At 70.2% G+C, this 57051-nt stretch carries 48 protein-coding genes and 2 pseudogenes (2 of these 50 only partly in view); 21 read left to right on the forward strand and 29 right to left on the reverse strand.

What is annotated here, in order from left to right:
* The 5 genes from AB5J53_RS37080 to AB5J53_RS37100 form a co-directional block, all read left to right on the forward strand.
* On the forward strand, positions 1-189 hold the 3' portion of the coding sequence (locus AB5J53_RS37080) for a carbohydrate ABC transporter permease (RefSeq protein ID WP_369249970.1). Its footprint begins 693 nt before the window's first position; 189 of the gene's 882 nt are visible here — the last part of the coding sequence; the start codon falls outside the window, past its left edge; it ends in the stop codon at positions 187-189.
* Between the two features lie 40 nt (positions 190-229).
* Positions 230-1753 carry a glycosyl hydrolase family 28 protein gene (locus tag AB5J53_RS37085; RefSeq protein ID WP_369249971.1) on the forward strand — a complete coding sequence of 508 codons (1524 nt, stop codon included), beginning with the start codon at positions 230-232 and terminating at the stop codon, positions 1751-1753.
* Positions 1750-5097, forward strand: a complete 3348-nt coding sequence (locus tag AB5J53_RS37090; protein WP_369249972.1) for an alginate lyase family protein — start codon at positions 1750-1752, stop codon at positions 5095-5097. The genes AB5J53_RS37085 and AB5J53_RS37090 overlap by 4 nt, the downstream gene beginning before the upstream one ends.
* A 78-nt stretch (positions 5098-5175) precedes the next feature.
* Positions 5176-6426 carry an alginate lyase family protein gene (locus tag AB5J53_RS37095; RefSeq protein WP_369249973.1) on the forward strand — a complete coding sequence of 417 codons (1251 nt, stop codon included), beginning with the start codon at positions 5176-5178 and terminating at the stop codon, positions 6424-6426.
* A 116-nt stretch (positions 6427-6542) separates the two neighbouring features.
* Positions 6543-8171, forward strand: a complete 1629-nt coding sequence (locus AB5J53_RS37100) for a carboxylesterase/lipase family protein (RefSeq protein ID WP_369249974.1) — start codon at positions 6543-6545, stop codon at positions 8169-8171.
* 25 nt (positions 8172-8196) lie between these two features.
* Here AB5J53_RS37100 and AB5J53_RS37105 read toward each other — a convergent pair whose 3' ends face one another.
* Positions 8197-9270, reverse strand: a complete 1074-nt coding sequence (locus tag AB5J53_RS37105) for a LacI family DNA-binding transcriptional regulator (RefSeq protein WP_369249975.1) — start codon at positions 9268-9270, stop codon at positions 8197-8199.
* A 226-nt stretch (positions 9271-9496) separates the two neighbouring features.
* Positions 9497-10423 carry a homocysteine S-methyltransferase gene (mmuM, locus tag AB5J53_RS37110; RefSeq protein ID WP_369249976.1) on the reverse strand — a complete coding sequence of 309 codons (927 nt, stop codon included), beginning with the start codon at positions 10421-10423 and terminating at the stop codon, positions 9497-9499.
* 256 nt (positions 10424-10679) lie between these two features.
* On the opposite strand from mmuM, the gene AB5J53_RS37115 reads away from it, so the two are divergent.
* Positions 10680-11165, forward strand: coding sequence for a MarR family winged helix-turn-helix transcriptional regulator (locus tag AB5J53_RS37115; protein ID WP_369249977.1), 486 nt, complete (start codon positions 10680-10682; stop codon positions 11163-11165).
* A 124-nt stretch (positions 11166-11289) separates the two neighbouring features.
* Here the strand turns inward: AB5J53_RS37115 and AB5J53_RS37120 are convergent, their stop codons facing one another.
* On the reverse strand, positions 11290-11490 hold the full coding sequence (locus tag AB5J53_RS37120) for a hypothetical protein (RefSeq protein ID WP_369249978.1): 201 nt from the start codon (positions 11488-11490) through the stop codon (positions 11290-11292).
* A gap of 150 nt (positions 11491-11640) precedes the next feature.
* On the opposite strand from AB5J53_RS37120, the gene AB5J53_RS37125 reads away from it, so the two are divergent.
* Positions 11641-12309 carry a nitroreductase gene (locus AB5J53_RS37125; RefSeq protein ID WP_369249979.1) on the forward strand — a complete coding sequence of 223 codons (669 nt, stop codon included), beginning with the start codon at positions 11641-11643 and terminating at the stop codon, positions 12307-12309.
* Positions 12310-12345: 36 nt separating this feature from the next.
* Positions 12346-12665, forward strand: a pseudogene (locus AB5J53_RS37130) (LysR family transcriptional regulator); the annotation flags it as partial.
* A gap of 44 nt (positions 12666-12709) precedes the next feature.
* Here the strand turns inward: AB5J53_RS37130 and AB5J53_RS37135 are convergent.
* From AB5J53_RS37135 to AB5J53_RS37155, 5 genes are all read right to left on the reverse strand, one after another.
* The gene (locus tag AB5J53_RS37135; RefSeq protein ID WP_369249980.1) at positions 12710-14809 is read right to left on the reverse strand and encodes an autotransporter; all 2100 of its coding nucleotides are present in this window, start codon (positions 14807-14809) and stop codon (positions 12710-12712) included.
* A gap of 152 nt (positions 14810-14961) precedes the next feature.
* Positions 14962-15318: a nitrile hydratase accessory protein gene (locus tag AB5J53_RS37140; protein ID WP_369249981.1), complete on the reverse strand. Its 357-nt coding sequence runs from the start codon at positions 15316-15318 to the stop codon at positions 14962-14964.
* Positions 15315-15917, reverse strand: a complete 603-nt coding sequence (gene nthA / locus AB5J53_RS37145) for a nitrile hydratase subunit alpha (protein WP_369249982.1) — start codon at positions 15915-15917, stop codon at positions 15315-15317. Before nthA ends, AB5J53_RS37140 begins: the two co-directional genes overlap by 4 nt.
* Positions 15914-16585, reverse strand: a complete 672-nt coding sequence (gene nthB, locus AB5J53_RS37150) for a nitrile hydratase subunit beta (RefSeq protein ID WP_369249983.1) — start codon at positions 16583-16585, stop codon at positions 15914-15916. The genes nthA and nthB overlap by 4 nt, the downstream gene beginning before the upstream one ends.
* 153 nt (positions 16586-16738) lie before the next feature.
* Entirely contained in the window at positions 16739-17566 is an 828-nt protein-coding gene (locus AB5J53_RS37155; protein WP_369249984.1) for an oxidoreductase, read from the reverse strand.
* 128 nt (positions 17567-17694) lie between these two features.
* On the opposite strand from AB5J53_RS37155, the gene AB5J53_RS37160 reads away from it, so the two are divergent.
* Both AB5J53_RS37160 and AB5J53_RS37165 read left to right on the forward strand, forming a co-directional pair.
* Positions 17695-18603, forward strand: a complete 909-nt coding sequence (locus tag AB5J53_RS37160) for a LysR family transcriptional regulator (protein WP_369249985.1) — start codon at positions 17695-17697, stop codon at positions 18601-18603.
* 115 nt (positions 18604-18718) lie between these two features.
* Entirely contained in the window at positions 18719-20254 is a 1536-nt protein-coding gene (locus tag AB5J53_RS37165) for an RICIN domain-containing protein (RefSeq protein WP_369249986.1), read from the forward strand.
* 18 nt (positions 20255-20272) lie between these two features.
* Here the strand turns inward: AB5J53_RS37165 and AB5J53_RS37170 are convergent, their stop codons facing one another.
* Together AB5J53_RS37170 and AB5J53_RS37175 are read right to left on the reverse strand one after the other, a co-directional pair.
* Positions 20273-20908, reverse strand: a complete 636-nt coding sequence (locus AB5J53_RS37170; RefSeq protein WP_369249987.1) for an N-acetyltransferase family protein — start codon at positions 20906-20908, stop codon at positions 20273-20275.
* 50 nt (positions 20909-20958) lie between these two features.
* Positions 20959-22635 (reverse strand): rhamnogalacturonan lyase B N-terminal domain-containing protein, encoded by a 1677-nt coding sequence (locus AB5J53_RS37175; RefSeq protein WP_369249988.1) that lies wholly within the window; start codon positions 22633-22635, stop codon positions 20959-20961.
* 189 nt (positions 22636-22824) lie between these two features.
* Between AB5J53_RS37175 and AB5J53_RS37180 the strand changes: the two genes are divergently transcribed.
* A complete protein-coding gene (locus AB5J53_RS37180; RefSeq protein WP_369249989.1) occupies positions 22825-23874 on the forward strand; it encodes a rhamnogalacturonan acetylesterase in 1050 nt (349 codons plus the stop codon).
* 82 nt (positions 23875-23956) lie between these two features.
* Complete coding sequence (locus AB5J53_RS37185) at positions 23957-25693, forward strand: DUF2264 domain-containing protein (RefSeq protein ID WP_369249990.1); 1737 nt, start codon at positions 23957-23959, stop codon at positions 25691-25693.
* Here the strand turns inward: AB5J53_RS37185 and AB5J53_RS37190 are convergent.
* On the reverse strand, positions 25614-27176 hold the full coding sequence (locus AB5J53_RS37190; RefSeq protein WP_369249991.1) for a hypothetical protein: 1563 nt from the start codon (positions 27174-27176) through the stop codon (positions 25614-25616). The genes AB5J53_RS37185 and AB5J53_RS37190 overlap by 80 nt on opposite strands.
* 115 nt (positions 27177-27291) lie before the next feature.
* Here AB5J53_RS37190 and AB5J53_RS37195 point away from each other — a divergent pair, with 115 nt between their 5' ends.
* The 3 genes from AB5J53_RS37195 to AB5J53_RS37205 are packed head-to-tail and all read left to right on the forward strand — an operon-like array spanning position 27292 to position 28724.
* Complete coding sequence (locus tag AB5J53_RS37195) at positions 27292-27750, forward strand: hypothetical protein (protein ID WP_369249992.1); 459 nt, start codon at positions 27292-27294, stop codon at positions 27748-27750.
* Positions 27747-28514 (forward strand): isocitrate lyase/phosphoenolpyruvate mutase family protein, encoded by a 768-nt coding sequence (locus tag AB5J53_RS37200; protein ID WP_369249993.1) that lies wholly within the window; start codon positions 27747-27749, stop codon positions 28512-28514. The genes AB5J53_RS37195 and AB5J53_RS37200 overlap by 4 nt, the downstream gene beginning before the upstream one ends.
* A 33-nt stretch (positions 28515-28547) precedes the next feature.
* Entirely contained in the window at positions 28548-28724 is a 177-nt protein-coding gene (locus AB5J53_RS37205; protein WP_369249994.1) for a hypothetical protein, read from the forward strand.
* Between the two features lie 21 nt (positions 28725-28745).
* Here the strand turns inward: AB5J53_RS37205 and AB5J53_RS37210 are convergent, their stop codons facing one another.
* Both AB5J53_RS37210 and AB5J53_RS37215 read right to left on the reverse strand, forming a co-directional pair.
* A complete protein-coding gene (locus AB5J53_RS37210; protein WP_369249995.1) occupies positions 28746-29426 on the reverse strand; it encodes a response regulator in 681 nt (226 codons plus the stop codon).
* Entirely contained in the window at positions 29423-30706 is a 1284-nt protein-coding gene (locus AB5J53_RS37215; RefSeq protein ID WP_369249996.1) for a sensor histidine kinase, read from the reverse strand. The genes AB5J53_RS37210 and AB5J53_RS37215 overlap by 4 nt, the downstream gene beginning before the upstream one ends.
* A gap of 223 nt (positions 30707-30929) precedes the next feature.
* Between AB5J53_RS37215 and AB5J53_RS37220 the strand changes: the two genes are divergently transcribed.
* Both AB5J53_RS37220 and AB5J53_RS37225 read left to right on the forward strand, forming a co-directional pair.
* On the forward strand, positions 30930-31622 hold the full coding sequence (locus AB5J53_RS37220) for an ABC transporter ATP-binding protein (RefSeq protein WP_369249997.1): 693 nt from the start codon (positions 30930-30932) through the stop codon (positions 31620-31622).
* Positions 31619-34018 (forward strand): ABC transporter permease, encoded by a 2400-nt coding sequence (locus AB5J53_RS37225; RefSeq protein WP_369249998.1) that lies wholly within the window; start codon positions 31619-31621, stop codon positions 34016-34018. Before AB5J53_RS37220 ends, AB5J53_RS37225 begins: the two co-directional genes overlap by 4 nt.
* A 251-nt stretch (positions 34019-34269) precedes the next feature.
* Here the strand turns inward: AB5J53_RS37225 and AB5J53_RS37230 are convergent, their stop codons facing one another.
* The 4 genes and pseudogenes from AB5J53_RS37230 to AB5J53_RS37245 all read right to left on the reverse strand — a co-directional run bounded on the left by AB5J53_RS37230 (position 34270) and on the right by AB5J53_RS37245 (position 36554).
* On the reverse strand, positions 34270-34857 hold the full coding sequence (locus AB5J53_RS37230) for a TetR/AcrR family transcriptional regulator (protein WP_369249999.1): 588 nt from the start codon (positions 34855-34857) through the stop codon (positions 34270-34272).
* A 63-nt stretch (positions 34858-34920) separates the two neighbouring features.
* A pseudogene (locus AB5J53_RS37235) lies at positions 34921-35442 on the reverse strand (alpha/beta fold hydrolase); the annotation flags it as partial.
* Positions 35443-35469: 27 nt separating this feature from the next.
* Entirely contained in the window at positions 35470-35715 is a 246-nt protein-coding gene (locus AB5J53_RS37240) for a DUF397 domain-containing protein (RefSeq protein ID WP_369250000.1), read from the reverse strand.
* A complete protein-coding gene (locus AB5J53_RS37245; RefSeq protein ID WP_369250001.1) occupies positions 35712-36554 on the reverse strand; it encodes a Scr1 family TA system antitoxin-like transcriptional regulator in 843 nt (280 codons plus the stop codon). Before AB5J53_RS37245 ends, AB5J53_RS37240 begins: the two co-directional genes overlap by 4 nt.
* Positions 36555-36707: 153 nt before the next feature.
* On the opposite strand from AB5J53_RS37245, the gene AB5J53_RS37250 reads away from it, so the two are divergent.
* The 4 genes from AB5J53_RS37250 (at position 36708) to AB5J53_RS37265 (ending at position 41806) form a co-directional block, all read left to right on the forward strand.
* Complete coding sequence (locus AB5J53_RS37250) at positions 36708-37151, forward strand: ATP-binding protein (protein WP_369250002.1); 444 nt, start codon at positions 36708-36710, stop codon at positions 37149-37151.
* Positions 37152-37291: 140 nt separating this feature from the next.
* Positions 37292-39001, forward strand: coding sequence for a PHP domain-containing protein (locus tag AB5J53_RS37255; protein ID WP_369250003.1), 1710 nt, complete (start codon positions 37292-37294; stop codon positions 38999-39001).
* Positions 38998-39588, forward strand: a complete 591-nt coding sequence (locus tag AB5J53_RS37260; protein ID WP_369250004.1) for a hypothetical protein — start codon at positions 38998-39000, stop codon at positions 39586-39588. The genes AB5J53_RS37255 and AB5J53_RS37260 overlap by 4 nt, the downstream gene beginning before the upstream one ends.
* Before the next feature lie 187 nt (positions 39589-39775).
* Complete coding sequence (locus AB5J53_RS37265; protein ID WP_369250005.1) at positions 39776-41806, forward strand: calcium-binding protein; 2031 nt, start codon at positions 39776-39778, stop codon at positions 41804-41806.
* A 76-nt stretch (positions 41807-41882) separates the two neighbouring features.
* Here AB5J53_RS37265 and AB5J53_RS37270 read toward each other — a convergent pair whose 3' ends face one another.
* The 12 genes from AB5J53_RS37270 to AB5J53_RS37325 all read right to left on the reverse strand — a co-directional run.
* Positions 41883-42683 carry an ABC transporter permease gene (locus AB5J53_RS37270; RefSeq protein WP_369250006.1) on the reverse strand — a complete coding sequence of 267 codons (801 nt, stop codon included), beginning with the start codon at positions 42681-42683 and terminating at the stop codon, positions 41883-41885.
* A gap of 5 nt (positions 42684-42688) precedes the next feature.
* A complete protein-coding gene (locus tag AB5J53_RS37275) occupies positions 42689-43498 on the reverse strand; it encodes an ABC transporter permease (RefSeq protein WP_369250007.1) in 810 nt (269 codons plus the stop codon).
* On the reverse strand, positions 43495-44490 hold the full coding sequence (locus AB5J53_RS37280) for an ATP-binding cassette domain-containing protein (protein ID WP_369252681.1): 996 nt from the start codon (positions 44488-44490) through the stop codon (positions 43495-43497). Before AB5J53_RS37280 ends, AB5J53_RS37275 begins: the two co-directional genes overlap by 4 nt.
* Before the next feature lie 59 nt (positions 44491-44549).
* Complete coding sequence (locus tag AB5J53_RS37285; RefSeq protein WP_369250008.1) at positions 44550-45719, reverse strand: sugar MFS transporter; 1170 nt, start codon at positions 45717-45719, stop codon at positions 44550-44552.
* A complete protein-coding gene (locus AB5J53_RS37290; protein WP_369250009.1) occupies positions 45712-48579 on the reverse strand; it encodes a glycoside hydrolase family 2 TIM barrel-domain containing protein in 2868 nt (955 codons plus the stop codon). The genes AB5J53_RS37285 and AB5J53_RS37290 overlap by 8 nt, the downstream gene beginning before the upstream one ends.
* Before the next feature lie 12 nt (positions 48580-48591).
* The gene (locus AB5J53_RS37295; protein WP_369250010.1) at positions 48592-49467 is read right to left on the reverse strand and encodes a carbohydrate ABC transporter permease; all 876 of its coding nucleotides are present in this window, start codon (positions 49465-49467) and stop codon (positions 48592-48594) included.
* Positions 49464-50429: a carbohydrate ABC transporter permease gene (locus AB5J53_RS37300; protein WP_369250011.1), complete on the reverse strand. Its 966-nt coding sequence runs from the start codon at positions 50427-50429 to the stop codon at positions 49464-49466. Before AB5J53_RS37300 ends, AB5J53_RS37295 begins: the two co-directional genes overlap by 4 nt.
* Positions 50430-50449: 20 nt before the next feature.
* The gene (locus AB5J53_RS37305) at positions 50450-51712 is read right to left on the reverse strand and encodes an ABC transporter substrate-binding protein (RefSeq protein ID WP_369250012.1); all 1263 of its coding nucleotides are present in this window, start codon (positions 51710-51712) and stop codon (positions 50450-50452) included.
* 196 nt (positions 51713-51908) lie between these two features.
* Positions 51909-53777 (reverse strand): glycoside hydrolase, encoded by a 1869-nt coding sequence (locus AB5J53_RS37310; protein ID WP_369250013.1) that lies wholly within the window; start codon positions 53775-53777, stop codon positions 51909-51911.
* 18 nt (positions 53778-53795) lie between these two features.
* Positions 53796-55043: an ROK family transcriptional regulator gene (locus AB5J53_RS37315; protein ID WP_369250014.1), complete on the reverse strand. Its 1248-nt coding sequence runs from the start codon at positions 55041-55043 to the stop codon at positions 53796-53798.
* A 92-nt stretch (positions 55044-55135) separates the two neighbouring features.
* Positions 55136-56386, reverse strand: a complete 1251-nt coding sequence (locus AB5J53_RS37320; RefSeq protein ID WP_369250015.1) for an FAD-binding protein — start codon at positions 56384-56386, stop codon at positions 55136-55138.
* A 154-nt stretch (positions 56387-56540) separates the two neighbouring features.
* Positions 56541-57051 carry the 3' portion of an alpha/beta fold hydrolase gene (locus tag AB5J53_RS37325; RefSeq protein WP_369250016.1) on the reverse strand. Its footprint extends 410 nt past the window's final position, so only the last 511 of its 921 coding nucleotides appear in the window; its start codon lies beyond the right edge, outside the window; its stop codon occupies positions 56541-56543.

Below are 57051 nucleotides of genomic sequence, written 5' to 3' on the forward strand. Positions count from 1 at the left end.
TTGCTGCTGTCCAGCGACCGCTCCACGCTGGCCGTCGCCGTCATGTCCGCGTACGTCACCCCGGCCGGGCAGCCCGTCCCCGAACTGCAGGCCGCCGCCTCCGTGATGTACGTCGTCCCGATCCTGCTGATCTTCCTCGTCGCCCAGCGCGGCTTCGTCGCCGGGATGTCCACCACCGGCCTCAAGTGACCTTCTGGATCTCCCCTTTTCGCCTCGCAAGGAGTCACGCATGAACACGCCCCTGTCCCGCCGTACCGCCCTCCAAGCGGCGGGAGCCACCGTGCTTGCCGCCGGCCTGTCCGGCCTGACGGCCACGGCGGCCCGCGCGGACGACGACAACTCCGCACCGAAGCTGGTGACGTACCCCCGCCCGTCCACCATGGCGACCAACACCAGCTTCAAGGTGCGGGTCCGCACCGCCCCCGACGGCGAATGGCAGACCCTCGACCTCTACCGGCCCCAGCTGGAGGAGATCAACGCCACCACCGGGTCGGGCAAGGTCTACAACACGTCGATGGCGTACTTCGACTTCCAGGGCTCCGTCGAGATCGAGGTCACCTACCTCAAGGGCGGCACCACCAAGGCTCGGGTGAGACCGGACGCGCTGGGCATCAAGCCCGAACTGCTCGGCGACACCCTGCGCTTCACGCTCGACGAGCCGCGGGATGTCGTCGTCCAGATCAACGACGAGATATTCGACGCCCTCCACATCATCACCAACCACATCGACCCCAATCCGCCCGCCGCCGACGACCCGGACGTCATCTACTTCGGCCCCGGCGTGCACACCATCACGGGCAACGTGCTCACCGTCCCCAGCGGCAAGACCGTGTACCTGGCGGGGGGCGCCGTTCTGATGGCGCAGGTCTTCTTCAAGGACGTGGAGAAGGCCGCCCTCAGGGGCCACGGCATGCTCTACGCGGGCCCCGGCGGTGTCCTCTGCGAGGGCAGCAAGAACATCCGCGTCGAGGACGTCATCATCATGAACCCGAACGGCTACGCCGGCACCTTTGGCATGAGTGAGAACGTCCACGTCAAGAAGGCGCGCTCGTTCAGTTCGAAGGGCAACGGCGACGGCTTCGACGTCTTCTCCTCCACCGGCGTCGTCTTCGACGGCTGCTTCATGCGCAACTCCGACGACTGCTTCGCCATCTACGCCCACCGCTGGAACTACTACGGCGACACCCGCGACATCACCATCCAGAACTGCACCCTGTGGGCCGACGTCGCCCACCCGATCAACGTCGGCACGCACGGCAACACGGACGCCCCCGAGGTCATCGAGAACCTGGTCATCAAGAACCTCGACATCCTCGATCACCGCGAGCCCCAGATGGGCTACCAGGGCTGTATCGCCCTCAACCCCGGCGACGACAACCTCATCAAGAACGTGCACATCGAGGACGTCCGCATCGAGGACTTCCGCTGGGGCCAGGTGATCCACATGCGGATCATGTACAACACGAAGTACAACACCTCGGTCGGCCGGGGCATCGAGGACGTCTACGTCAAGAACCTCAGCTACACGGGCACCCACGCCAACCCGTCGCTGTTCCTCGGCTACGACGCCGATCACGCCATCAAGAACGTCACCTTCGAGAACCTGGTGATCAACGGCACCGTCGTCGCCGACTCGATGAAGAAGCCCAAGTGGTACATGACCACCGACAGTGTGCAGTGGTTCGCCAACGAGCACGTCCTGAACCTGACGTTCCTCACCACCGCCGAGGCCGAGGCGGCCGCCGCGTCATGACGATCCCCGCGACGAGCCGCCGGGGCTTCCTCGGCAACGCCGCGGCCCTGCTGCTGGTGTCGGGCGCGAGCGGACTGCTCGTGCCCGGCACGGCACGGGCCGCCCAGGACGAGAACGAGGACGAGACCGGCCGCGGAGCCTTCACCCACCCCGGACTGCTGCACACCGCCGACGACCTCGCCCGTATGAAGGCAGCGGTCGCCGCGAAGGAATCACCCGTCTACGACGGCTACTTGGCGCTCGCGGCCCATGCCCGATCCTCGTCGTCGTACACCGTGCAGAACACCGGTCAGATCACCTCGTGGGGCCGCGGACCCAGCAACTTCCAGAACCAGGCCGTGGCCGACTCGGCCGCCGCCTACCAGAACGCCCTCATCTGGTCCGTCACCGGCGATCGCGCGCACGCCGACAAGGCCCGCGACATCCTCAACGCCTGGTCGGCGTCACTGACCGCGATCACGGGCGCCGACGGCCCACTCGGCGCCGGGCTCCAGGCCTTCAAGTTCGTCAACGCGGCGGAGCTGCTGCGCCACGGCGACTACGACGGCTGGACGAACGCGGACATCGCGCGCTGCGAGGAGTCCTTCCTGCGCGTCTGGTATCCGGCCGTGTCCTCTTACATGCTCTACGCCAACGGCAACTGGGATCTGACGTCTCTTCAGTCCCTGCTGGCCATCGGCGTGTTCTGCGAGGAGCCCACGCTCTTCGACGACGCGCTGCGCTTCGCCGCCGCGGGCGCGGGCAACGGCAGCGTGCCGCACCGCGTCGTCACCGACGCGGGCCAGGGCCAGGAGAGCGGCCGCGACCAGGGCCACGAACAGCTCGCGGTCGGCCTGCTCGCGGACGCCGCCCAGGTCGCCTGGAACCAGGGCGTCGACCTGTGGGGCTTCGACGACCACCGCATCCTCGCCAACGTCGAGTACGCCGCCCGCTACAACCTGGGCAACGACGTTCCCTTCACTCCCGACCTCGACCGCACCGGCAAGTACATCAAGAAGACCGTCTCGGCCACCGGGCGCGGCACCATGCCGCCGATCTACGAGATGGCATACGCGCACTACGCGGGCGTACGCGGCCTTGATGCCCCGTACACGAAGAACGCCGTCTTCCGGGGCACCGGCGGCGCCCGTGTCGTCGAGGGCAGCAACGACGACCTGCCCAGCTGGGGCACCTTCGCCTACGCCGGTGCGACAGCCTCCTCGCCGAGCGTGCCCACGGCTCCGGCGGGTGTCACGGCGGTGGGCGACGACAGGGCCGTCACCGTGAGCTGGCTGCCGTCCGTGTGGGCGAGCGGGTACACCGTCCGGCGGGCCAACCGCCCCGAGGGCCCGTACGAGGAGATCGCCTCCGGGGTCGACCATCCGTCGTACACCGACAGCGACGTGCGCCCGGGCCGGACGTACCACTACACGGTCATCGCCTCCAACCCCCAAGGAAACAGCGGTAATTCAGGCCCTGTCTCGGCTGTCGCCGGTCTCCCCGAGCTCTGGTCCACCCAGGACATCGGGGACGTGAAAATCGCCGGTTCGGCCGCCTTCGACGGCGAGCGGTTCGTGCTGGAGGCGAGCGGCACCGCCGACAGCTACCGCCTGGCGTACCTCCCGCTGCCCGGCGACGGCACGGTCGGCGCGCGGATCGTATGGCCGCTCAGCTCGCAGTACTCCAAGATCGGCGTCACCCTTCGGGACTCCCTCGACGCGGATGCGGCGCATGCCTCCATGCTGATCCAGGGGCTGCCGCTGCACACCTGGAGCGGCGTGTGGACCGTACGGCCCTCGGCCGGCTCCGATATCTCCGCCACCGGCAGCACCCCCGTGCCGCCCTCCCAGCAGCAGGCCATCACCACCTCCGCGGCCTTCCCGATCTCCAGCCTCGGCACCCTGCCGGAGTCGGCGACCCCGCTGGAGGCCCCGTACGTCGAGGGCGCGGGCGACGGCTACCGGCTGCGGACGCCGTACTGGGTGCGCGTGACCCGCAGGGGCCGCCGCTGCACCGGCGCGATCTCCCCGGACGGCATCCGCTGGACCGAAGTCGGCTCCACCGAGGTCGAGCTGGGGCACACCGCGTACGCGGGCCTTGTCCTCACCTCCTGCCTGGGCGTCGACGAGGACTACGCCGAGACCGGCGCCGGTGCTTTCGACAACGTCAGCGTGACCTCCTCCTCGTCCGGTGAGGTCTGGTCCGTGCCGCGCCCCGCCCGCACCGCCACCGGCCTGCGGGCGACCAGCGGTGCCGACGCCGTCGAACTCGCCTGGACCGATCCCGACCCCTCCGCCCGGTACAAGGTGCTGCGCGCCAACGACGCCGACGGCCCGTATCAGACGATCGCGACCGGCGTCGGCCCGGTCGGGTTCGGCACCCGTGTCCGGTTCGCGGACGCGACGGGCACGCCCGGTGCGACATACCACTACGTCGTCGCGAAGATGAACTGCGGCGGGCGCGGTCCGCTGTCGGAGTCTGCCGCCGCGCCGATGCCGTCACCCTCCGTGCCCCAACTCACGTCTGCGGACACCGCGTTCGCGAACCAGGGCGTCGCGTTCCGGCATGTGCTGCGGGCCTCGCACGAGCCCGTACGGTTCACCGCCGACGGGCTGCCCGACGGCCTCCGGGTCGACAAGCGCACCGGCCTGATCTCCGGAAGCCCCACCCGGACGGGCGAGTTCACGGTCACGACCACCGCGGGCAACGCGGCCGGCGACGGGACCGGCACCCTCACCGTCACGGTCGGCACACCCCCGCCCGCTCCCTGGACGTACGGCGACGTCGGTGACGTGGTTCTCGACGACCGCGACTTCGGGACGCTGGGCGTGGTGGCGATCCGTACGCCCGGCAGCACGTCGTACGACGGCGGGACCTTCACCGTTCGGGGCGCCGGAACCGATCTCACCGTCAACAACCAGGGAATGACCGGCCAGTTCGTACGACAGCCCGTCACCGGCGACTGCGAGGTCACCGCCCGGCTGGTCTCCCGTACCGGCGCCACCGCCGACCGGGTGGGCCTGCTGATGGCCAAGTCGCTGTCGCCGTTCGACCAGGCCGCCGGGGCGATCGTCACCGGCGGGACCGCCGCGCAGCTGATGCTGCGCAAGACCGTGGCGGGCGCCTCCACCTTCACCGGCACCGTGACCGTCCAACTGCCTCTGTTGCTGCGGATGAAGCGCACCGGGACCGCCTTCGCCGCGGCCGTCTCCACCGATGACGGCGCCACCTGGACCCCCCTCGCCGACGGAGAGATTCCCGGCTTCGGTGACGCCCCCTACTACGTGGGCCTCGTGGTCTGCTCCCGCAGCCCCCTGGTCCGCAGCACCACCGAGTTCGAAGAGGTGAGCATCACCCCCACCTAGCGGCCTCGGGGAAGCTCGGGCACGCACCCGCCCTTCCCCGAGGCCGCTAATCCTCCACGGGATTGGAGATGCACCAGAATGAGCCGCACCAAGAACCCCCACACGCAAGGGAAGCCGGCACAGGTGAGCCGCCGCGGTCTGCTCAGGACCGCGGGCGGGCTTACCGCCGCCCTCGCCGTCGGCGCGTCCACGGCGGCCGCCACCGGCGGCACCGCGGACGCCGCACCCGCGACCTTCACCCATCCCGGAATGCTGCACGCCTACGGAGAGCTCAACCGCGCCAAGGTGCGGGTCGCCGCGGGCGACGACCCGTGGCTCTCCGGCTGGAAGCGCCTCACCGCCAACAGCCACTCGGCCGGCACCTGGACCCCCAACCCGCAGGCCACGATCATCCGCGGCGGCACCGGCGAGAACTACGGCATCCTCTACAACGACATCCACGCGGCCTACCAGAACGCCCTGCGCTGGAAGATCGCGGGGACGACCGCGAACGGCGACACGGCCGTCAAGATCCTCAACGCCTGGTCCGCCAAGCTCACCACGGTCATCGGCAACGCCGACCGCTTCCTGGCCGCCGGGATCTACGGCTACCAGTTCGCGAACGCAGCCGAACTCATGCGTGGCTACAGCGGGTTCGACCTCGCGCGGTTCAAGACGATGATGCTCGACGTCTTCTACCCGCTCAACAACCAGTTCCTGACCGGACACAACGACGCCTGCATCACCAACTACTGGGCCAACTGGGACCTGTGCAACATGAACTCGATCCTGGCCATCGGCATCCTCTGCGACGACGCGGCCAAGTACGACCAGGCGGTGAACTACTTCAAGAACGGCGCGGGCAACGGCTCCATCAAGCACGCCATCCCGTTCGTGTACGACAGCGAGGGGCTCGCCCAGTACCAGGAGAGCGGCCGCGACCAGGGCCACACCGTGATGGGCATGGGCCAGCTCGGTGCCTTCTGCGAGATGGCCTGGTCCCAGGGCGACGACCTCTACGGCTACGACAGCAACCGGTTCATGAAGGCCGCCCAGTATGTCGCCAAGTACAACCTCGGCCAGGACGTGCCCTTCACGACGTACACCTGGGGCACGGGCCAGAGCTGCGCCCAGCAGTCGCAGACCGTGATCTCGTCCGCGAGCCGCGGTCAGGTCCGGCCGGTGTGGGACATCCTGTACTACCACTACGCCCGCCGGCGCGGGCTCTCCGTCCCGTACATCCAGGCCATGGCCGAGAGCGTCCGCCCCGAGGGCGGAGGCGGTGACTACGGCTCTACCAGCGGAGGCTTCGACCAGCTCGGCTTCGGCACATTGATGTACGCCAAATAGGGCCGTTCACGGTCACAGAAACGACGTCCACAGGAATGACGTCCGAAGGAATACCCGGAAGTGATGTGATGCTCTGATGTGAACGGTTCGCGAGTCGGCGAGGAGCTGGTGGTCGGATGGCGGTGCACGCGGCGGACTCGGTTTCGCAGACGAAGGACCCGGTGGTCAGCACCCCCTACGGAGCGGTGCGCGGCCGGTACGAGAACGGGATCGCCGTCTTCCGCGGCATCCCCTACGCGGCACCGCCGTTCGGCCCCCGCCGCTTCCGTCCCCCGGCGCCGCCCGAGCCCTGGGACGGGGTGCGCGACGCCGGCGCCTTCGGACCGACGCCGCCCAAACCGCCGTACTCCGAGGCGTTCGCGCGGCTCCTCGCCGACCCCGTCGTACCCGGCGACGACTGCCTCAACCTCAATGTGTGGACTCCGGAGCCGGGACCGGGCGCCCGGCTCCCCGTCATGGTGTGGATCCACGGCGGGGCCCTGACCCGCGGTTCCTCGGCCGTGCCCGTCTACAACGGGCGCTCCTTCGCCCGCGACGGCGTCGTGCTCGTCTCCCTCAACTACCGCCTCGGCGTGGAGGGTTACGGCCTCTTCCCCGACGCTCCCGCCAATCCCGGGCTGCGCGACCAGCTCGCCGCGCTGGAGTGGGTGCGTGAGTCGATCACGCAGTTCGGCGGCGACCCCGACCGGGTCACCGTCTTCGGCGAGTCGGCCGGAGCCATCAGCATCGGCGCCCTGCTGGCCAGCCCGCGCACCGCGGGCCTCTTCCGTCGCGCCGTCCTGCAGAGCGGACCGCCTGAGGTGAGCGACCGCGACAAGGTGCGCCGGATGGTGCGCAGGATGGCCACCCGGCTGAAGATCCCGGCGACGGCCGAGGCGTTCGCCGCCGTGGACCGCGATCTGCTCCTGCGCACCCAGGCCGACGTGGGGAAACTCAGCAGCCCTGTGGTCGGCGGACCCGCCTTCGGCATCGTCGTCGACGGCGACCTCGTCCCGCGCGACCCACTGGAGGCCCTCGTCGAGGGCGCCGCGCCGGACGTCGATCTCCTCCTGGGCTGGACCAGCGAGGAGTACCGGCTGTGGCTGGTGCCCGGCGGCCTCCTGGAGCGCGTCGACCGCCTCGGCCCCGTCGCCCTGGCCGGCGCGATGGCCCGCTGCCGCTGTGGCCACGAAGTGCCCCGCGGCTACCGCGCCATCCACCCGGACGCGGGCACCGCCGACCTCGTCGGCCAGATGGTCACCGACCACCTCCTCCGAGTGCCCCTGCATCGCCTCGCGGACGCCCCGGCCCGCCCATCGCCCTCGTACGTCTACGAGTTCGCCTGGCCCTCGAACGTGCCCGACCTCGGCTCCTGCCACGCCCTGGAGCTGGGCTTCGTCTTCGACACCGCCGGCGTACCGGAGTCGGCGAAGCTCGCGGGCGCGGGTGCCCCGCAGGAGCTCGCCGACGCGATGCACACGGCGTGGGTACGGTTCGCGGTCGAGGGCGATCCCGGGTGGCAGGCCTGGGACGCCTCGCACCCGGTCCGCGTCTTCGGCGTCGGCGCACCGCACACCGTCCACGGGCCGCGGGATCGCGAACTCGACCTGTGGGAAGCGGAGTTGGGCAAAGCGGCGGGCGAGACCGTCGGCCTTCCGCAAACCACCACCGCGGCGCACGGGCCCGCCGGTTCGTCCCCACGCGCGGCGGCGCCGCTGTCAGCCGTACGCCGCTTCCGTCGCTCCGGCGGCGACCGGCGGTCGTGACGACGGGACACCGCCGAGCTCGCCGTCACGCACCGTCCCCACGCTTCACCCCGCCCACCGAATCGCGGATCACGACGTGCGTCCCCAGGAGAAGGTGTTCGTTCGGGGCGTCCGGGGTTCGGCCCAGGGCGGTGCGGACGGCCAGGCGGCCGAGTTCCTCGTAGGGGACGTGGACGGTGGTGAGCGGGGGGAACAGGTCACGGGCGAAGGGGATGTCGTCGTAGCCGGCGAGGGAGACGTCGGCCGGGACGCGCAGGCCCGCTTCGTGCAGGGCGGTCAGCGCGCCGGCGGCGACCATGTCGGTGGAGGCGATCACGGCCGTGAACTCCAGCCCCTGTGCGAGGGCTTGGCGCATCAGACGGTGTCCGGAGTCGCGGGTGAAGTCGCCGTACAGCCGCAGTGTCGGGTCCGGGTCGAGGCCGCGTGCCCGATGGGCGGCGAGATAGCCGCGTTCGCGGCCCTGTGCCGTGGTGTTGTCCGCCTTGCCGCCGAGGAACAGGACGCGCCGGTGGCCCTGGGCGAGGACATGCGCGGACAGGGCGTAGGCGCCGCCCTCGTTGTCGTACTCGATGACCGTGACCGGCGTTCCGGGCGCGAGCGGCGGGCGTCCGCACAGGACGAGTCGCGATCCCGCCGACGCCAGCGAGTCGGCGATGCGGGCCATCCGCTCGCGGTACTCGGCGGTGTCGGTGGCGCCGCCGACCAGGATCACCGCGGCGGCGCGCTGGGCACGCATCATCTCGATGAACTCCAGCTGGTGTTCGGCGTCGCCGTCGGTGCTGCACACCAGGCACAGGTGCCCCAGCCGGGTCGCCTCGCGCTCCACGCCGTGCGCCATGTGCGCGAACGACGGACCGGTGATGTCGTCGAGGACGAACGCGAGCGTCGGCGTGCCGGCCCCCGCGATCGCCTTGGCGCGGGCGTCGGCCACATAGTCCAGCTCACGGACCGCCCGCATCACCCGCGTACGCGTCGTCGTGCTCACCGGGTACTCGCCGCCGAGCACCCGCGACACCGTCGACGCCGACACTCCCGCGCGCGCCGCCACGTCCCGGATCGTGTGCCGGCTCCCGGTGTCCGTGGTGCTCTTCCTCGTCATCCCCTGGCCCCTTTCCTCCGCCCCGGGCGACGGCGTATTCCGGCGCCGGGGCCCCTCGGGAAGTGCGGCAACACGTACGGCAACCGGTTCCCGAGCCGGAGGCTAGCAGCGTGAGCGGCGCGGGACGAGGGACGTGAGGGGCGCGGGGAACTGCGCGATCTTTTGGGGGTCTGGGGGCGGAGCCCCCAGGTACGGGACGGGTGGGGGCGGAGGGGGCGAAAAACCCTTACGCCGACCCCAGCGTCCCCCTGATCCCCGCGATCGCCCCCGGCCCCACCCGACAGCACCCCCCGATCAACCGAGCGCCACCCCGCCGCCACCCGGCAACCTGCTCCGCGGTGAACGTGGACCGCCCGGCCCACGCACGAGCCTCCGCGTCCCACACCTCACCACTGTTCGGGTACACCACGACCGGCTTGCCGGTGACGCGCGCCGCGGTGGCGACAGCGGCGTCCACATCCTCCGGGGCGCAGCAGTTCACCCCCACGGCGATCACCTCGTCCGCGTCGGCGGCCAGGGCGAACGCCTCCTCCAGGGGCTGTCCGGCCCGCGTACGGTCGCCGGCGACGCTGTACGACAGCCAAGCCGGGACGCCCAGCCCGCGCACAACCCGCAACAGCGCCTGCGCCTCGTCGGAGTCCGGCACGGTCTCCAGGGCGAGCACGTCGGGCGCGGCGGCGGCCAGGACTTCGAGGCGGGGGCGGTGGAACCGCTCCAGGTCGTCGACGCTCAGCCCGTACCGGCCCCGGTACTCCGAGCCGTCCGCGAGCATCGCTCCGTAGGGTCCGACCGACGCGGCGACCCACAGCGGCCGCGTGACGCCCTTGGCGGCGGCCCGTCGAGCGGCCTCACGGGCCAACTCCACACTCAGTCCGAGCAGTTCGGTCGCCCGCTGGTGGCCGATGCCGCGCTTGGCGAAGCCCTCGAACGTCGCCTGGTAGCTGGACGTGATCGCGACGTCCGCGCCCGCCTCGAAATAGGCGAGATGCGCCTCGACGATCGCCTCGGGCCGCTCCGCGAGCAGCCGCGCCGACCACAGCTCGTCGCTCAGGTCGTGCCCGGCCGATTCGAGCTGGTTGGACATGCCGCCGTCGAGGACGACGGGCCCGGCGGAGAGGGCGTCGGTGAGGGTGCGGGAGGTGTCGCTGGTCATGACATGACGCTAGACGATGCGGGCAGCGGCGCCCGATTGCGTCCACGAGATGAACATTTCGCCCACGATGTGGGACCCGGCTCACCCGCGACCTGATCGTCGCCGCCCTCTCCTTCGCGTTCTCGTTCTGGCTGATCGCGGGGGCGGACTACCTGGCCGTATACCGGCGTGCAGCGGCAGGGCCGTGGCGGACGCAGCCGCGTTTAGTTTCAAACGATACCGTATCGAATGAACGGATGGCTGATAATGTGGGTCTATGACCGCCGATGTTCCTCACCAAAACACCGCCCCGCGTGCGACCGACCGCCCCGGGGACGCCTCGCCTTTCGCCCTCGGCTTGCTGCTGCGCCGGGCGCACTGGCGCGCGGCCGCGGTGATGACGGAGGCGCTACGGCCGCTCGGCATCGAGTTGCGGCATTTTGCCGTGCTGATCGTGCTGGTCGACCGCGGGCCCACGGTGCAGCGGGACCTGGCGGCGGCGACGGGGTCGGACAAGGCGGGAATCATGCGGGTCGTGGACGACCTGGAGCGTAGGGGGCTGGCCGTCCGCAGGACCGTTCCGGGGGACCGGCGGGTGCGGGCGGTGGAGATCACGCCTCAGGGACTCGAGCTGTTCGATGCAGCCCATGTGGCGGCGGAGCCGCTGGCTGAGCGTCTCGTTGCCGAACTCGGGCCCGGTGAGTCCGAGCGCCTGACGGATCTGCTGACCCGGTTTGCCCATCCCGCAGACGGTGAGGCGTAAGCGCGCCCGCGCACCGGTTGCCTGCCGCGTGGGCACGCTGCGTCTCATGCGGTTTTCGCGGCGAACCCGGCCTTGAGAGCTACGGCCGTCGCGGCTACGCGCCGGCCCTGGCTACGGGCGGCGCTCAGGAAGTCGTCGCCGACGGGGATCGAGCTGTCCGCACGGCCACCGCGCCGCATACCTGGCCGACGATGTGCTCTTCACCCTCGCACGCATCGCCGTCGTCTCGATCCTCCCCTGCCTTGTGGAAGGCGGCCACGACCGAACGGGACGAGGACGCCTCGCCGGGGAACGCGGGCCAGTCGATGTGCAGCAGCGTGGCCATGAAATTTCTCCAAAGAGCAGTGTCCGGGGCGGGTAACCAGGGGCGGGGGCTTCGTACTCCGCGATCGTTAAACACGAGATAGTATTGAGTGATACAATCGCGAATGCAACGGAGATGCGCACGTTGAGCGGACGAGGGAGGTAGGCGATCTTGGACGTCTACGAGGCGGTCACGAGCCGACGGGCGGTGCGCGGATTCACCGACCGGCATGTCCCGAGGGAGGTGCTGGAGCGCGTGCTGTCCGCCGCGGCCTGGTCGCCGTCCGGATCGAACCTCCAGCCGTGGCACGCCTACGTGCTGACCGGCCAGCCGCTCGCCGAACTCAAGAAGCGCGCCGGCGAGCGCCTGGCCGTGGGCGACCCCTGGGACGAGCCGGAGTATGAGCAGTACCCGCCCGCACTGAAGTCCCCGTACCGCGAACGCCGGTCCGCCTTCGGTGAGCAGCGCTACGGCGCACTCGGTATTCCGCGCGAGGACATAGAGGCGCGCCAGAGGGCCGCTTCCGCGAACTGGGACTGCTTCGGCGCGCCCGCCGCCCTGTTCTGCTACATCGACCGCGATCTGGGCCCGGCCCAATGGTCCGACGTCGGCATGTATCTGCAGACCGTCATGCTGCTGCTCCGCGCCGAAGGGCTGCACAGTTGCACACAGATGGCATGGGCGAAGTATCACAGGACCGTCGCGGAGGTCCTGTCACCCCCGGACGAGCTCATCCTCTTCTGCGGCATGTCGATCGGGTTCGAAGACGTCACGGTGGGTTACACCCGTACGGGCCGGGCGCCGCTCGACGAGACGGTCATGTTTGTCGATGGTTACTGACACCGCCCGCGCTCAGCCGGTTGAGGCGCCGTCTCGATGGACGCCGTCCTGTCCTGGACCGCCGACGGCACACCGTCCGGTTGCCCGCCACGCCGATCCAGCCGATCGCCGCCAAGGACGTGGCCGACGCGGTGGCGAAGGTCGCCGCGAGCGCCCCGCTGAACGGCATGCGCAACATCGGCGGCCCCGAGATCTTCCCCCTGGACGAGCTGGGCCGGATCGCCCTGTCCCGCAAGGGCGACATTCGCACTGTGGTCACCGACCCCACCGCCGGCATGTTCGCCGTCGTCAAGGGTGACGTCCTCATCGACAAGGACGCTCGCCTCGCCCCCACCCGCTACGCCGACTCGCCCGCGCCCGCGCCCTCTGCACGAGCTGAGCACGGCGCACGCCCTGACCGTCACCTGGAGGCGGCGTGCCGTCGTCCGTCGCGGCGACGCGCGCGTTTGCGCCGGGCCGACGGCGCGACCAGTGCGCCCAGCAGCATCGGCACGAGCAGGAGCGGCCACCACGCGCGCGTGCTCCGGCTCGCGCTCTCGACGAGGGCGGTGTGCCGCACGGAGGGAGCCGCGGTGGCGGACGGGCTCGCCGCGCGGTGCTTCGAAGTCGCCTTGAGGACCACGTCGTTGCCGTCGCCGCCGCGGTAGCTGATGCGGTACGTCGTGTCGGCGAGCTTGAGGGTGGCGCCCTCCGGGAGGTGGGTGAAGCTGCCCGTGGTCTTCTCGTGGCCCGTGTGGTTCAGGAGGGTGATCTCGCGGGCGGGCTCGGTCGCGGCGTCGGAGAGGTCGAGGTCGCCGGCGAGACGGACGGCTCCGGTCACCTTCAACGGCTTGTCGCGGAGGACCAGTTCGCCCTTGGCTCGTTGGGTGTAGTCGCCGGTCACCGTGAGGGCGCCGGCGACCACGCCCTCGTTCGTCACCGCGCCGCGCACCGTGCCCTTGCCGGTGAGTGACGTCGTCACGCGCAGGCCCGTCGCGCGTGCGTCCAGGCGTGCACCGGGCGAGGTGAGCCGGATCGCCTTGCTGTGCGCGAGCGAGGCGCCCCCGGCCAGGGCGAGCGTGCCCTTGGTGACCGTGGTCGCTCCGGTGTACGTCACCTCGTCACCTGTCAGCGTCGTCGTCGCGGCGCCCGACTGGGTGAACCCACCGGTTCCGTCAACACGGTTGATGGTCACGGGAGTTGAGGTGTTGCGAACGACGAACGTGCCGTCGTTCACCACGCGCCGCCGCGCCGTGCCCGTCATCAGCGAACCGTCGCCGCCCGGTGAGCCCGACCCCAACCGCAGCACCGCACCCTTCTCGATGGTGGTCGACCCGTCGTAGTACTGCTTCGCCGCGAAGGTCACGTCATTGCCGCGCGTTCCCTTGATCACGACGTCCCCCGCGCCGGGCGCGGCCAGGGTGTCGTGGTATTTGCCGCCGCCGATGGGGGCGCCCAGCGTGACCGGGCCGTTGTACGCGAACGTCAGCAGCGAGCGCCGTCCGCTCGCCTCGTGCAGGTTGATGTAGACGGTGTCCTTGGTGCCCGGCATGAAGATCTTGTGGGTCGTACCGTCGCCCCACTGGACGTTCGCTCCCTCGATATTGGTGCCCCGCTTGTTCAAGTCATGAGGAATCCTCTGCCAGTTGATGTCCGGGTCGCTCAGTGAGGGGTTGGTGTCGCCGCCCCGGTCGCTGTAGCTGTACTGGCCGGTGAGCACCACCTTGCTGCCGGGCCGTGTATGGACGTTGACGTCGCTGCCGTACTCGCGCTGGTAGAAGTTCTGGCGCAGGGTGATCGTCTGGTACAGCGGGGTGTCGATGATCCACGAGCCCTGGTTGAGGATGGCTCGGGCGTTCGGGAGGGCCACGGGATACTCGGGGCGGCCCACCGCCATGCCCGTGCCGTTGTCGATCACGCCTGAGAAGGGGTGGGTTCCGGCCAGATCGAGTGTGCCCCACATGTTGCGGGGCTGGGTGACCAGGCCCGATCCGCTGATCGTGCCGATGTTGAAGGTACGGGTGAGCGACAGGCGCAGGGTGCCGTCGACGCGGACGTTCAGCTGGTTCAGCCGGTAGCCCGGTGTGCTGTACGGGAAATGACCGATCAAGCCCGTCCCGCCGCCCGTCCCGTACTGCAGGGTCGCGCCGCGTTCCACCGTCACGGCAGGCGGATCGGGGTTGGCGACCGTCGTGTACGGGTGGTTGCCGCCCTGCGTCTGCACTGTCTGCCGCTGTCGCGCCTTGGGGAGCGTGAAGTCGCTGTCCCTGGTCAGGATCAGCGTCCCGCTGCCCCGCACGGTGAGCATGCCCTCGCCATGGAACACTCCGCCGTACGTCGTCGTCCCCGCCGGCACGGTCACCACCGCGTCGCCGGAGAGCGTCACGTCCCGGCCCGCGAGCACGTCGGCGGTGACGTCCTGGCTCCCGGCCGCCGTCGCGGTGGGAGCGCTGAACACGAGGGCGACCGCCGCGAGGACCCCGACGACGGCCGCTGACTTCTGACGCCTATGACTACGCACATCACCGGAGACGGCCCGGACGCTCCCCGATAACAAAAACTTGCCGACTACGAGTGGGAGTTCATCGAGCCGTATACCTCTGGGCTGTGCGGACAGGGGGCACCTGATGCCCGTACCGTCCTCACAGGCATGACGCCGGGGGCGCCCCGAGGTCAGTGCTCGTGGTCGTGGTCGTCCCGGTGGTCGTGGCCCGAGGGGCGTCGTGCGAGGGCATGAGTGCGTGCGTCGACCTCCTCCCTGGACACGGCGCGCAGGTCGACGAGCACGTCCTCCAGGGCCGCCAGCCAGAACTTGTAGTAGTCATAGGGCTCTTGCTGCGCCGGAGCGGGCTCCCAAGCCGCGATCCGGGCGATCAGTGAGGCCTGGAATTGCGGCCAGGTGAACGCGCCTGCCTCGTGCAGGCTGACGGCCATGCCGAAGGCGCGGCTCTCCCAGGGCTCGGCGAACACCAACTCGCCGTTGGAGCGCGGTGGTGCGGCCGGGCCCTCGATGTCCAGCGGCGCGGTCATGGTGTCGCGACCTTGGCCACGCCGACCATCGCGTCGCGGGTCACCAGCGGCACGAGCTGTTCCTCGGACAGGTGCTCGGTGCCGGCCGGACGCTCGGGCAGTACCAGCCAGCGCACCTCACTGGTGGAGTCGTGGACGGTGATCCGCACGTCGTCGTCGAGGTCGAGTCCCATCTCGGACAGCACCGTGCGGGGCTCCTTCACCACGCGTGCGCGGTAGGCGGGGTCCTTGTACCAGCTCGGCGGCAGACCGAGCACCGGCCACGGGTAGCACGAGCACAGCGTGCACACCACCACGTGGTGGGTGGTCGCGGTGTTCTCCACGACGACGATGTGCTCGCCCTGCGGGCCCGAGAAGCCGAGCTCCTTGATGGCCGCGGTGCCGTCGTCGAGCAGCCGCCGCCGGTACTCCGGGTCGGTCCATGCCTTGGCGACGACCTTGGCGCCGTTGAGCGGGCCCACGTTGGTCTCGTAGGTGGTGATGATCCCGTCCATCACCTTCGGGTCGATCAGGCCCCGCTCGGTGAGCAGTTGCTCGAGCGCCTCGGTGCGCAGGGCCACGGGAAGGGCCTCGTCCGGTCCGCCGGCGGTGGTGGTCATGAGGTGGTCTCCAGGTAGCTCTCGAACAGCTCAACGGTGAGCGCGAAGGGTGCGGCGTCGGCGCCCCACAGCTCGTGCGAGTCGAATCGCACCGAGTAGACGTGCTGCGGGTTCTCGCCCTGGAAGTGGGCGTTGGTGTCCGGCAGCACGGCGGCGGGCTGGATGACCTCGACAGTGCCTGTATGTCCGCGCACGTAGCCCGGCAGTCGGGTGTGCCCGGGCACCGACCTGTCCTTGGCCCGTACACGCTGGCCGACAGCGAAGGCCGGCGCGGTGTCCACGGAGCGCAGCGAGCCTTCGGCGGTCGGCGCGTAGTCGGGTCGGGCGGGCTCGGGGATCGGCGGCTCCTCCACGTGTTCGCCGCGCAGGTTGCGGGCGCGCGCGTCGATCGCGCCCGGCGCCAGGATGGCGCTTTCGGTGAGCATCAGCTCCGCGCCGTTGAGCCAGCGCCCGTAGTAGCCGTCGTCCAGGTAGGCGGCTCGGCCTAGGCGCTCGTGCGCGTGCCGGAAGGCGTCAGGGTTGACGCCGCCGCACGCAATGCGGCTGGAGAGAAGCGCCAGCGCGAATGCCCGGCGCTGCCAGGGCTCCTCGAAGACCGGTTCATCGCGCCTCGGCACTTGAACGGGACCCCATCCCGGGGTGCCGCCCATATCGGCAATGCCCTCCATGGCGCGACTCCTCGAATAACCGCATAACGGACTGGATGGCCGAATCGTATGCGGCGAATGTCATCCGTGCCGCGATGACGACGCCGCGCATACGCCGCGCCGGGCCCCCGAACTCACCGCGTTGCGGCCCGGCCCCCCGCGTCCCGAGGCTCGTCAGTGCTCGAACGCCGTATCCCGCGCCACCTTCTCCCACGCAGCGATCTCCGCCCGCTGAGCGTCGATGTGGCCGACCACGGCGTCCACCCCATCCCCGCCCAGCGGCAACCGCAGCGGCGTGTTCTCGGCGGCGAGGGCGCTCAGGACGGCCGCGACGCCGCGCGCCGGGTCGCCCGGCTGGGCGCCGTCACCGGCGGCGACGGCCTGGCGGGTGGGGCCGACCGTGTCCGCGTAATCGGCGATCTCCCCGCTCGCGGTGGTCCCGCCCATCAGGTTCGTACGAAACGCGCCCGGCTCCACGATCAGCACCTTGATGCCGAGCGGCCCGACCTCGGCCGCCAGCGCGTCCGAGAAGCCTTCGAGCGCGAACTTCGTACCGCAGTACGCGGAGAACCCCGGGTACGTCATCTGCCCGCCCATACTGCTCATCTGGACGATCGCCCCCGAGCGCCGCTCCCGCATGTGCGGCAGAACGGCCCGCACCAGCGCGGCGGGCCCGAAGACGTGCAGGTCGAACAGGGACCGCAGCTCCCCGTCCGTGGTCTCCTCGGCGGCGCCGACGTGACCGCGACCCGCGTTGTTGACCAGCACATCGATCCGCCCGTGCCGCTTGACCACATCGGCGACGACGGAGTCGATGCCCGCCGGGTCCGTGACATCGAGCGTGACCGCCTCCACCTGGTCGGGGTGGGCCGCCACCAGGTCGCCCAGCGCCTCGGGCCTGCGGGCGGTGGCGATCACGACGTCTCCCTCCGCGACCGCCGCCTCGGTGAACGCCCGGCCGAAACCACTGTTCGCGCCGGTGACCAGCCATACCTTGCTCATGTCCGACTCCCTGGTGACTCTCTTGTCCGTGAATGAATTTCTTGCTTCTGCGGCTGTCTCTTTCGATGTTCCGAGCCTCGCCGGAAACCCGCTCGCCCGTCCAAGACCCGTCGTGATAGCCAATGGTTATGGCCATGGACGTTCACGGACGGGACCTGCGCTACTTCGTCGCGGTCGCCGAAGACCTGCACTTCACGCGTGCCGCCGAGCGCCTCTTCGTCTCCCAGCCTGCGCTGAGCAAACAGATCCGCATGCTGGAGCGGCAGCTGGGCGCGGAGTTGTTCGAGCGGGACCGGCAGGGCGTGCGGTTGACCGAGGTGGGTGCGGCCCTGCTGCCGTACGCGCGCCGGGTGCTCGCCGACTGGGACGCGGCGGCCGACGCCGTCGAGCGCGCCAAGGCGGAGCAGCAGGCCACCCTCGTCGTCGGCATGAGCACCAGCCCGGGGCGCGGCGGTCTGCTGCCCGCCATCCGGTCACGGTTCAGCGAGGCGTGCCCCGCGGCCAAGGTCGAGCTGCGGCAGGTGAGTTGGACCGACTCCAGCGCCGGGCTCGCGGACGGCTCGGTGGACGCGGCCTTCGTGTGGCTGCCTGTGCCGGACGAGGAGCGCTACGAGTGGGTGGTGGTGGCCGAGGAGCGGCGTCATGTCGCGCTGCCGGACACGCATCGCCTGGCGCCCCGCGAGGAGATCGACTTCGCGGAGCTTCTCGACGAACCCTTCATCGCCATCCCCAAGTCCGCCGGTGTGCTGCGCGACTACTGGCTCGCCCTTGAGGCCCGCGCCGGGCGCCCGGCACGGATCGGCGCGGAGGCGGCGAGCGCCGACGAGACGTACGAGGCCTTGGTCGACGGCCGGGGCGTCTGCCTGCTCGCCGCGGGCAACGCGCCGCTGCTCACCCGGGGCGGCGTCGTCACCCGCCCGGTGCGCGGCATCTCGCCGAGCCGGCTCGCCCTCGCCTGGCGCGCGGGCGACCGGAGTCCGCTGGTACGGGCCTACGCCGAGGCGGCCCGCCTGGCCTCGGGCCACCGCCCCGGCTGACAACTCCTGTCGCGTCCGACCCGTTGACCTCGCCGTAGTACGCGCTTACCTTTTCGGCGGTCGCAGCGTTCGTAATGACAAATACGGTTCGATATACCGGACGGACGGTCACCGCATGAGCCGCAGTGAACGGCACCACGAAGACCACCGCGCACAGCGCCACGAACACCACCACGAGCAGCGCCACGAGCAGACCCACGCACCACTCATCCAAGCCATCGTGGGGCGAGCCCCCGGGGCGAGACGCCTGTACGCGATCCTCGTCGCCCTGTGCCTCGCCGTCGCGGGAGCTCTCGCCACCGCCGGGCCCGCCCGGGCCGCGGCGCAGACCATCACCAACGGCACCCAGTTCACGGACACTTCGGGCAACGCCGTGCACGCGCACGGTGGCGGAGTCATCAAGGTCGGCAGCTACTACTACTGGTTCGGCGAGCACCGCAACGCCGACAACACCTTCCAGTACGTGGACGCCTACCGCTCCACCGACCTGAAGAACTGGGAGTTCCGTAACCATGTGCTGAGCCAGTCCAGTTCGTCCGAGCTGGCGAGCGCCAACATCGAGCGTCCGAAGGTCATGTACAACGCGTCCACCGGCAAGTTCGTGATGTGGATGCACAAGGAGAACGGCACCGACTACAACGAGGCGCGCGCCGCCGTCGCCGTGTCGGACACCGTCGACGGCAACTACAGCTACCGGGGCAGCTTCCGCCCGCTCGGCGCGCACATGTCCCGCGACATCACGGTCTTCGTCGACACGGACGGCACCGGCTACATGGCGTCGGCCGCCCGCGACAACTACGACCTGCAGATCTACAAGCTCACCGCCGACTACACCGGCATCGACAGCCTGGTCGCCGACCCGTGGCACGGCGGACACCGCGAGGCACCCGCCCTCTTCAAGCGGGGCGGCGTCTACTTCATGCTGACGTCGGCCGCGACCGGCTGGAACCCCAACCAGCAGCAGTACGCCACCGCGACGAACATCGCGGGTCCCTGGACGGCCATGACGAACGTCGGCGACTCGACGGCGTACGGCTCGCAGACCGCGTACGTCCTTCCCGTTCAAGGGAGTTCGGGCACCTCCTACCTCTACATGGGAGACCGCTGGGGCAACTCCTTCGGCGGAACGGTGAACGACTCCCGTTACGTATGGCTGCCGCTCACCTTCCCGAGCTCGACCACGATGTCCATGTCCTGGTCGCCCGAGATCACCGTCGACACGACAGCGGGCACCGTCACGGGGACGAGCGCCACCTACAACACGCTGATCGCCCGGCACTCCTCGAAGTGCGCCGACGTGACCAGCCAGTCGCTGTGGCAGGGCGCCCAGATCAAGCAGTACGACTGCAACGGCGGCAACAACCAGAAGTACTGGTTCAAGTCCGTCGGCAGCGGCTACTACCAACTGCTGGTCAGGAACAGCTCCTTGTGCGTGCAGGAGAACGCCGACACGGTCACCCAGGAGAACTGCAGCGGCTCGGCCACCAACCAGCAGTGGTCGCTCACCACGACCGGCTCCTACGTCAACGTCAAGTCCCGCGCGAGCGGCGAGTGCCTGGACGTGAACGGCGCCTCCACCGCCAACGGTGCCGCGATCATCACGTACACCTGCAACGGAGGCACCAACCAGCAGTGGACGCGCGGCACTTGAGCCGTCGCGGGGCAGCTCTCAGAAGTCGATCCGCATGACGGCCCGCCGAGGACTGGGGCGACTCACCTCGGCGAAGCCGGCGTCGGCGAACACGTCACGGCTGCCGACGTGCAGCTCGCCCCAGGTGATCTCCTTGCCGGGCCGGGTCAGCATCGCGTAGGCCTCCAGCGCGCGAGCGCCGCGGTCGCGGGCGAATCCGACGGCGGCGCGGGCGAGTGCGTAGGTGATGCCGCGCTTGCGGAATCCCTTGCGGGTGACGAAGCAGGTGACGGCCCAGACGCCGTCGTCGGTCTTGTCCTCGTCACGTCCCGTCCAGGGCGTACGGGTCCGCAGCAGACGTGGGTAGGCGGTGCGCGGCTCGACGGCACACCAGCCGGCCGGCTCTCCGTCGAGATGGGCGACCAGGCCGCTCGTCGAGCGGGCCTCCGGGTTGTCGCACACGGTCTGCTCACGCAGCCGGTCGGCGCGTTCCGCGGCTGAGACCGAACCCCACTGGGAACCCAGGATCTTGTACCGCTGGCACTGGCACTTCCCCGGGTAGTCGGTGGTCCCGAAGATCACCCGCAGATCGTCCCACGACGCCTCGTTGGCCGGGACGATCGTGAGCCGGTCGGCCGCGATGGGCCCGGGGACGCCCGTCCTGTCGTCACTCATGGGGCAGGACGCTACCCGGCACCACTGACAACGGTGCCGGGCAGCGGAGCTCAGGCCAGCAGGTCGATCGCGTCGATCGACGTGCCCGCGCTGAGGTAGCTCGTCGTCCCCGAGCCGCTCACCACATCGATCTTCAGCACGTTGTACTGGCCGGCATCCGTGAGCCACGCACTGGCCGGAACGCTGTACGTGAACGTGTAGTTGTTGCCCCGGTACGAGCCGACCGTCAGTGACCGGGTGCCCGGCTGCGTGGGCGGCGAGGGGATCGAGGACACCCAGCTGTTGACCGTGACCTGCGGCCGGCCGTTCGCGTACGCCGTCGTCACCCCGATGCGGAGGGTGTGCGCGGCGGCGGCCTGGGCGGCCGTCAGCTTGAAGTACACGAGCAGCCCGCTGTTCACGTCCTTCCAGATGTACGCGGGGAAGGACGCGGTCTCGCTGCCGCTGCCGATCACCACGTTCCCCGTCCAGGACGAGGCCCGTACGTCGGACGGATGCGCGTACGTCATCAGCGTCGCGTTCTTGAAGCCGCTCGGCGTGCCGGTCCAGTCGCCGATCCGCCAGATGGCGCTCGCGTTGCCCGGGTCGTTCGAGGACGGGATCGCGATCGTGTTGAGGGTGGTCGTGGCGCCCGCCGTGACCGTCACCGGGGTCGTGTGGACGGCGAGTTCGTCCTTGAAGACGGTGAGGGTGTACGTCCCCGGCAGCACACCGGCGATCGAGAAGTAGCCGTCCGACGACCGTGCCGAACCCCAGTACTGCGCGGCCGAGTTGGCGAGCCCGACCGTGTACGCGTACGCCGTGTTCCGGCCGGTGATGCCGACGCCCGCGACCCGGCCCCGGCCGCTCGCCGCGACGTACCCGGAGATGCCGAGCGAGTCCGCCCACGAGGTGGTCAGGGTGCCCGGGAACAGTGAGGAGGAGGGCGCGCCGCCGTCCGTGAAGGCGATGACGTACGGGCCCTGGAGGCCGAAGCGCTGGGCCTCGGTCTGGTTCTCGCCGTAGTAGAGGATCTCGTACAGGCCGCCGCCGTCGGCGCTCTGGTGGCGCAGCAGGGACCGGTAGAACGGGCCGCCGGAGGTCTTCTCGTGGTTGCTGCGCACGATCCACAGGCCGACGCTGCCGGTGCTCCAGCCGATGTAGTCGTAGTCGATGACGCGGAGCTTCGAGTAGTGCTTCGAGCGGGTCTGGCCGTCGGACTTCGCGAACACGTCCGAGGCCTCGATGGTGGTGGGCGCGTACGTGTAGGAGTCGGGTTCGTCGTTGAGGAACAAACCCGCCTTGACGCGCACGATGTAGCGGGTCGCGGATACCGACGTATCGGCCTTGTTGGTCCACAGGTAGACGTTGTTCTCGCCGCTGCGGGCCGCGTAGTAGTGCTTGAGCGTGCCGTACGCGACGGAGATCAGGATCGTCGAACCGGACTGCGCGATCGTCACGGTGGAGGTGCCGAGACCCGACTCGACGTGCGAGTTCTTGCCGCCGTAGCCCTGGTACTCCGTGCCGCGGTGGACGAGCGAGGTCAGGTCGCCGTTGGTCTTGCTGACCTTGAAGACCAGGTTCGCGCCGGTGTCGACGACATAGTTCGAGCCGTCGTCGCTCCAGCCGAAGCTCGCGGCGGAAGCGGACGAGGCGAGGGGGCCGGCGAGGGCCGCCGAGCCGGCGGCGGCCGCGCTGCCGAGCACGAAGGTACGGCGTCGGACCGGTCTGTTCACGGATCCGGACATGGGGGTGCCTCCTTCGGAGAGGTGGGGGTGCGGGTGTTTGGCAGAGTGACAGTTGAATCGAGTTCGCGAAAGGGCTTTCGTTCGTCGGGAGTTGACAGTCATATGAAATCGATCCGCACTCTAGAAAGCGCTTGCCCGGAGCGGTACGGTCCAGCGGCCAGGTCTTGTCGTCCTGTTGGAGGAGCCGCAATGAGACGTTTCACGATCACCGCCGCTGTGGCGGTGATGGCTGCCGCCACCGCCCTGTCGGCCACGCCGGCGCAGGCGCATGGCGGGCAGCACGCCCTGGGCCTGGAGAACTGCACGGCGACCGCCTGCCACTTCGGCGTCGCGCCCGGCACGTACGACGTCCGTGTCGTCCTCGGCGGGGACACCGCGGCCAGTACCGCCGTCAGCGGTGAGACCCGCCGCTCCCTGCTCCCCGAGACCGCCACCGAGGCAGGCAGGACCGTGGCCCGCAGCTTCACCGTGAACGTCCGCACCCCCGAGGGCGAGCCGACAGGCCCCGAGGGCACCCCCGGCCTGGACCTCGTCATCGGCGGCTCGGCCCCCGCGCTCGCCGACATCCGGGTGACCCCCGCCCGCCCCCGCACCCGCCAGATCTTCCTGGTCGGCGACTCGACGGTGTGCGACCAGCCCGGCGACCCCTACTCGGGTTGGGGCCAGCAGCTGCCGCAGTACCTCCGCAAGGGACTCTCGGTCGCCAACTACGCGGATTCCGGCGAGAGCACGGTCACCTACCTCGCCACCCCGGCGCTCTTCCCGACCGTCCAGCCGCTCATCCGTGAGCACGACCTGGTGCTCATCCAGCTCGCCCACAACGACAAGACGACCGACGAGGCGACGTACCGCGCCAATCTCGAAACGCTCGTCGCGGGCGTCCGCGCTCAGGGCGGCGAACCGGTCCTCGTCACCCCCATCGTGCGCCGCTGGTTCAACGCGGACGGCACCCTGAACAACAACACCGCGCTGCTGGTGAACGGCCTGGGCGTCGACCATCCCGCCGTCATCCGCTCGGTCGCCGCCGCCGAGAACGTCCCGCTGATCGACCTCACGGTCAAGACCAAGGCCCTCGTCGAATCCCTGGGCGTCGAGGGTTCCAAGGCGATCTACCTCTACAACGAGAAGCGGGACAACACCCACACCTCGGTGCACGGCGCGACGGTGTACGCGGGTCTGGTCCGGGACGAACTCGTCGCCCAACACCTGGTGCCGGACGGCCTGGTGAGGGTGGGATGAACTCCTGGGGCGTCCCGACCGGAACCGGGGCGCCCCAGGTACTGGCACTTTCGCATCTCCCGACCGAGACAGGACCTGATCGATGCCACCCGAGGACCGCACCCTCAGCCCGTACACCGGATACACCCGCGCCCACTGGGAGGCGGTCGCCGACTCCCTGCTCGCCGCCGTCGCGCCGTACGCGACCGAGGACGGCGCGCTCTACCACCTCCCCGGCACGCACACGAGCTGGTCCGGCAGGCTCTCCGACGGCCTGGAGGGCTACGCGCGCACGCTCCTCCTCGCGGCCTTCCGCCGCGACGAGAAGGTCCTGGAGCGGTACGCGGACGGCCTCGCCGCCGGAACCGCGGGCGTCTGGCCCCGCGTGGAGCACCGCACCCAGCCGCTCGTCGAGGCCGCGTCGATCGCCCTCGCGCTGCGCGTGACCCGGCCGCTGCTGTGGGACCGCCTCGACGACGGCGTACGGCAGCGGGCCGCGGCCTGGCTCGGCGACGCCCTGACGGCCGAAGCCTGGCCGTGCAACTGGGAGTTGTTCCCGGTGACGGTCGGCGGCTTCCTCCAGGAGATCGGTCACGAGCCCGAGGCCTCGCGCGCCGCCATCGACCGCGGCCTGGAGCGCATCGAGCGGTGGTACGTCGGCGACGGCTGGTACACCGACGGCGACGGCCGCAAGTTCGACTACTACAACGGCTGGGCGATGCACCTGTACCCGGTGCTGCACGCATGGCTGGCGGGCGACGCCGACCTGTTGGAGCTGTACGGGGGCCGCTTGGAAGCCCACCTGGCCGACTACGCCCGCCTGTTCGGCGGCGACGGCGCGCCGATGCTCCAGGGCCGCTCCCTGACCTACCGCTTCGCGACCACCGCACCGCTCTGGCTCGGCGCCCTCACCGGCCGTACGCCCCTCTCCCCGGGCGAGACCCGACGCCTGTCCTCGGGCGCCCTGCGTTACTTCCTCGACCGGGGAGCGGTGGACGAGCGCGGGCTGCTCACCCTCGGCTGGCACGGCCCCGACGAGGCGCTCCTGCAGGACTATTCGGGCCCGGCCTCCCCGTACTGGGCGAGCAAGGCCTTCCTCGGCCTGCTCCTGCCATCGGACCATGAGGCCTGGACGGCGCGCGAGGAGCCCGGCCCGACGGACCGCGCCGACGCCGTCACCCCCGTCGGCCCGCCCAACTGGCTTCTTCAGTCGACCAGTTCGGACGGCCTGGTCCGCCTCCACAACCACGGCAGCGAGGACGTCCGCTACGACCCGTACTACACACGGCTCGCGTACTCGACGACGACAGAGCCTTCGCCGCTGTCGTCGCCCTCGTACGACAACAGCGTGATCGTCGGCGGCGACGCGAGCCGAAGCGACATCGAGCCGCTGGGGGTGGGCGACGGCTGGGCGGCGTCCCGCCACACGGTGACGGCGGGCATCCGGGTCACCAGCCTCGTCGTCGTCCGAGGCGCGGTGGAGGTGCGGGCCCATCTGGTGGCGGGAGCGGCCGCCGGCACTCCGGTGCGCGTCACGGGGTGGGCGCCCGGAGACGGCGTACGATCCGAACTCCACCCCGTACACGGCCTGTCGGACTCCACCGGCGTCACCGAAGAGCAACCCACGCTCTTCGTCACCCTCGCCCGCCTCACCGCCGACCCGGATCCCCTGCCCCTCACGGAGCTGGTGTCCGTAAAGGTCGAGGGGGCCTACGAGGTCGCCGTGAGCTGGGCCTCGGGGGAGTCGGCGCGCTTCCGCTTCAGTACGTCAGGCGCGCGATCCGCAGAGTCGTCGTGGTCGGTGACGCCCCTGCGAGGGCGCTCGTGTAGGACGGTGTGACAGGAGCGTAGGCCCAGGTCAGAGAGCCGTCGGAGAGGGCGGCCACATCACCCGAGATCCGGGCCTGGACGACCTTGTCCGCGCTCTGGAACTTGCCGTTCCAGTCGATGTGACGCAGGTGGGTGCCGGTGAAGGTTCCCGTGCAGGTGCCGGCCGCGCACTTGGCGTTCTTCAGGGACTCCCAGGAGACGAGCAGGCGGTCCTTGCCGTACGGGGCGACGTGGACGTTGACGTGTTCGGTCCCGGGGGCATTGGTGAGGTAGACCGGCTTGCCCGAGGGTGTGTTGCGGTTCTTGAGGAAGGCGACGGCCACCTGGTGGGTGCTCGTCCTCGGCTTCACGGTCCAGCCCCGGCCGCTCGCGTCGTCGGGGTTCTTCGCGGCGGAGGCGGCGCCGCGGGAGCCGAAGGCGGTGGCGTAGCGGCCGGTCGAGGACTTCACCAGGTCGCCGGTCCGGCCCGCGAACGTGCCGCCGCAGTAGCCCGCCCAGCACTGCTCGCGCTGCACGACCGGCGCGGTGTCCGGCGCGCCGATGCCCGTCGAGACGAACAGGCCCGAGCGCCAGTCGTCGAAGCAGAGCGAGGTGAAGGCGCCGGACGTCTCCGCGTGCAGCGCGATGCCCTCGTTGTGGCTGCAGCCCCAGCTCCAACCACCGCTGAGCTTCGCCCCCTTGGCGCTGAGGTACGACAGCTTGTCGCCGTAGTGACCGTCGGCGAAGCCTCCCGCGCCGTGCACGACGAAGTACGTCCCGTACTTCGTTCCGTTCCAGGTGAGCTGGCCGTCGAGGAGCGGCGCCGTGTCGTGCGAGGCGGTGCCCGTGAGCTTCGTACGGAAGACCTGCTTGCCGTTCTGGTAGCGGACCAGCGCCGCCGCCGTCTCCTTCCACTTGTTCGTGTCGGAGACGCGGGTCAGCAGCGCGAAGCCGTCGTTGTGCGCGACGAGTCCGCCGACCTCCTTGGAGCCCTTGACCACCGTGTCGGCCGCCGACCGCTTGCCCGCCGCGGTGAGCGGCGTGACATGGATGCCGTCGGAGGCGGGCCAGGCCACTCGCAGGGTGCCGTTGGGCGCCACGGCGGTCGTCGTGCGGGTCCACTCGCGCGAGTTGTTGTAACCCGGGGACAGGTAGGGGAACTTCGCGGCGAGCGTCACCGTGGTGTTCGTGACGGCGAGCGTGCCGGTCGCCGCCTTGGCGGTCACCGAGGTCTTCGCTCCCGATGCCTGCGAGGCGGAGGTGGAGGCGGAAGCGGATGCGGCAGTCGTGCCGCTTGCCGTGCCGTTCGCCGAGGCGGAAGCGGATGCGGTGGTCTCGGCGGACGTGCCGGCGGACGCCGCGGCCGAGGCGCCGCCCCCGCCACCCGCGCCGTTCGTCGTCGCGGTCGCGTACCACGCTCCGGCCAGCAGGGCCGTGGCGGCGAGTGAGCCCACGACCGGCTTACGGGCGATACGGCGACGGCGGTGCTTCGTGGTGCGTCTTGCGTTGGTCATGCCGGGTAGTCGCCGCCGACGGGCGGAAGGTTGCCCCGGCCCCTCCGAGGGATGCGGCTGATGTGGCGGCTATGGTTCGGCGGGCGCCGAAGTGTTCCGCGTCTAGCGTTCCGGTATGACCGATTCCCCCAAGGAAACACCGGCCGAGGCCGTCGTCGCCATGGTCGATCACGTCCTCGACCTGGCGGCCACCTGGACCGCCTGGGACGGAAAGCCCGCCCACGTCGACGACCGCGTCTACACCCCGCACAAGGCGATCCGCCGGGTCGCCGATCATCTCGTCGACCACCTGGCCGAGCTGGAGGCCCGGCTCGTGGGCGAGGAGCCGCAGCCCGACCGCTGGCACGCCTCGGCGAGCACCACGGAGGCGGACCTCGCGCCGTTCACGCGGGAGGACCTCGACGAGGCGCGCAGCCGGCTCACCCGGCTCGCCCGGATCTGGGCGAACCGGCTCGGTGCGCTGACCGAGGAGCAGCTCGACGACTCTCCGGGTGACGGCTGGACGTTCCGCGAGCTCGCCACGCACCTCAAGGGATCGACGTATTACGCCGATGCCGTCGGGAGGCAGGCATGACCCCCTTCTCCGCACTTCACTACGCCGGCACACCCCTGCTCCTGCCCAACGCCTGGGACCATGCCTCGGCGGCGGCCCTCGCCGCCCAGAGCTTCGAGGCGATCGGCACCACCAGCCTCGGCGTCGCCGCTGCCGCCGGGCTGCCGGACGGTACGGCCGTGACCAGGGACTTGACGCTGCGACTCGCCCGACAGCTCGGTGCGGGCCCGTTCCTCCTGTCGGTCGACGCCGAGGACGGGTTCGGCCAAGATCCGGACGAAGTCGCCGAGTTGGCGCGTGACCTGGCCGAAGCCGGGGCGGTCGGCATCAACCTGGAGGACGGCCTCGGGCCCGTCGCGCTGCACGCGGCGAAGATCGCCGCGGTCAAGGCCGCCGTGCCGGACCTCTTCGTGAACGCCCGCACCGACACCTACTGGCTCGGCGACGGCAGCCATGCCGAGACGTGCCGTCGGCTCGACGCCTATCAACAGGCGGGCGCCGACGGGGTGTTCGTCCCCGGCCTCAGCGATGCTGTGCGGATCGCCACCCTGGTGAAGACCCTCGACGTTCCGCTCAACATCCTCTACTCACCCGTGGGTCCCACCGTCGCCCAACTCGGCGACCTCGGCGTACGCAGGGTCAGCCTCGGCTCCCTGCTGTACCGGCGGGCACTGGGCGCGGCCGTGGACACGGCCGTGGATATCCGGGCGGGACGGCCGCCGCGAGGCGTCACGCCGACGTACGCCGAGGTGCAGGCGCTCAGCTCAGAGGGCTCCAACCTCTAGCACCGCCGGCACCACCAGATGCACGACGCCGCCGTGACCCAGCTGCGGGCAGACGGCTTCGGCGTCCGCGACGAGGACGTGGCCCGCCTCTCACGATTCCTGCGGTATCACGGCAACATGCTGGGCCGCCGCTCCTTCCAGCTGCCGGAACTGCCCGGCGGCATATGGCTACTGTGCGCGGCCCAGAAGCGGTTGACGTGGGACAAGTGAGCGTTCCTGCAGTCGGGCGGACTAGGCACTGCCTCCCGGGGCGATCAGCCCCGTCTCGTAGGCGAAGACGACGGCCTGGACGCGGTCGCGCAGGTCCAGCTTCGACAGGATGCGGCCGATGTGGGTCTTGACCGTGGTTGGGCTGAGGAACAGCCGGTCGGCGAGTTCGGCGTTGCTGAGGCCCGTCGCGAGCAGGCGGAGCACTTCGAGCTCGCGCGGGGTCAGGCCGGACAGGTCGCGGTGCGGGGTGGTGATCTGCGGCTCGTCGCGGTGGGCGAAGCGTTCGATCAGCCGACGGGTGATCGTGGGCGCGAGCAGGGCGTCGCCGGACTGCACCAGGCGTACAGCGGCCACCAGATGCTCGGGGGTGACGTCCTTGAGCAGGAAGCCGCTGGCGCCGGCGGTGAGCGCGGCGTAGACGTAGTGGTCGAGGTCGTAGGTGGTCAGGATGATGACCCGGGGGGCGTCCGTGCCGCCGTCGGCGAGGATGTGCCCGGTCGCTTCGATGCCGTCCATCTGCGGCATCCGGATGTCCATGAGCACGACGTCGGGCCGTGTGCGGCGGACCGCGGCGACCGCCTCGGCCCCGTCGGCCGCCTCGGCCGTCACCTCGATCCCGTCGGCGGCGAGGATCATCCCGAAGCCCGTACGCACCAGGGCCTGATCGTCGGCGATGACCGCCCGCAGGGGCGGCCGGCTCATACGGTCCGCCAGGGGACTCGCGCCTTGATCCGGTAGCCTCCGGCGAGGGTCGGCCCGGACGTCAGTTCGCCCTTGTAGACCGCCAGCCGCTCGCGCAGTCCGATGAGGCCGCGGCCATTGCCGTCCGTCGGCACGGCGTCCCGCACACCGCCGGTGTCGGTGACCTCGATTTCGAGACAGTCCTCGGTGTAGCCGATCATGACGTCGGCGTCGGCGCCGGGCGCGTGCTTGATGGTGTTGGTCAGCGCCTCCTGGACGACGCGGTACGCCGCGAGGTCCACCCCGGGCGGCAGCGGGTCCGGCGGCAGCGTCACCGCGACGCGCACCGGCGTGCCGGCGGCCCGCACCCGCTCGACCAGGGCGCCGAGCTGTCCGAGGCCCGGCTGGGGTTCGAAGCCGTCGGGGCGCTCATGGTGGGGAGCGGCGAGCAGGCCCATCACATGCCGCAGTTCGGCCATGGCGGCCCTGCCCCCCGCCTCGACCGCGAGCAGCGCCGTCTTGGACCGCTCGGGCGCCGCGTCCATCACCTTGCGCGCCGCACCCGCCTGGATCACCATCACGCTCACATTGTGGGTCACCACGTCATGCAGCTCGGCGGCGATCCTGGAACGCTCTTCCGCAACGGCCCGCCGCATGGCCTCCTGCTGTGCCTGCTGCAGCTCCGTGTAGCGGTCGCGGCTGGCCGTCAGCTGCCGCTGCCAGAACCGGACCAGCCCGGCCAGTGAGCCGGCGATGAGCAGCACGACGGCCGGACTCGACCAGCCCGGCAGGATCGGTTCCGTGTTCTTGAACGCGAGGCCGGCCAGCACGGCGGCGAGGACCATGCCGGCCATGGCCCGCGTCCGGTGGCGGCTGTACATGACGGCGCTGTAGGCGCCGAGGACGCAGGTCACCACGTTCATCCAGCTGGCGTCGTCGACCATGACCAGCGTCGCGCCCATCACCACCGCGAACGCGGTCAGCGGATACCGGCGCCGGTACGCGAGCGGCAGCGCCGCCAGCACGACGAGCGGCCAGATCATCGACGAGCGCTCTTCCCCGTGGAGCACGGCCTCCCCGGGAGGCACCGGCACCGGGGGCGGATACGGCGCGTCCCGTTCGTACTGGAACAGCCCGCCGTCGGGGTAACGCGCCGCCACGACCAGCGCGATGACCGTCAGCAGCACCGCCAGCAGCACATCGGCGCGCACCGCCCGCCGCGACAGCGGTGCGGGCTTCGCGTCCGGGCGCAGCACGTCGCGCAGCTGCCGGCGCCAGCCGCGCCGGACCTCCGTCTCCATCAGCACATTGTGCGGCCCTTCCGCACCGCCCCGCGTCCGCCTGCGCGACCACGGAAGCTGTCCCGCAGGCGTACGCCGCAGGGATGACCCCGCGGCCGCATCATCCGCGGGAACGGCCGGATGTCGGTGCCGCGGCCGACGCGCCGCAGAACCGCCCGACCCTACGTTCGCCGAGCCGGCACAGGCATGAGCCCTCGCGAACCCCAAGGACGGGACAACTCCCATGACCCACGTGATCGAACTGGCAGGTGTGGCCAAGCGGTACGACAGCGCCGGCGCACCTGCGCTCGGACCGATCGACCTGAGCGTCGCCAAGGGCGAGGCCCTGGCCGTGACGGGCCCCTCCGGCAGCGGAAAGTCGACGTTGCTGAACCTCGTCGCCGGTCTGGACAAGCCGACCGAGGGCTCGGTGACCGTGGCCGGCCGGCAGGTCGACCAGCTGAGCGAGCACGGGCTGGCCCGGTTCCGCCGCGAGCAGATCGGCATCGTCTTCCAGTTCTTCAATCTGCTCGACGACCTCACCGTCGCCGACAACATCCAGCTCCCCGCCCAACTCACCGGGTCCTCGCGGAAGAAGGCCGCGGCCCGCGCCACCGAGCTGATGGAGGTGCTGGGCATCAGCAAGCACGCCCTCGCCTATCCGGGCCGGCTCTCCGGCGGCGAACGCCAGCGGGTCGCGGTGGCCCGGGCGCTGGTCAACCGGCCCGCGCTGCTGCTCGCCGACGAACCGACCGGCGCACTCGACACCGCTTCGGGCCACGACGTGAGAGAGCTGCTGGTGGATCTGCACCGCGGGGGGCAGACGATCGTGCTGGTGACGCACGATCTGGCGCTGGCGGAGGCCTGCGCCAGCCGCACGATCCATCTGGTGGACGGTCATCTGGCGCTCGACACCCATGCGGAGGCTGTCCGATGAGCCGCTGGGGTACGGGCCCGCTCGGCCGGGTCGTACGCGCCGGGGTGGGTCGGCGACGGGTCCAGACGGTGGTGATCGCCATCGCCACGATGATGGCCGTGGCCTCGGCCGTCGTCGCCGGATCGCTCATGGTCGCGACGAACGCGCCCTTCGACCACGCCTTCGCCAAGCAGCACGGCGCACATCTGACCGTGCAATTCGATCCGGACAAGGTGAGCGAGGCTCAGCTCAAGGAGACCGAGCAGTTGGAGGGAGTCACCGCGAGCGGCGGCCCCTACCCGTCGACTTCCTTCCAGCCGGTGGATTCGCAGGGCGGGCATCTGCCGAGCCTGACCCTGGTCGGGCGGTCCGGACCGCACGCCGACGTGGACGACCTGGACCTCAAGTCCGGGCGGTGGGCCGAGAAGCCCGGCGAGATCGTGCTCTCCGCGTCGTTCACCGGCCCCTTCCTCGAGGTCGGCTCCACCCTGAAGACGTCGGACGCCGCCGATGGGCCGACTCTGACGGTCGTGGGCTTCGCCACCTCGGTGGCCCGGACCGCCGACGCGTGGGCGACGCCCGGGCAGGTCAGATCGCTCGCCTCGAAGGACAGCCCGGTCATGAGCCAGATGCTCTACCGGTTCGCCTCCGCCGGCTCGAAGGGGCAGATCGCCGCCAACCGTAAGGCGCTCGCCGCCGCCGTGCCGTCCGGGGCGCTGGTGGGCGCCCAGTCGTATCTGGACACCAAGCGGGCCGCCGACTCGGGTGCGCGGGCCACCATTCCGTTCCTCCTCGCCTTCGGCGTGCTGGGCATCATGATGTCGGTGATCATCATCGGCAGCGTGGTGAGCGGTTCGGTCGGCACCAGCCTGCGCCGGATAGGCATCCTCAAGGCCATCGGCTTCACCCCGCGCGAGGTCGTACGCGCCTATGTGGCACAGGCGTTGATCCCGGCCGGTGCGGGCATTGTGCTCGGGGTCGTGCTGGGCAATCTGCTCGCCGTACCGCTGTTGGAGGACACCGAGCAGGTGTACGGCACGGCCTCGCTGACCGTGGCGTGGTGGGTGGATGTCGTGGTGCCGCTCGTGGCGCTGCTGATCGTCGGGATGGCGGCTCTGCTCCCCGCGTTGCGGGCGGGGCGGCTGCATACGGTCGAGGCCATCGCGGTCGGCCGGGCGCCGCGGACAGGGCGCGGTCAGTGGGCGCACCGGGCGGCGGGCCGGCTGCCGCTGCCGCGGGCGATGACGTACGGACTGGCAAGTCCCTTCGCGCATCCGGTCCGTACGATCGCGCTGCTGCTGGCGGTCGCCTTCGGCACAGTCGCGGCGACCTTCGCGGTGGGGCTGACGCAGTCCCTGAACGCGGTCGGTGCGGCGTCGGACCCCGAGGAGCGCTCGGCGGTCACCGCCATCAGCGGCGTACCGGAGGGAGCGGGCGGCGGACCGGGCATCGAGAGGAAGTCCCGCGGCGGGCCGTCCTCGGGGGAGGCTCCGGAGGTGCCGTCCGCCGACCCGGAGAAGGTCAGCGCCGCCATCAAGGCGCAGTCGGGCACCGCCTCGTACTACGGGCTGAGCCGGGGGCAGGTCGCGGTGACCGGCCTCTCCGGCGCCGTGGTGGCCAGCCTCTACCAGGGCGACACGAGTGCCGGACGCTACGAGATGATCTCCGGGCGGTGGTTCACCGGCCCGGGGCAGGCCGTCGTGCCGACGGGGTTCCTGGAGCGGACAGGCACCAGGATCGGCGACACCGTGCGGGTCACGTACCAGAAGGACACGCAGACCCTGCGGATCGTCGGCGAGGCCTTCGACACCTCCGATGACGGGCTGCACCTCAACGCGGACATGGCCACCTTCGCCAAGGCCGAGCCCCAGACCTTCCAGATCGCGGTGAAGCCGGGCGTCTCGCCCGCCGAGTACGCCGAGAAGCTCACCGCGGTGGTGGAACCGCTGGGCGGCGACGTCTTCGCCAACTCGCCCTCGGAGCAGGAGAGCATGATCCTCATCCTGGATGCGATGGCGGTGTTGCTCACCCTCATGCTGGTTTCCGTGGCAGGCCTGGGCGTGCTCAACTCCGTCGTCCTCGACACCCGCGAACGTGTCCACGACCTGGGCGTCTGCAAGGCGCTCGGCATGTCTCCGCGGCAGACCTTGAGCCTCGTGCTCGCCTCGGTCGCCGGGATCGGCCTGATCGGCGGACTGGTCGGAGTGCCGCTCGGGTTCGCACTGCACGGCTATGTGCTGCCGGTGATGGGGCATGCGGCGGGCACCAATCTGCCGCCGTCCATCCTCGAGGTGTACGACACTCCGCAGCTGGTGCTGCTGGGGCTGGCCGGGATCGTGATCGCCGTGCTGGGCGCGCTGCTCCCGGCAGGCTGGGCGGCCAAGGCCCGTACGGCCACGGCGCTGCGCACCGAGTAGCGGCCGCAGGGGGAAGCAGTGCAGGGTGCCGGCGGCGAGGCCGGTGCGGGGCAGCAGCTCCGACCAGGTCTCGCCGTCGTACGCCTCCCCGGACGCCCAGCCCGCGGCGTTGCCGACGTACTACGAGGTACCGATCCACCCATTGCGGCTGCTGGCCCCCGAGTTCAGCGGTGCCTGTGGCCGGGGGCCAGCAGGCAGATCTCGTACACCTCCCCGATCACCGCCCGCTGCCGCACACGTCGTAGTGAAGGTCACTCGTGATCGTCGCCCTGTTTCCGTGACCAGTGCTCCAGGGCCACATGCAGGGCGTCCAACGCGCGCTCCCACGACGCCTGTACGTCACGGGGGGCGCCGAATCCGCCGATGGCTTCGAGGTTGCAGTAGCCGTGGAAGGTGCTGCGCAGCAGGCGTACCGCGTCGGTGAGGTCGGGCTCGGACAACCCGTACGCGCGCAGCATGCCGTAGGTGACCTCGGCGGTGCGCCGGCCCGCGTCGGACGCGGCGGCGACGGCGGGGTCGAGCTGCAGATGCGTGGCCCGGTACCGCCCCGGCCGCTCCAGCGCGTACTCCCGGTAGGCGCCCGCGAAGGCGACGAGCGCGTCCTTGCCCGCGCGCCCGGCCACCGCGGCGGCGATCCGGTCGATCATCTCGCCGGCCGCGAGGAGCGCGATCCGCTCGCGCAGCTCCCGCACGCTCTTGACGTGCGAGTACATGCTCGCGTCCTTCACCCCGAACTGCCGCGCCAGCGCGGACACGGTGACGTTCTCGAAGCCGACCTCGTCCGCGAGATCGGCCGCTGCCTCCACGACACGGTCGGTCGTGAGCCCGGCACGGGCCATGTGTCACCACCTGTCGCTCGGCTGAACCTAGGATATCTAGGTCACAACCTAATACGCACAGGTTTACGGAGGTGGGAGGAACTCCTCCACCGCCACGCAGAACTCCTCCGGGCGCACGGCGTGGACGCGGTGACCCGCGGGGATCGTGACGAGCCGCCCCTTCGGGAAGCGAGCCGCCATCTTCGCCATCTCGTCCTGGGGCAGATGACTTTCGGGGCCGCCCGCGATCACCAGAACCGGGGCCTGGACGGTCCTCTCCTCGTCCTGCCACGCCGGGTCCGGAGCGTTCAGCTGCCGCACGATCGCGGGGCGGGCCGCCCAGTCGAACCCGAGCGGCCCCGAAGGGCGCCGCGGGGTCGGGAGGCCGAGCGGGACCGGCGGCGGAGTCTCCTCCAGGACCATCCGCGCGACCCGGCCCGGCTGCCGGACCGCCGGCAGGTACGCGACCACGCCGCCCAGTGAGTGACCGATGAACGTCGCGTTGTCCAGGGCGAGTTCATCGACGAGCGCGAGTACGTCGTCCCGCATCATACGTCCGAGGCCAGCCCGTGCAGCAGCAAGAGGGGCGGGGCCTCGGGGTCCCCCGACTCCCGTTAAGCGAGCCGTACTTGGTCAGCCACGCGTGGCGAACTCGACGAAGTCCGTCCAGGCGGTGGGGGAGAGGGTGAGCTGGGGGCCGCGGGTGTTCTTGGAGTCGCGGATGTGGATGGTGGTGGGGCAGGTGGCGACCTCGACGCAGTCGCCGTCGCTGCCGCTGCTGTAGGTCGACTTGCGCCAGGCTAGGGCCACTTCGATGCAGTCGTCGCCGTCGCTGCCGCTGTAGCTGCTCTTGAACCAGGCCAGCTCTGTGGTGCTCATAGCGCTCCTCGCATCCGCTTCAGCAGGCTCCGGGAATCGTCCGGCGGGAGAGCCTGTGAGCGCAGTTTCGCATAGCGCGCGTGGAGCACACTGATCGATTTCGGGTCAGCGATGAACTGGCCGCTGCGCTGCCCCTCGCTGTAACCGAACCATTCGTTCTCCGGAGTCTCCAGCAGCCGGATGGGGCCGTCGAGGCCGGCATGGGCTTGGAGCGTCATCGGCAACAACTGCAGTTCCACGTTGCGTTGTTCGGTGACCTCCAGGATGGAGTCGATCAACCCGCGCGTGACCTCTGTGCCGCCGGTGCCCCGCGTGAGGATGTACTCCTCGACGATGAAGCTGAACGCCGTGTTGGGCCGCTCCCTGAGGAGAGACTGCCGCTCCAAGCGAGCCGCGATCTGGGCTTCGATCTGCGAGTCCGTGAGCACAGGCACCCGGTCCCGGAAAAGAGTGCGTGCGTACCCCTCCGTCTGCAACAACCCCGGCACCAGCCGGTTCTCGTACGTGTAGAGGCTGATCGCCTGCTCCTCCAGTTCCGCCCACGGACGGAACCAGGACGCCAGGCCCTTTTCCCGCCCCGCGTGCTTGTAGACCCCCTTCAGTACACCGAACGCGTCCAGGACCTCTTCCGCGCGATCGACGAAACGGCGATGCGGGAAGCGCCGCCCCTGCTCGATCGACGCGACCGTGGACGGCTGGTACTGCACGAGCGGCGCGTACTCCTCCTGTGTGTAGCCCGCCCGCTTGCGGAAGGCCTTGTGTACGGCCCCGAACGCCTTGAGGGTGTCGGGCGGTTCGTTCTCGGTCGCGTTGTCGATGCTGATGGTGCTGTCGGTCATGCCGGGAACCCCCGAGCTTCTTGGTGCCAACCCCGCCGAGTCACCAAGGGTCACGCACGGTGACGCACACTGTCCAGTCCGTGAACTCGTACACCGCGCTTTGTACGAGTGGCGGAGCTGGTCGACCCCCGCGCCCCGCGGGACTGTTGCCGCATGCAAGGAGACACCCAAGCCCAAGTCCCGCTCACCGTACGCGCGTTCACCCAGCTCTACAGCTCCACCCCGCGAGGGGCCCGGCTCGCGCGGCGGCTCGTCGCGAACCGGATGGACGTATGGGGGTTCCCGTACGGCAGCGAGGTGAGCGAGAGCGTGACCCTTGTCGTCGCCGAGCTCGCCGCGAACGCCGTGCGGCACGGGCGGGTGCGCGGGCGCGGCTTCCGTGTACGGCTGGTGCTGGGCGACGGCGTCGTACGCGTGGAGGTGGCCGACGGGCGGACGGACCGGCTGCCCGTTCTCCAGGAGCCGTCGGACGGCGACGGCGGGCGCGGGCTGCTGCTCGTCGCGGCGCTCGCCGAGCGGTGGGGAGTGGACCCCCGGCCGGGCGGCGCGTACAAGGTCGTCTGGGCGGAAGTCCGGACGCAACGGACCGGCGGGTGACCAACTTGGTTGCGGGCTGGACCAGTTGACCCGCGCGGGTCGCTCGGTGATCACGCGCCGGCCGTTCACCGTTCATGTTTCGCATCGAATCTCCTCATGACACGCGTCCCACGGGGTGGCGCGCGACTCAGGAGGCGGTCATGGGGCACACGCACGGACACGAGCACGGGCATCACCACCACCATCACCACCACGAGGAGTCCAGCGGCGCCCCGCTTCCCGCCGCTTTCGACACCTCCGTGCCCGACGAGGCGCTCACCCCCGACCAGCAGTCGCGCCGCTCGCTGCTGCGCCGCGCCGGACTGCTCGGCGCGGGACTCGCCGCCGGAAGCGTTCTCGCTCAGGGGGCCGCCACCCCCGCGTACGCCTCCACGGACAGCCGGAGGAAGGACGGCTTCCTGTGGCTGGCCGGTGACCACCACATCCACACGCAGTACAGCAGCGACGGCAAGTACCGCGTCGGCGACCAGGTCCGCCAGGGCGCTCGTCACGGCCTGGACTGGATGGTCATCACCGACCACGGCAGCGAGACGCACGCCAAGATCGGTGTGGAGAAGGTCAACCCGGACATCCAGGAGGCCCGGGACGCGTACGAGGACACGCTCGTCTTCCAGGGCCTCGAGTGGAACATCCCGGCCGCCGAGCACGGCACGGTCTTCGTCCACCCCGGCAAGAACGAGGTCGCGGTCCTCAAGCAGTTCGAGACCGACTACGACGGCAGCCTGAAGGGCGCCTCCGACTCGACGCCCGCCAACGAGGCGCTCGCCGTCGCGGGCCTCAACTTCCTTGCGGAGCAGGTCGAACGGCGCAAGGTCAAGGACGCCCTGATGCTCGCCAACCACCCCGCGCGGCGCGGCGTCGACTCGCCGCACGAGATCCGCGGCTGGCGCGACGCGACCGCGCCCGGCCGCCAGATCGCCATCGGCTTCGAGGGCGCCCCGGGTCACCAGGCCGCGGGTATCGCCGCGCCGCTCGGCATGGGCCGGGCCCGTGGCATCTACGACAACAGCCCGAGCGCCAACTCCTTCGCCGGGTACCCGCTGGAGAGCTACCGCACCTGGGGCGGCTTCGACTGGATGACCGCCACCGTCGGCGGCCTGTGGGACAGCCTCCTCGCCGAGGGCAAGCCCTGGTGGATCACCGCCAACTCCGACTCCCACCAGGTGTACACGGACACCGCCGTACGCGGCGGCCCGGACAGCGACTTCACCGCCAACGGCAAGCACACCGACCCGGTCTACGGCGGCAAGGTCGACCTCACGCAGGGCGACTACTGGCCCGGCCAGTACAGCCGTACGCACGTCGGCGCCGACGGATTCTCGTACGCGGCCGTGATGGACGGCATCCGCGCCGGACGCGTGTGGGTCGACCACGGAGGACTCGTCAGTGGGCTCGACGCGCGCCTCGCGGGCGGCGGCCGCTGGGCCACGCTCGGCGGCGCGCTGCACGTGAAGAAGGGCACCCGGGTCACGCTGACCGTGGACCTCGGACTGGCCGGTGGCCCCAACTGGGCTGGATTCGTCCCGAAGTTGGCGCGTGTCGACGTCATCCAGGGCGATGTGACGGGCGCGGTCTCGGACCAGGACACGTTCACCGCTCCCACCGCGAAGGTCGTGCGGTCGTACGAGGTGAACAAGTCCACCGGCACGGTGCGCCTCACCTACGACCTCGGCGCGGTCGACCGCCCGGTGTACGTCCGCCTGCGCGGCACCGACGGCAACCGCTCCGCCGTCGGCCTGATGGGCCCGGCGGTCGACCCGGCGGGCCCGGCCGTGGACGTCGTCGGCGACGCGGACCCGTGGAAGGACCTGTGGTTCTACTCCAACCCCGTGTGGGTCCTGCCGTCGTGACCGAGCGGTACGGGTTGTATGTCGTCGGAGTCGACACCGGCCTCGTGGGAGCCCTGCAGGAGGCCGACCACCTGCTGCGCGGGCTGGCTGTCGAACTCGGCGCGGCCGAGGACGTGTTGGGCTGCACGCACCACGTGCGGGACGGGGGGCGCCCGCACACGGCGCTGTCCTTCGCCGTGCCGTCGGAGCGTGCCGCCCGGGCGGCCTCGCGGCGGCTCGCGGAACGGGAGTTCGGTGTCGCCCTCGGCGCCGAGCGGCACGGTCCCGCCGACCTTGCCGCCGGCGCCGCCCGGGCCGCCGCCGAGCACGCGGCGCGCACCGGTGGCCGCGCCGTCCTCTACGCCGGGTCCGAGGCCCTCACCGGCACGGTGACCGTCGCCCGGCTGCTGGCCGTCTCCGCCGTGGACCGGGTCGCCGTACTCGGCGCACCCGACGGTCCCGAGCCGGAGCGGCGGATCGTCACGCGCGACCACGTACGCCCGGAGTGGCGCGAGGGGCAACTGGTCCTGACGGCGATGCCGGCCGCGGGCGGGACCCTGGTCCCGTTCGAGGTGCCGGAGCCCACGCCCTGCTGCGCGGATCACTGAGGACGGACGACCGGGGCAGCGGGCGGTCGAGGGCAGTCGGTCTGCCCCTCGCAGCGCGCAGAGGGCCCTGGCGGCTCGGGTTGAGCGGGCGGGCGCCGTCACTCCGGCGGGTGGACTCTGACGACCAGTGAGCCCAGCCCGTGGCCAGGCGTCGAGGACGTCCGACGAGCGCCCGGAAGCTGGGCGCATGCCCATGCCTTCTTCCCGACGCGCGCACCGTCGCCGCTCGCTCATGAGCCGGGTCGGTCTCGCCTTCGCGGCCGCTCTCGCCCTCGTCGTCGCCCTGCCGAGCAGTGCCCTCGCCGCACCCGGCGACCTGGACACCTCCTTCGGCAGCGGCGGCAAGGTCACCATCGACGGCGGTTCCCCCGCGGACGGTCAGGACGTCGTCGCCCAGCCCGACGGCAAGATCGTCACGGTCGGCGCCCGACAGAATCCCGAGACCTTCTACAGCGACTTCTCCGTGATGCGGCACAACGCCGACGGCAGCATCGACGCCTCTTTCGGCGGTGGTGACGGGGAAGTGCTGACCAACTTCGAGGACGGCGAGGACCGGGCGCAGGGCGTGACGCTCCAGCCCGACGGGAAGATCGTCGTCGTCGGCACCACCGAGAGGTTCGGCGAGGAGAACGGCGGCTGCTGCTGGTTGACGGTGGCCCGCTACAACCCCGACGGCAGCGTCGACACCACTTTCGGGGACGGCGGCCACGTCATCCCCGAGCTGGCGGGTGGCGCCGAGGACGGCTGGGCGGTCGCGGTGCTGCCCGGCCCGGAGGGGAAGATCCTCGCCGCGGGCACGGCGGGCGGCGACTTCGCGGCGGTCCGCTACGACACCCACGGCGTCCTGGACCCCACCTTCGACGGTGACGGCAAGGTCCTCACCCCGTTCCCGGAGGCAGGCAACGGCGGCGCGACCGCATACGACATGGCCCTGCAGCCCAACGGGAAGTTCGTCCTCGCCGGATACTCGGGCGAGACCTCCTTCGACTTCGCGCTCGCCCGCTACAACGCCGACGGCAGCCTCGACACCTCCTTCGGCGGCGGCGACGGACGCGTCACCACGGATCTCGGCGGCTACAACTGGGGTCGGACCGTGGTCGTGCAGTCGACCGGCAAGGTCGTCGTGTCCGGATCGAGCGGCGGCAACTTCACGCTCGTGCGCTACAACGTCGACGGCAGCCTCGACGGAGGCTTCGGCACCGGTGGCGTCGTGACCACCGCCTTCGGCACCGGCTCCGCGGTGCGGGACCTGCTGCTCCAGCCCGGCGACCGGATCGTCGCCGCCGGAACCGCCGGCAACGACTTCGCGCTGGCCTCCTACAACGCCGACGGCACTCTCGACACCGGCTTCGGCAGCAACGGGAAGACGACCACCGACTTCGGCACCGGCGACTTCGTGAACCGCCTCGCCCTCCAGTCCGACGGCAAGATCCTCGCCTTCGGCAACAGCGGTGACCACCGCGCCCTGGCCCGCTACCTGGGGGGCACCGGCACCCCGCCGCCCCCGCCGCCCTCCGGCGTGGACCTGTCGGTCACCAAGGCCGGTCCCACCACGGTCAGTATCGGTGACCGCGCCACCTACACCATGACCGTCAACAACAGCACCACCGCCACCGCCAACGGCGTCTTCCTCTCCGACACACTCGCCGGACCCGCCGCCTCGGTCGTCTCCGCCACCCCGAGCCAGGGCACCTGCACCACCACCGCCACCAGCGCGGACTGCTCCCTGGGCACCCTCGCCCCCGGCGCCCACCCCACGGTGACAATCGTGGTCGAGCCCCGCGCCACCGGCACCCTCACCGACACCGCCACGCTCAGCGCCACCCAGACCGACCCGAACCCCGCCAACAACACCGCCACACGGACCACCACCGTCAACAACTCCCGCGGCTGCACCATCATCGGCACCAGCGGCAACGACACCCTCAACGGCACCTTCGGCAACGACGTGATCTGCGCCCTCGGCGGAGACGACAACGTCAACGCGAGCTACGGCAACGACACCGTGTACGGCGGATACGGCAACGACCGCCTCGACGGCGGCTACGGCAACGACACCCTGAACGGCGGCCCCGGCAACGACAACCTGATCGGCAACTACGGCACCGACAACCTCAACACCGTCGACAACATCTCCGGCAACGACACCGCCAACGGCGGCCCCAACACGGACACCTGCACCACGGACACCGGCGACACCCGCATCAGCTGCCCCTAGGGCACATCGGCAGGTGGGGCCCGGACCGGTGACCGGTCCGGGCCCCACTGTCGTCGAGCGGGCCTCGCGGCGGCAGTCATCCGCCCACCCCCGTGTAGTGCCGAAGGCTCCACCGCCACAGCAGCCGGGCGGCCAGGTAGCCGGCCGCACCCAGCAGCGGGGAGGCCGCGGCCAGCCAGTACGGCACACCCGCGTCGCCCCCGTGGCCGGTCAGCACGGCGGCCGGGAAGTACGCGACGAACGCCAACGGCAGCCCGTAGGTGAGGAAGCCGCCGACCGCTCGTGGCAGCACGTTGAGGGGGTAACTGCCGAACGTGCCGAGCAGTTCTTCCAGCCAGCGGCCCCAGTAGTCGGCGGCCGGGAAGCGGAGCGAGGCGCAGGCCACGACCGTGAACAGGGCGGCTTCCAGGAGCATGCCGCCGAGGACGGCGACGATCAGATACGTGGTCCGCCCCGCCGTCCAGTCCAGGTCGCTGCGGCTCAGCGCGCCCGCCATCAGGCCCGCCGCCACCGTCAGGTCGCCGATCGCGTTGGTGGGGAAGAACTCGAGCTGGACCTGGCGGTGGACCGGCATGGGCCGGAGCAGATAGACGTCGATCTTTCCTTCCTGGATGTGCCGGCCGAGTCCGTGCATCCGGCCCAGGATCAGGACGAACAGGCCGTGCGCCAGCATCCGCGTCGCCGGGATCAGCAGGACGTCCGAACTGTCCCAGCCGCCCATCCCGGTGAACCGGGTGAGCAGCACCGTCGCGAACACGATCACCGACACCTGCCAGACCGCGCCGATCGCGATCATCATCAGGAACTCGGAGCGGTACTCCAGCTGCGCACGGAAGTTGAGCCGCGTGATGCGCCACGCGATCCGAACGGCTTTCATGGGCATCAGCCTCCTTGCGAGATCACACGCCGGGCGGCACGTCGCCACAGCAGCCGGGTGAACAGGGCGAGGGCCACCACCCAGGCGGCCTGTACGGCGAGTTCGGGGGCCGCGTCGGACACCGGAATCCGGCCCACGTACAGCGACAACGGCACACTGAGCGTCGCCTGGAACGGCAGGAAGCGGCTGAGCGTGATGAACCAGTCGGGGAAGAACCACAGCGGCGCGTACACCCCGGACAGCAGGTTCTGCGCGAAGATCAGGATCATGATCGCGGCGCCGTTGCGGAGCGTCCAGAAGCACAACTGGTCGATGACGAGCATGACGTAGTACAGGACCCATTGCCCGAGCAGCACGCTGAGCACGAACACTCCTGCCACGGCCCCCGACTTGGGGGGATCAACGACCCCGGCGGCCAGACAGATCAGGTATCCGGCCAACGCCCAGATCAGTCCGTAGAGTTGCTCGCCGAGCGCGCGCAGGGCGTAGTAGCGCTGCGGGGGCAGCGGGCGCAGATACCAGTACACGATGGTGCCGAAGTGCATGTGCTGCTGCACGGTGTCGCGGCCCGAGTACTGGTCCAACTCCCTGATCCGGGTGGCCAGTACCGCGAGCACGGCGTACGTGACGGCCTGGTCCCGGGTGAGTCCGGCGGTGGTGCCGGTCGCCGCGTACAGGCCGCGCCACAGCGAGGCGACCAGTACCACCTGCACGGTGAGCCGGAGCAGCGCGGCGGTCATCCGCGGCGGGGTGTGCAGCTCGCCGAGCGGGGTGACCCGGGCTGCCCGCCAGCCGCGCGGGGCAGTGACGCTCATGCCTCCCCCGCCTGGACGTACGCCGCCCGCATCACGTCCTCCAAGTCGGCCTCGTCCAGGGCGACATCGGACACCTCGTACCGCTCGATGACCTGCTTCAGCGCCTGGTGGACGGTCGGGGCCTCCTCCCCGTCCGGCCCGAACACCACCTGCGGGCCCTCGCGCCGCAGCAGCGCGATTCCCGGCAGCGGCTCGACGGGGGCGTGCGGGTCCGCGAGCGTGGCCCGCACCTGCCAGGTCGAGCCGAACTTGCGGCGGATCTCGTCGAGCGTGCCGTCGAGGACGAGCCGCCCGTGGTTGATCAGGACGACGCGCTCGGCGAGCCGTCCGACCTCCGTCATGTCGTGCGTGGTCAGCAGCACCGTCCGGCCGCGCTCCTCCACCTGGTGCTTGAGGAAGCCGCGCACCTGCTCCTTGACCACCACGTCCATGCCGATGGTGGGCTCGTCGAGGAACACCACCGGCGGATCGTGCAGGAGGGCCGCGGCCAGGTCGCAGCGCACCCGCTGACCGAGGGAGAGGTGGCGTACGCGGGTGTCCCAGAAGGAGGAGAGGTCGAGCAGCTCGTCGAACTCGCCGAGCCGGACGCGGTGTTCACCCGCCGGCACCTCGTAGATGTCGCGCAGGATCGAGAAGGACTCGCGCACCGGCAGGTCCCACCACAGCTGGGTGCGCTGCCCGAACACGGCGCCGATGTTGCGCGCGTTGCGCTCGCGTTCCACGTACGGGACCACACCGGCGACGCGCGCCTCGCCGGCGGTCGGGGTGAGGATGCCGGTGAGCATCTTGATGGTGGTGGACTTGCCCGCGCCGTTCGGCCCGAGCAGGGCGAGCAGTTCTCCGGGGGCCACGTCGAAGGTGATGTCGGAGACGGCTTCCTTCGCCACTCGTTCCGGGCTGACGAGAGACTTGAGGGCGCCTGTGAATCCCGGGCGGCGGACGGTGGTGTGAAAGGTGCGGGAGAGGCCGCGGACCTGGATGCTGCCGTTCACGCCGGGGGAGCTGTTGACCCCGTTGACCCCGGCAGGGCTGTTGACTCGGTTCACGCCCTTCATGCCGCACGCTCCCGCGTCAGCCGCATCAGCCAGACCGTGGCCACCAGCGACGCGCCTGACAACAAGGTCAACAGCCACGGCACCGCGTGAATACCGGACGCCTCGATGCCCACGCCGAGGAGCGGTGGCGCCGCCACCCCGCCGATCATCGACGCGGCGATCACCCAGGCGCCCGCCCGCTTGGCCCCCGGCAGTGCCTGGTTCAGCCAGGGGAGACCGGTCGGGAACACCGGTGCGATGAACAGGCCCACACCGGCGTACGCCACCGGCGCGGCCCCCGGTATCAGCGCCAGGAGCAGGCACGCCGTCATCCCGGCCGCGCAGACCGCGAGGATGCGCTCGGGCGCGTACCGCAGCGTGATCGGGACGACGAGGAAACGGCCGGCCGTCATCATGAGCCAGTAGACCGAGGTGGCCGAGGCGGCGATCGTCGCGCTGTAGCCGACGGTCTCCAGGTGGGTGGGCTCCCAGCCGCCGACACCCGCCTCGACGGCGACGTTCAGGATGTACAGGGCGAGGAAGCCGGCCAGCACACGGGAGAGCAGGCCACCGGCGGCAGGCCTCGCGGCGGCTTCGGACACGGAGGGCGCCTCGCTGCGTACCCCGCCCGTGCACAGGATCAGCGCCGCCGCCAGCACGGCACACGCCCCGAAGGCGTACGCGTAGTCGTCGGGGCCCACCCATGCGATGAGCGCGGGACCGAGCACCGCACCGATGCCGAAGTGCGCGTTCAGCACGTTCAGCATCGCCGTCGAACGGTCGCCGAAGCCGACCGCGAAGAGCTGGTTGAGGCCGTAGTCGATGCCGCCGAAGCCGAGGCCGCCGAGGAAGGCGGCGGCGAGGGCGAGCGGCCAGTTCGGCGCGAACGCGAAGCCCGCGCCACCCGCTGCCATCAGCGCGTAACTCGCCGCCAGCAGCGCCCTGTTGCTGATCCGGGAGTGGATCGCGTTGAAGGCCAGGACGCCCGCGACCCCTCCGGTGAAGTGCAGGCTCAGGCCGAGCCCGGCTCCGGACGGAGACAGATGGAATTCCTCGCGCAGGCCCGGCACCGCGGGCCCGTAGAGCGCTTGAAGCATGCCGATGAGGACGAACGCGACGCAGGACGCGACCGCGGCCGGACGGCTGAAGAGCCGGCCGGCCGCGGTGCGGGTGAGGGTGTCAGTCATGAATCTCCGAGAGGACGAACGAGAACTCCGCGGGAGCGGCCCGCAGTTGGTACTGAGGCAGCGCGCCGGGACCGCACGACTGCGAGCCGATGCCCTGCTGCCCGTGGTCGAGGTTGACCCAGACCGTGTCGCCCGCTGCCAGGTCCGTCAGGTGCTCGGCGGCATCGAGCTGCTCGGTCGTCCAGCGGCGCGCGGTGAACCAGAACGAGGGATCGCCCTCGACGCGCAGACCACCGATCTGCGCCCAGCGGACATCGGCCCGGGCGCCGTTCTCCTGCGGACGCACGTACGGCGTCTGCAGCTGGTCCACCGTGGATTCCCAACGCCCCACCATGGAGGCGGACTTGGTGTCCGGATACCCCTCACCGGGACCACCGCCGAACCACTTCACCCGGTCCGCCGAGCCCGAGAGCCCCAGGCGGATCCCGAGACGCGGCAACGGCAGCGTCCAGTCGCCCTCCGGTGCCACGGACACGGTCAGCCGCAGCCGCGTCCCGTCGGACGTCCACCGGTACACCGTGCGCAGGCCCACCTCCCAGGCGGCGGGCGCCACCCGGGTCCGTACCGTCAAGGCGTCGGCGCCCAACTCCACGGCGTCCAACCGGTGTCGCATCCGGTGCAGGCCCAGCTTGCGCCAGAGCGGGCCGTAGCGCTCGTCCGGCTGCCAGTGCGCGCCGTTGTCGTTGTCGGTCGGCGCACGCCACACGTCCAGGCGCAGACCGGTGACGTCGACCCCGCCGATCGTCCTCAGCGCACCGGTGCGGGCGTCGAAGGCGGCCGGGCCGAGGGTGATCCGCCGCTCGCCGAGCACGGGGCCGTCGGACTGGGCCACACGCGGCAAAGTCCGTTCCCCGGAAGGAAGTTGAGCCCAGGCGACCTCGTGACCCTGCGGCCCCCACACCGTCCCGGCAGCGAGCACCGCCCGTACCGTCCACTGAGTCTCGGCGCCGCGCGCGTCGGCGGGCGGGGTCGGCAGCTTCACCTCGGCCGACTCGCCCGGTGCGAGCGCGGGCACCGACAGCGCGCCCGCCTCGACCGTCTCGCCCTCGACCTGGTACGACCACTCGAAGGCGAGCGCCGAGAGATCCGCGAAGTCGTACGCGTTCGTGATCCGCACGGTCCCGTCCGTGCCGTCACCGACGACGCGAACCGGTTCGATCACCTTCTTGTACTCGACGAGCCCCGGCGACGGCGTCCGGTCCGGGAAGACAAGCCCGTCGCAGACGAAGTTCCCGTCGTGCAGCTCCTCGCCGAAGTCACCGCCGTACGCGAACCCGTACCGCTCGTCCTTGATGCCGTGGTCGATCCACTCCCAGATGAAACCGCCCTGGATCCGGTCGTAGGACTCGAAGAGGCGCTGGTAGTCGGCGAGGCCGCCGGGACCGTTGCCCATGGCGTGCCCGTACTCGCAGAGGATGAAGGGGAGCCCGCGTCGCTTCAGCGCGCCGCCGTCCAGGCCGCGGCCGATGCGCTCGACCTCGGCGTGGCCCGCGTACATCCGTGAATACACGTCCGTGTCACGGCAGTTGATGTCGCCCTCGTAGTGGATCAGCCGTGAGGCGTCCCGGCCGCGGATCCACTCGGCCATGGCGGTGAGCCCGCGCCCGGTGCCGGCCTCGTTGCCGAGGGACCAGACGACGACGGACGGGTGGTTCTTGTCGCGCTCGACCATACGGGCGGCGCGGTCGAGCAGCGCCGGGGTCCAGCGGTCGTCGTCGACGGGGTTGTCGCGCCAGGCCTGTTCGGTGAAACCGTGGGTCTCCAGGTCGCACTCGTCGATGACCCACAGGCCGTACTCGTCGCACAGGTCGAGGAACGCGGGGTGCGGCGGGTAGTGCGAGGTGCGAACGGCGTTGATGTTGTGCCGCTTCATCAGCAGCACGTCCTCGCGCATGGTCTCCGGATCGAGGGCTCGGCCCTTCTCCGGGTGCCACTCGTGGCGGTTGACGCCCTTGAAGAGGATCGGTCGGCCGTTGACCTTGATCAGGCCGTCCGCCAGCTCCACGGTCCGGAAGCCGATGCGCAACGGGACGCGCTCGCCCTCCGTGACCAGCTCACCGTCGTACAGCCGGGGGGCCTCGGCCGTCCACGGCCGCACCGGGACGGTCACCGACTCGCCGGTCGCGACATCGATGTCCAGGGCGGGCACGGTGACCCGCCCGTCGACGTCGGAGTCGACGCGCAGGGCGCCCTCTCCGGTGAGGTGGTCGTAGGACGCGTGCACGAAGAAGTCGAGCGCGCTGCCCGGTGGGCGGTGCAGGAGCGTGACGTCCCGGAAGATGCCGGGCAGCCACCACTGGTCCTGGTCCTCCAGGTACGAGCCCGCCGACCACTGGTGCACGCGGACCGCGAGCACGTTGCCGGCCGGCTTCAGCAGATGCCCGACCGCGAACTCGTGCGGCAGCCGGGAGCCCTTGAACTCGCCGATGTCCGTGCCGTTGAGCCAGACACGGGCGCAGGACTCGACCCCGTCGAAGCGCAGCACCGAGCCCCCGTCCGAGGGCCAGTCGGACGGCAGGTCGAAGACCCGCAGATGATCTCCGGTCGGGTTCTCGGTCGGCACGCGCGGCGGGTCGACCGGGAAGGGGTAGAGGTGGTTGGTGTAGATGGGGGAGCCGTGGCCCTGAAGGACCCAGTGGCCGGGGACCGAGACTTCCGCCCAGTCCCCGGCGTCGTAGTCCTCGTCGGCGAACGAGTCGTCCTCCGCGTCGGCGGTCGCCGACAGCCGGAAGTGCCAACTGCCGTTCAGTGACAAGGACGTGGCATCCGAGGACGCATACCAGGCCCGCGGTGGAAGCGCGCCGCTGCCGGGTGAGACGTCCTCGACGTAATCGATGGAAGTGGTGGCGCGGAAAGACATCGGTCTCCTAGCTCAGCCCTTGATGCCGGTCTGTGCGACCCCCTGCACCAGCCAGCGCTGGAGGAAGAGGAACACGAACACCAGGGGCAGGATGGAAATGGCCGTGGCCATGAAGATCAGGTGGTAGTTGACGGTCTGGTTGGTCATGTACGAGGAGAGCGCGACCTGGACCGTCCACGCGCTCGGGTCCTGGCCGATGACCAGCGGCCACAGGAAGGCGTTCCAGCCGCTGATGAAGGTGATCGTCGCGATCGCGGCGAAGAAGTTCAGCGAGTTCGGTACGACGACCCGCCAGTACGCGCCCCAGTAGCCGAGCCCGTCCACACGCGCCGCCTCCTCCAGTTCCTTGGGGAACCCCAGGAAGTACTGCCGGAAGAGGAAGCAGGTGAAACCACTGAAGAGGCCCGGAATGATGAGGCCGCGATAGGTGTCCACCCAGCCGAGTGACGAGACCAGCACGAAGCTGGGCACGAAGGTGACGGCCGTGGGAACCATCAGGGTGGCCAGGACGGCGTAGAAGACCTTGTTGGCGTGCTTGTAGGGGATTCTGGCCAGGCCGTAGCCGGCGAGGGAGCAGATCAGGAGGGTGCCGACGGTCATCAGGACCGCGACGACCATGGAGTTCACCATCGCGCGGCCGAAGTCGACCGTGACGTCGTCGAACGGCTCGGTGATGTTGCCCCACTGGATGTCCGTGGGGAACCACTTCCAGCTCTCGCCGGTGATCTCCGGGTCCGTCATCAGGGCGTTGCGGACGATCAGATAGAAGGGGAGGAGGAAGAGCAGGGCGGCGATGCCGATGGCGACGTACAGGCCCGTGTTGCCGATGACGCTGCCGCCGCGCCGGACCTTGCGCGGCTTGCTGATGTCGGGTGCGGTGGTGGTCACTTGGACTCCTCACCCCTTCCGAAGCCCATGATCTTGCCCTGGAACAGGGTCACGACGCAGATCAGCAGGGTCAGGACGACCGCCCCCGCGCTGCCGGCGCCGTAGTCCTGGTTGGTGCCGAGGGCCGTGTTGTAGAGCTCGACGAGGGGCGGCTTGCCCCACGTGGCCTTGCCCAGCAGGTTGTAGAACTCGTCGAAGGCCTGATAGGCGGCGATCAGCAGCAGCAGGATCACCGCGGTCGACGTGGCCCGCAGCTGCGGCAGCGTGATGTACCGGAAGGTCTGCCAGCCCGGCTTGGCGCCGTCGATGGCGGCGGCCTCGTACAGCTCGCCCGGGATGTTCTGCAGCGCCGCGAGGAACAGGATCATGTAGAAGCCGGACTGCAGCCACAGGCGCACGGTCACGATGACCAGCCAGTACCAGGGCGGATCGGGATTGGCCAGCCAGGCGATGTTGTCGATGCCGAACCAGCCGATGACGGTGTTGGCGAGGCCGAAGCGGACACCGTTGAAGATGGACATCTTCCAGATCAGCGCCGCCGCGACGTAACTGCACGCGGTCGGCAGGAAGAAGACCGAACGGAAGAACGCCTTCATGAAGCGCATCCGGTGCACCAGCAGCGCCAGGCCCAACGAGACCGCCCAGGTGGTGGGCACGATGAACGCGGCGAACACGGTGAACGTGCCCAGCGATTTGACGAAGTTACTGTTCGTCAGGATCTGGTGGTAGTTGTCGAACCCGATGAACTTGCTGGGGGTGACCGTGTAGCGCGCCTCGAAGAAACTGAGCCAGATGCTCCACCCGATGGGGATGAAGATGAAGATCACCAGGCCGATGACGAACGGTCCGGTGAAGAGCCAGAAGTTGAGTGTGGGGTTGCCCCGCAGCCCCCGCCGGGGCCGGGCCTTGGAGGCCTTGGCCGGGGCGGGGCGCGCGACGTCGCGTGCTGTGGTCGTCGACATGTCGTGGTCCGTCCGCCGGCCTATCCGAAGAGCTTCTTGAGCTCGACGTCGACCTTCTTGTCACAGGCGTCGAGTGCGGCCTCGGGGTTCTGGTTCTTGCGGACGGCGTTGGCCATCACGTCGTTGAACGCCACGATCATGGCCTGGGTCCAGCCGATGTTGTCGAAGTGCCCGAAGTCGTTGAAGAGCTTGACGCCCTCGGCGGGCAGGCCCGACTTGAGCTTGGTGGCCTCCGCGGCGATCGAGGCGCGCGGCGGGATGTGGAAGCCGTACGAGAGCGCCCAGTCCTCCTGGTACTTCTTCTGCTCGATCCACAGCCACTTCACGTACTCCTTGGCCGCCTCGACGTTCTTGCCCTTGGCGTTGACGAACATCGACCAGCCGCCGTTGTAGACCGACTGCTTGCCGGAGTCGCCGACCTTCGGGAACGGGAAGACGCCGAGGTCGTCACCGAGCGCCTTCTGCATCACGGGCATCGCCCACATACCGCACCACTGGATGGCACACAGGCCCTGGTCGATGGCGGACGGGTCCCAGTAGTCGGCCGGGGCGTCGAGCAGCAGGTGGCCGCTGGTGAACAGCCCGTGGAGCTTGGTGAGCCCCTCGGCGACCGCGTCCGTGTGGTAGGCGATCTCGTTCTTCTCGTTGAGGGTGTCGGCGCCGGCCGACCAGATCAGGTTGCTCTGGATCGACGTGAGGTCGTTGCCCATGAACAGGCCCTTGACCTTGCTGGTGGTCAACTTGGCGGCGGCCTCTATGAGTTCGTCCAGCGTGGTCGGAACGTCGACCTTGGCCTTCTCCAGCATCGACTTCCGGTAGAAGAAGAACTGCGGGTCGTCGATCATCCGCACGCCGTAGATCTTGCCGTCGACCGTGTGCGACTTGATGTCGGCCGGATTGAAGTCGTCCTTGACCGGGTCGATGAGGTCGCTCAGATCGGCCACCTGACCGCTCTTGATGAGCTGGATCTGCGGGTGGAACTCGAAGACGTCGGGCGCGTTCTTGGTCAGCAGGGCCGCGAACAGCTTCGTCTCGAAGGTGTTGCCGGTGATCCACTGGGTGCTCACGTTGGCCTTGTCGTACGCCGCCGCGTACTTCTTGATGGCCTGCTCGGTGCCCGCCTCGCCGTACGCGTGGAAGTACTGCGTGAGGCTCTTGCCCGAACCACTGCCGCCCCCGCGGCCGTTGTTGCTGCCGCACGCGGCCAGCGCACCGGCGGCGGACAGGCCCGCGGCTGCCCGGAGTACTGATCGGCGGTCCCAGTTGCTGCTCATTGCCGACATGGTGACGTCCTTGTCTCGAGTACGGCTGCGGCTCGAATTCGCTGTGCGGTGCGGGACGTTAACCTTCTGCTAAGGCTTCGGCAAGGGGTTGGACGAAGTCTGTTCGAAGCGTTGCGTGGCGTTCGGGATGCCGGACGTGACGGGGTTGCGGGCCGCCGCACCGGCGACCCGCGACCCCTCAACTGCCCTTAGTGCACTACTGCTTGGTCCAGACCTCGTTGGATCCGCCGGTGCAGCTGTAGAGGATCACCTTGCTTCCGTCGGCGGTTGCCTGACCGCTGACGTCCAGGCACTTGCCGGACGACTCACTGACGATTTGTCCATTCGCGTTCAACTGCCATCGCTGGCCGGCGCTGTCGGCGCAGGCGGCTGTCACCAGACCCGAACTCCCGGCCGTCAGGCACCCGTTGGAGCCCTTGAGAGCGCCGGATACGTCATACGTCCACGACTGCGCCTCGGCGCCCGTGCACGTGCTGATCGCGGCCCCCGAAGCGTCCGCCGTCAGGCACTTGCCCGACTGCTTTCCTTGCCGGGCGCCCGTCACGGCCGTGGTGTCGTGACCCTTCTGGTCGAAGACGTACGTCGTGATGGAGCGGGCGGCGAGCGTCGCGGAGACCTGGCCCTCCTCGCCCACGGCCGGCTTGGTGACGTTCGCCCAGTCCTCGGTCGCGGAGGTCCGGACTGCCTGTTGTGCCTTGACAGGCGTCCTGCTGTTGAAGTGCAGATTCAGCGAAGTGTCGGTCGTGTTGTGGTTGTTGACCACGACCACCCACTTGCCCATGGGGGTCCCCCCGCGCGAGCTCGTTCGAGCGTGGGGGAGGTCGTACGCCGTCACGTCGACACCGCTCGGCGCCCCGGTCACGTTGTGCGCGACGGCGCCCGGCTTCACGAACTTGCTGTACTGGCCGAGCGCGTAATAGCGCTTGGTGAAGTAGAGCGTCTGGTTGCCGTTCGTGGCGTAGTTCGGGTCGTAGTAGATCAGGCCGTCGTTCCAGCCGTCGCCGTTCTTCGCGTACGGGTCGCTGCCGATCATCTCGGAGAGCGCGACCCACCAGTGGAAGGCCGAGTCGTGCGCGGTCGCGAAGTCCTTGTAGATGATTTTCGACAGGTTCAGGCCGCCGTCGATGGTCGGGTCGTACTCCTGCGCCCAGCCGGTGCCGCCCTTGCCGAAGCAGCAGATCTCCGTCGCCCAGGGCTGCCTGCCGACCGACGTCGCCGTCTCGTTGATCTTCGCGAGCTGGTCGTCACCGGGGTTGTTGTACGTGTGGTGGGCCAGCTTCGACACGTACTGTGCGGTGCCGGGCTGCGCGATCCACTGCGGGACCTCGGTGTTGAAGCTGACCGTGCTGCTGGACTCGTCGGCGATGATGCCCGTCTTCTGGTGGCGCGCCCGCTGCTCGGCGCCCAACGCCCTCACGATGTCGTCGCGTTGGTCGACCGGCACCAGCATGCCCTCCTGACCGCAGCTGTCGAAGCTGTTGTTCGGCTCGTTGAAGGGGCTGATGTAGTCGAGCTTCGCGCCCTGCTCGGCGAAGTGATCGGTCACGTCGGCCACGTACTTCGCGAAGTCGGCCGTGTTCTTCGCATTCAAGTACCCCCCGCAGCTCTGTGAGTTGGTCTTCCAGGCGGCGGGCGCGCTGTTCACGAAGCCGACCAGGTCCTCGACGCCGTACCGCGCCGCGTACTTCAGGAACGTACGGCCGCCCTTGTCCCGGCTCCAGTCGTACGTCCCGTCGGCGTTCAGGAAGTCCTCGGGGGCGCGGGAGGGGGTGGTGACCGCCGTGCCGCCACCGCCGATGTTGTAGCGGTAGTTGCTGAGGTCCAGGCCCTTGGAGGAGAACAGCAGCTTGGCGACCCGGGCCTGGACCTTGGGGTCGAAGTTCTTGAGGTCGTTGACCCACCAGGCACCGGACGCGCCGATGTTGTCGATGGTCTGGGCGGCGTGCGGGGAGACCTCGGCGGCTGCGGGGTCGGCGGCTGAAGCGGGCGGGGCGGATATCAGCGTCCCCGTGACAGCGAGTGCGGCTGCGGCTGTGGCGAGGAGCGATCTCTTGGTGCGCGTCAACGTGCATCCCTTCCGTCGTCATGAAGGTGGTGCGGTACGGCTCCTTGCGTTGGTGGTGCGCTTCATGGGCCTCTGGCCGACCGACTGGAGTGCCCCTTCCAGGGCGAACGTCGCGGCTCCGAGGCAGACCGGATCGGTCGGAATGGGGGAGAGGACGATCTCGGTGGCCGCGAACGGCCGCTTCAGTGCGTGCCGGGCGACGGCCTCGCGCACCTCGTTCAGCAGCGGCTCGCCGAGCGTGGCCGCGACCCAGCTGCTGAGCACGACCACCTCGGGATTGAGGAGGTTCACCAGGTCGGAGATCCCGGCACCGAGGTAACGGGCGGTGTCCCGCACGACCTTGAGCGCCACCGGATCCTGTGCGGCGACGCCCTGGGCGAGCGCGTTGATCGTGGCGGTCTGGTCCTCGGGGTGCAGCAGCGAGCTGCGGGGGCTCAACTCCCGCAGATTCAGCATGATTCCGGGCGCCCCGACATACGTCTCCACGCAGCCGTGGTTGCCGCAGTGGCACAGCCGCCCGTCCAGCACCAGCGTCGTATGGCCCCACTCGCCCGCGCTGTTGCTCACCCCGCGGTGCAGACCGCCGCCGAGGGCGAGCCCGGCGCCGACTCCCGTGCCCAGATTGACGACCACGGCATCCCCGCGTCCGCGGGCCGCGCCGAACCAGAGCTCGGCGACCGCGCAGGCGCGCAACGGATTGTCGAGGTAGAGGGGGTAGGCGATGTGCTCGGCGAGCAGGGCGAGCAGCGGCACGTCGTGCCAGTCCCAGTTCGGGGCGTATTCGGAGACCCCGCCCTCGCGGTCGACCTGACCGGGCACGCTGACCCCCACGCCGAGGACGCGCGCGCCTTCGACGCCGGCCTGCGCGACCACCGAACCGACCGCCGTCGCGACATGCCCGACCACCTGCTCCGGTCGGCTCTCGCCGGGGCGCATGTCCTCGTCGGCGCGGGCCAGCACATTCAGCGCCAGGTCGAACAGCTCGACGCGTACGTACGTCTCCGCGATGTCGACGCCGATCAACGCGCCCCCCGACGCGTTGACGGCGACGAGGCCCCGCGGGCGGCCACCCGCGGAGTCCTCGAAGCCGACCTCGGTCAGCATCCTCATGTCGAGGAGCTCACCGACGAGTGTGGCGACCGTGGCCAGGCTGAGCCCCGTCGCTGCCGCGAGCTCCTGCCGGGAGGTGGGCGATTCGGCGATGATCTGGCGCAGCACCTCGTAGCGGTTGGCGGTGCGGATGTCGCGTGATGTGCCGCGCCTCATTGGACTCCCCTCGGTCCCTCCAGGTCATGGCGAGACCCCTCGGCCCCGGCGCCGGGAAAGGCTATGGCCTGTGAGGGACTTTCGACAAGGGGTTAGGAAAGGGGGTGGAGAAAGTCCCCCACGAAGGTGTTGGTGAACGTGCCCGCCGGGTCGAGCGAATCCACCAGCGCCCTGAACTCGCCCAGCCGCGGATACCGTTCGCGCAGCACCGCCGACGGCACCGTGAACACCTTGCCCCAGTGCGGCCGGGGATCGAACGGCTCCAGCGCCTCCTCGACCCGCCGCACCACCGGCAGGACGGCCTCGGTGTCCTCGACCCACGTGAAGTGCAGGGCAACCGTATCCCGTCCGTACGCCGGGCTCAGCCACTGACGGTCGGCGGCCACGGTCCGCACCTCGCAGATCTGCAGCACCGGCGCGATGGTCCCACGGATCGCGTCGAGGGCGTGCAGCGCGGCCAGGGCGTCCGAGCGCGGCAGCAGATACTCGGACTGCAGCTCGGCGCCGCTGCTCGGGGTGAACTCGGCCCGGAAATGCGGGAGTCGCTCGTGCCAGGGGCCCGGGACGCCGAGCTGCTCGGTGCAGTTCCGTGCGGACATCCCCGGCACCGGGTGCATCGCCTCGGTCGCGGGCGCGGCCCACGGGAAGTCCGGCAGCGGCTGGTCGGTGCGCCGCTTGAGCCACACGTGACGGAAGCCCGGCCGCCCCCAGTCGGTGAACAGACTCACGCTGTACGCCGTCGCCGCGACGGTCTCGAAGTCCAGTCCCGCCAGGGGGAGTTCGGTGAAGACATGCTGGCTCACCTCGAAGTCCGGCTCCAGGTCGAGGGTGAGCGCGGTGACGACACCGAGCGCGCCCAGCGAGGTCACGGCTCCGTCGAAGCGCTCGTCGCCCCGGCCGATCGTCACGGTCGAGCCGTCCGCCGTGACCAGCTCGACCTCGCGTACGGCGGAGGCGAGCGAACCGTTCGTCACCCCCGAGCCATGCGTACCGGTCGCCACCGAGCCGGCCACGGAGATGTGCGGGAGGGATGCCATGTTGTGCAGCGCGAACCCGTGCTCGTGCACCCGGCGGGCGAGTTCGGCGTACCGGACGCCGCCCGAGACCCGTACCGTACGGGCCGTCGTGTCGACGTCCACGGCGGGTGGCAGGCCGGTCAGCGACAGCAGTACGCCGTCGGCGCCCGGCTCGGCGATCTCGTTGAAGGAGTGGCCGCTGCCCAGCACCCGCACCCGGGAGCTCTCCGCGACCAGCGCTCGGAGCGCGTCGAGCGAGTGGGGCCGGTGCAGTTCCTTGGCCGTGTATGTGATGTTGCCGGCCCAGTTGGTCAGGGTCTCTGTCATCCCTGTCGTCCCTCCCCGGGAAGTCGCCGTCCGTGGCCGGTTTCCGACGGCCACCGGGGGACGTTACCTCGCCCGGACGTCCACCCCGCCGGCCTGTCCATCGACCCTCTCACACGGCGACACCTCCGGTAGAGAGCGGTTGCTGTCACTGAAATCACCGAGCCGGAAGGTCACCTCCTTGCCCGGGCGTCCATCGGCGATGTTCGCCATGACTGCCGAGATCGTGCCGCAGATCATCCCTGGATGATGCGGCGATGGTCGCCACGAAAGCTTCGGCGTCATCCAGCCACGGGAAGTGTCCCGCTCCGGGCTGAATGACCAGCTCGGCGCGCGGAAACAGCTCGGCGAGCTCGGCCACGGCTCGGGGAGGAGAATTCAGGTCGACCTCCCCGGCCAGTACGAGGACCGGTGACGCGAACCGGGCGAGCGCGGCACGGGTGCTGTCCGGGGCGAACGCGCCCTCGGAGCCGTAGACAGCCGCGGCCTCCATGTTCTTGTGCCCGTCCTCCGCGGCCCGATGCGCGCGGGCCGTCTCGTCCCAGCGGCCGTACCAGAACGGGGCGATGGCCTCGAAGGAGTCGGCCGTCGCCTTGCCGGCGACGATCGCTTCCAGGGCCGCGAACGCCGCCGGGAACCACGGCTCGTCCCGGCGGAGCAGCGCCGTC

Source organism: Streptomyces sp. R41, assembly GCF_041053055.1.
Lineage (GTDB): Bacteria > Actinomycetota > Actinomycetes > Streptomycetales > Streptomycetaceae > Streptomyces.

What these genes read in the sequence shown, in the direction of transcription:
- AB5J53_RS37085 (WP_369249971.1), top strand. Translation starts at nt 230, where the DNA reads ATGAACACGCCCCTGTCCCGCCGTACCGCCCTCCAAGCGGCGGGAGCC.
- AB5J53_RS37090 (WP_369249972.1), top strand. Translation starts at nt 1,750, where the DNA reads ATGACGATCCCCGCGACGAGCCGCCGGGGCTTCCTCGGCAACGCCGCG.
- AB5J53_RS37095 (WP_369249973.1), top strand. Translation starts at nt 5,176, where the DNA reads ATGAGCCGCACCAAGAACCCCCACACGCAAGGGAAGCCGGCACAGGTG.
- AB5J53_RS37100 (WP_369249974.1), top strand. Translation starts at nt 6,543, where the DNA reads ATGGCGGTGCACGCGGCGGACTCGGTTTCGCAGACGAAGGACCCGGTG.
- AB5J53_RS37105 (WP_369249975.1), bottom strand. Translation starts at nt 9,270, where the DNA reads ATGACGAGGAAGAGCACCACGGACACCGGGAGCCGGCACACGATCCGG.
- mmuM (WP_369249976.1), bottom strand. Translation starts at nt 10,423, where the DNA reads ATGACCAGCGACACCTCCCGCACCCTCACCGACGCCCTCTCCGCCGGG.
- AB5J53_RS37115 (WP_369249977.1), top strand. Translation starts at nt 10,680, where the DNA reads ATGACCGCCGATGTTCCTCACCAAAACACCGCCCCGCGTGCGACCGAC.
- AB5J53_RS37120 (WP_369249978.1), bottom strand. Translation starts at nt 11,490, where the DNA reads ATGGCCACGCTGCTGCACATCGACTGGCCCGCGTTCCCCGGCGAGGCG.
- AB5J53_RS37140 (WP_369249981.1), bottom strand. Translation starts at nt 15,318, where the DNA reads ATGACCGCGCCGCTGGACATCGAGGGCCCGGCCGCACCACCGCGCTCC.
- nthA (WP_369249982.1), bottom strand. Translation starts at nt 15,917, where the DNA reads ATGACCACCACCGCCGGCGGACCGGACGAGGCCCTTCCCGTGGCCCTG.
- nthB (WP_369249983.1), bottom strand. Translation starts at nt 16,585, where the DNA reads ATGGAGGGCATTGCCGATATGGGCGGCACCCCGGGATGGGGTCCCGTT.
- AB5J53_RS37155 (WP_369249984.1), bottom strand. Translation starts at nt 17,566, where the DNA reads ATGAGCAAGGTATGGCTGGTCACCGGCGCGAACAGTGGTTTCGGCCGG.
- AB5J53_RS37160 (WP_369249985.1), top strand. Translation starts at nt 17,695, where the DNA reads ATGGCCATGGACGTTCACGGACGGGACCTGCGCTACTTCGTCGCGGTC.
- AB5J53_RS37165 (WP_369249986.1), top strand. Translation starts at nt 18,719, where the DNA reads ATGAGCCGCAGTGAACGGCACCACGAAGACCACCGCGCACAGCGCCAC.
- AB5J53_RS37170 (WP_369249987.1), bottom strand. Translation starts at nt 20,908, where the DNA reads ATGAGTGACGACAGGACGGGCGTCCCCGGGCCCATCGCGGCCGACCGG.
- AB5J53_RS37175 (WP_369249988.1), bottom strand. Translation starts at nt 22,635, where the DNA reads ATGTCCGGATCCGTGAACAGACCGGTCCGACGCCGTACCTTCGTGCTC.
- AB5J53_RS37180 (WP_369249989.1), top strand. Translation starts at nt 22,825, where the DNA reads ATGAGACGTTTCACGATCACCGCCGCTGTGGCGGTGATGGCTGCCGCC.
- AB5J53_RS37185 (WP_369249990.1), top strand. Translation starts at nt 23,957, where the DNA reads ATGCCACCCGAGGACCGCACCCTCAGCCCGTACACCGGATACACCCGC.
- AB5J53_RS37190 (WP_369249991.1), bottom strand. Translation starts at nt 27,176, where the DNA reads ATGACCAACGCAAGACGCACCACGAAGCACCGCCGTCGCCGTATCGCC.
- AB5J53_RS37195 (WP_369249992.1), top strand. Translation starts at nt 27,292, where the DNA reads ATGACCGATTCCCCCAAGGAAACACCGGCCGAGGCCGTCGTCGCCATG.
- AB5J53_RS37200 (WP_369249993.1), top strand. Translation starts at nt 27,747, where the DNA reads ATGACCCCCTTCTCCGCACTTCACTACGCCGGCACACCCCTGCTCCTG.
- AB5J53_RS37210 (WP_369249995.1), bottom strand. Translation starts at nt 29,426, where the DNA reads ATGAGCCGGCCGCCCCTGCGGGCGGTCATCGCCGACGATCAGGCCCTG.
- AB5J53_RS37215 (WP_369249996.1), bottom strand. Translation starts at nt 30,706, where the DNA reads ATGGAGACGGAGGTCCGGCGCGGCTGGCGCCGGCAGCTGCGCGACGTG.
- AB5J53_RS37220 (WP_369249997.1), top strand. Translation starts at nt 30,930, where the DNA reads ATGACCCACGTGATCGAACTGGCAGGTGTGGCCAAGCGGTACGACAGC.
- AB5J53_RS37225 (WP_369249998.1), top strand. Translation starts at nt 31,619, where the DNA reads ATGAGCCGCTGGGGTACGGGCCCGCTCGGCCGGGTCGTACGCGCCGGG.
- AB5J53_RS37230 (WP_369249999.1), bottom strand. Translation starts at nt 34,857, where the DNA reads ATGGCCCGTGCCGGGCTCACGACCGACCGTGTCGTGGAGGCAGCGGCC.
- AB5J53_RS37240 (WP_369250000.1), bottom strand. Translation starts at nt 35,715, where the DNA reads ATGAGCACCACAGAGCTGGCCTGGTTCAAGAGCAGCTACAGCGGCAGC.
- AB5J53_RS37245 (WP_369250001.1), bottom strand. Translation starts at nt 36,554, where the DNA reads ATGACCGACAGCACCATCAGCATCGACAACGCGACCGAGAACGAACCG.
- AB5J53_RS37250 (WP_369250002.1), top strand. Translation starts at nt 36,708, where the DNA reads ATGCAAGGAGACACCCAAGCCCAAGTCCCGCTCACCGTACGCGCGTTC.
- AB5J53_RS37255 (WP_369250003.1), top strand. Translation starts at nt 37,292, where the DNA reads ATGGGGCACACGCACGGACACGAGCACGGGCATCACCACCACCATCAC.
- AB5J53_RS37265 (WP_369250005.1), top strand. Translation starts at nt 39,776, where the DNA reads ATGCCCATGCCTTCTTCCCGACGCGCGCACCGTCGCCGCTCGCTCATG.
- AB5J53_RS37270 (WP_369250006.1), bottom strand. Translation starts at nt 42,683, where the DNA reads ATGAAAGCCGTTCGGATCGCGTGGCGCATCACGCGGCTCAACTTCCGT.
- AB5J53_RS37275 (WP_369250007.1), bottom strand. Translation starts at nt 43,498, where the DNA reads ATGAGCGTCACTGCCCCGCGCGGCTGGCGGGCAGCCCGGGTCACCCCG.
- AB5J53_RS37285 (WP_369250008.1), bottom strand. Translation starts at nt 45,719, where the DNA reads ATGACTGACACCCTCACCCGCACCGCGGCCGGCCGGCTCTTCAGCCGT.
- AB5J53_RS37290 (WP_369250009.1), bottom strand. Translation starts at nt 48,579, where the DNA reads ATGTCTTTCCGCGCCACCACTTCCATCGATTACGTCGAGGACGTCTCA.
- AB5J53_RS37300 (WP_369250011.1), bottom strand. Translation starts at nt 50,429, where the DNA reads ATGTCGACGACCACAGCACGCGACGTCGCGCGCCCCGCCCCGGCCAAG.
- AB5J53_RS37305 (WP_369250012.1), bottom strand. Translation starts at nt 51,712, where the DNA reads ATGTCGGCAATGAGCAGCAACTGGGACCGCCGATCAGTACTCCGGGCA.
- AB5J53_RS37315 (WP_369250014.1), bottom strand. Translation starts at nt 55,043, where the DNA reads ATGAGGCGCGGCACATCACGCGACATCCGCACCGCCAACCGCTACGAG.
- AB5J53_RS37320 (WP_369250015.1), bottom strand. Translation starts at nt 56,386, where the DNA reads ATGACAGAGACCCTGACCAACTGGGCCGGCAACATCACATACACGGCC.